The organism is Lacrimispora sp. (assembly GCF_032078915.1).
GTDB lineage: Bacteria > Bacillota > Clostridia > Lachnospirales > Lachnospiraceae > Lacrimispora.
The window spans coordinates 1-40,802 of sequence record NZ_DAMAUN010000055.1 but is presented as its reverse complement, the minus strand read 5'-3'; the positions used below and the strand labels follow the sequence as shown (position 1 = coordinate 40,802).

Here is a 40,802-nt window from a genome sequence, read left to right as displayed (position 1 = left end):
AATTACTTATCTGGATTGACATTTATGTGTGATAAAAATATAATATATTATATCGATAAATAATTATCGATATATAATTATTGAATAAACAATCTAAGGAGGAATTAACATGGCTAATATAATTGGCAGCCCTGAACGTTACGTTCAAGGCAGAGGGATATTAGGTGAACTATGTAAACATTTGCAAAATATAGGAAAGGCGCCCTTTATTTTAGTTAGTGAATCAGGTAAGGGACGTGTTGAAGAACCTATCGAAAAGAGTGCAAAAGAATTTAATACAAAATTATTTTTCGAAATCTTTCAAGGTGAGTGCTCTCGCAAAGAAATTGACCGCTTAGTGAAAGTATTTAAGGAATCTGGTTGTGATGTAGTTGTTGGAATTGGAGGAGGAAAGATCCACGATACAGCAAAAGCTCTTGCTTTTTACGCAGAAGCTCCAGTAGTAATCGTTCCTACCATTGCCGGAACAGATGCTCCATGCAGTGCTTTATCGGTTATTTATACAGATGACGGCGCATTTGAAGATTATCTTTTTCTTCCTAAGAATCCAAACATGGTTTTGGTCGATACTGAGGTAATTAGCCGTGCTCCGGCACGTTTACTAGTATCTGGTATGGGAGATGCGCTGGCAACCTATTTTGAAGCCCGTGCATGTATGCAGTCAAACAGTCCTAACTTTATTGGCGGCTACTATACCATCACCTCTATGGCAATTGCCAGATTATGCTATGATACATTACTTGCTAACGGCATTAAAGCTCTTGTATCTGCGCAAGCAAAAGTATGTACAAAAGCACTGGAAAACATAGTTGAAGCAAATACATATCTTTCAGGTATTGGTTTTGAAAGCTGTGGTATCGCAGCAGCCCATGCGATTCATAATGGATTTACAGCTATACATGAAACACATCAGTGTTACCATGGCGAGAAAGTGGCTTTTGGTACTTTAACTCAATTAGTACTTGAAAATGCTTCTCCGGAAGAATTTGAAGAAGTGATGAACTTTTGTTTAGATATCGGATTGCCAACAACTCTGGAGGATCTTGGAATTCATGAGATTAAAATAGATGAATTAATGAAAGTTGCAGAATTAGCATGCAGCCCTAATGATACAATGGGGAACATGCCATTAACATTAACACCCGAAATAGTCTGTGATGCAATTATTGCTACAGATAAACTGGGTCATTATTTTAAAGCAAAGCGACTTTAATTAAAGATCCTTTCAAGGTGGGCATGAACATACTTTAGTGGAAACGGAATTACTAAAGGAAAATTTGATTAAAATATTACTGCAGCACGAATGGGGTAACGCTAAGGAGCGTCCTAACGCTTGCTGCGGCTTATACGGAGAAGCGGCGGGCCTTCCGTCTGCCTTTTTACTATAAAAAGAGAGCTTATTCCGGATGCTCATTATGAGACTCCGGAACAAGCTCGAGATGATATTTTTACATACATTGAGTGATATTATAATACTAAAAGGATTCATTCTGCTCTTGGGTATATAACTCCCTCTCAATTTAAAGAACAACATTCATAAAATCCTCTTAACTTTATATCTACAAAACCTTGACAACCCAATTATTATGGAAAATACTTGAGAATATGCTGTGCCACTGTGCACACCTGTCCAGCCTGATTTGTAATCTCAATATTCCCTATTGTTTTATCATGTTCCTCATCTTTTGACGCAATGGTATACGTAACAGTCAGCGTATCACCGATAAAAACTGGTTTAACAAAGCGTACATGGTCATAACCATAAGAAACGCTGGGCATTGGGGCCTTCTCTGCTACTATAGTGGACGTCGTAGAAGCAAATCCCAGTGACAGCACACCATGAGCAATCCGCTTTTGATAGACTGTCTTTTTCATATACTCTTCATTCACATGGTTAGGGCTCAGATCTCCCGTTATTCCGGCAAACAGATACACATCCGATTCACCGATAGTCTTACTAAAGGTAAAGGTATCCCCTATTTCAAAAGGTAATTTGCTCATCGTAATCTCCTTTTTTAGAATCCGGAATCATACAGCTCGTCTACATTCTCCGGCGTTACCAGTGTAACCGGAATCAGATTGATTTTTTCCACAGATTTTCCATCCAGAATTTCCTTGGCCAGTTCAAACGCTTCTGCTGCTCCGGTAGGGTAAAGTACAGTTGCTGCCAGCTTTCCTTCTTTAATCTTGTCAAAGGTTTCTTTCTGACCGTCTGCTCCTGTAATCAGCATTTCGGACGTTCGCCCGGCTGCATCTGTAGCCTGCAGAGCGCCAAGAGCCATGTTATCACTCATGCAGAATACAGCCTGAATATCTTTGTTCGCCTGAAGAATATCTTCCATTGTCTTCATTGCCACATCACGTTTATAATCTGCCGATAAATCCACAATCAGATTCATGTCTGGATATTGCTCCAAGGCTTCTTTAAAACCGATCTCCCGGTCCAGAGTTGCGGAAGCACCCAGGGTTCCCTGCATCATTACTATATTTCCTTTACCGCTCAACTGCTCAGCAAAGTACTCAGCCGTAATGGTTCCAATCATCTTATTATCACCGCCTACAAATGTGGTATAGTCTTCGGTACTGATCGTGCGGTCAACTAAAATCAACGGAATCCCTGCATCTATAACCTTTCTCGCTACAGGCGCCAGTGGCTGGGACTGGGTCGGGCTCATAATGATAACATCTACTTTTTTAGCAATAAGGTCCTCAACGTCATTGGTCTGCTTGGCCGGATTGTTCTGACCGTCGGTAAAAATCAGTTCCCAGCTTAAGTTCTGCTCTTTGATAATATTCTCCATCTCACTTTTCAGCGCCACACGGTAAGGCGTATTCATATGGCACTGGGACACGCCTACAACGATCTTGCGCTCTGCGGCCGGCTGGCTTGCCGCCGGCGTGCTTTCCTGGCCTCCTGCTGCCTCTGACTGCGCTGCCGGTGCACCGGTGGTTGCCGCCGTCGACGCCGTTGCTGCCCCGCTTCCCGAGCATCCCATGAGGCCTGCGGACACTGCCAATACTGCTGCCATAACCCCTGTTAAAATCTTACTCCTTTTCTTCATAAAAAACCTCCTCCTTTAAACTGCTTTTTGTCTTTTTGAATTATCCCATACTACTGCCAGGAAAATAATCAATCCCTTTGCCAACTGCTGTATGTATGGATTAATCGCCATTAAGTTCAAAACATTTGATAAAATTCCGATAATCAGTATACCGATTACCGTCTTATAAATCTTGCCTTCCCCTCCCGACATGCTGGTTCCGCCGATTACCGTGGAGGCAATTGCATCCAGCTGGAAGCCCACACCTACCGTCGGATCACAGGAGGATAAGCGGCTGGTCAGCACCACTGCCGTCAGAGCTGCTAAAAAACCGGAGATGCAATACACAAAAATCTTGGATCTTACAATGCTGATACCAGAAAGACGGGAAGCTTCCGGATTGCCGCCGACTGAGTAGACCGTTCGTCCGTAGGTAGTATGGTTTAAGATAAAATGGGCAATAACCGCCACCACACCAAAAATAATAACCGGAATGGGAATTCCCTTAAAGCTGCCAAACCCAAACACAAATCCCTGACCGATGACATCAAATCCTTTCGCAACCCCCCATACTGGCTGGCCATTGGAAATGATATAAGCAAGTCCGCGGATCATCGTATCAGTAGCCATGGTCACAATAAAAGGAGCCAGACCTTTTGATACGTAATAACCATTTAAGACACCGATCAGCAGCCCAATCACAATAACTGCCAAAATGGATAAGATCAACCCAAATCCCTGTGCCTGCATCATAACCACCACCATGCCGGCAAAACCGACGATACCGCTGACGCTTAAATCAATATTGCCGTTGATGATAATAAACGTCATACCGATGGCCAGCATACCGGTGATGGAAACCTGTCTGATTACATTGATGAAGTTATTAAAAGACCGGAAGGATGGCTCTAAGGCAGAAGCAATGATAATCATGGCAACCAGTACCAGCTCAATTCCGTATGTCACTAATAATTTGCTAATTTTACTCTTCTCTTTCATCTGTGTTTAAACTCCTCCCACAGCAAATGCCATAATATTTTCTTCCGTGGCCTCTTCCTTTGCGACCTCACCGGCAATCTTCCCTTCATGCATAACCAGAATCCGGTCGCTGACGCCCATAACCTCCGGCAGCTCTGAGGAGACCATGATGACACCGCAGCCGTCCTCGGCCAGATTAATCATCAGCTGATATATTTCCGCTTTTGCCCCAACGTCAATGCCCCTTGTCGGTTCATCGAAGATATAAACCTGGGCATGAGTATTGAGCCATTTGGAAATCACCACCTTCTGCTGATTGCCGCCGCTTAGATTCACCACAATTTTGTTGATGGAATCCGTTCGGGTCCGAAGTTTTTCCACATATTCTTTGGCAATCTGCTTTTCCTTTTTTAAATCCATGATCCCGGCCGGACTGGCAAACGAGGAAAAATTGGCAAGAGTCGTATTTTCTTTTACACTCATTTTCATGACCAGCCCCTCAATGCGCCTGTCCTCCGTAGCAAATGCAATTCTCAGCCGGATCGCATCTTTCGGCTTTCGGATATGCACCTCCTGCTGGTTTAGAAACACCTGACCGCTGTCCTTTTTATCCGCACCGAAGATGGCCCGCATGGTCTCTGTACGCCCGGCTCCCACCAGACCGGCAAGGCCAAGCACTTCCCCTTTATGCAGGGTAAAGCTCACATCCTTCACAGCCGAGCCTGACTTTAAATTCTTTACCTCCAACAAAACCTCCGTGCCTGGCTTAGACTTTCGTTTCGGATAATAATTATCCAGATCCCGCCCTACCATCAGGCTGACCAGTTCATCCTTGCTGGTATCCTTGATATCCCGCACTCCGGACAGCGCTCCGTCTTTCAGCACCGTAACCCGGTCACAAATCGTCAGAACCTCCTCCAGCTTATGGGAAATATAGATAACGCTGACCCCTTCCGCCTTTAGCTGGTTAATGATTTCAAACAGCTTGGCCACCTCCGTATCAGCCAGCGAGCTGGTCGGTTCATCCATGATTACAATCTTGGATTTTAAGCTCAAGGCCCGGGCTATTTCCACCATCTGCCGCTGGGCGATACTGATGTCCCGGATCAAGGTCCTGGGATTTACCTGGAGCGCAATCCTCTCAAAATAACCGGCCGAATCCCTATAGATTTTCTTCCAGTCCACCACATTGCCAAGCTTTGGCAGCCGTCCTAAAAACACATTTTCCGCGGCAGTAATCGTCGGAATCAGCGACAATTCCTGATAGATAATACTGACCCCTTTACTTCTGGCATCCATGGGATTCTTAATTTCCACTTCCTCCTCATCGATGAAGATCCGGCCTTCATCCTTGCTGTAAGCGCCGGCAAGAATCTTCATCAGAGTCGACTTTCCGGCGCCGTTTTCGCCGATCAGGGCCAATGCCTCGCCCTTATAAACCGTCATATCAATTCCTTTTAAGACAGGTACGCCGGAAAAAGACTTCCTGACATTCTCAAGTCTTATGATCACTTCTTTCTTTTCCATCCGGTCCCTCCTACTTTCCTTCAAAAACGGGCTTTCGCTTTTCCAGAAAGGCATTTACTCCTTCGGTTTGATCCTCGGTGGAGACACATAGACCCACGCCAAAAGCTTCCATTACCATTCCGGCTTCCACAGACATTTCCTGGCTGAAATGAACTGCCTTTTTTGCATATGCCACCGACAGAGGACCTCTGCGGGCAATCTTTTCAGCCATCTCAAAGGCTTTATCCATCAGCACTTCCAAATCCACCGCATGATTGCACAGCCCGATTGCCACTGCTTCTTCACCGGTTATCATATCTCCGGTCAGGATCAATTCTTTGGCCTTGGCCGTTCCCACCAGCCGGGGCAGCCGCTGGGTTCCTCCCCAGCCCGGCATATTGCCCAGATTAATCTCCGGCTGTCCAAGCTTTGCACTTCTGGCAGCAATTCTGATATCACATGCCATAGCCAGCTCACAGCCGCCCCCCAGGGCATATCCGTTGACCGCCGCAATGCTGGGCTTTGACGACTGCTCGATCCGGCTGAATACCTGCTGCCCCAGATACATCTGATTCACCGCCCCGGCCGGAGTCAGATTCTGAAGCTCATTGATATCAGCACCGGATACAAAGGCTTTTTCACTGCTCCCGGTAATAATGAATACCCTCACCTCCGAATCCTGTTCCAGGTCATTTACCGCATCAAGCAACTCCCCCAAAACCTCCTTGGAAAGAGCATTATAAATATGGGGCCGGTTAACCGTGATTAACCCAATCCCTCCCTTTTTCTCATATAAAATGGTCTGATACATCAATTCTCCTCCCATCTGCGTTTCAGTCCAAGGAGACAATCGGAAAATATCTTTTGATCCATTTCCTGCATCGTCTCGCTGATAAGCGGCTCAAATCCCATCTGGTCAAGGATATCTCTCTGTAAATCTGCGCCCGGAGCAATTTCCACCAGCATGACGCCGGCAGCAGTCAGCTTAAATACTGCCCGCTCAGTCACATAGTAGACTTCCTGCCCATTCATGGCGGCATAACTTCCACTGAAGCTGATCTGTGAAACCCGATCCACCATTTTTTTATACTTTCCGTCCTTTTCGATACACAGCCGGCCATCCTGACAGGAGGTCACCAATCCTGAAGCCGTAAATGTCCCAATAAACACTACTCGTTTGGCATTCTGTGAAATGTTGATGAAGCCGCCCACTCCGGTTACCCGGCCGTTAAACTTGCTGACATTCACATTTCCCTCCCGATCCAGCTCTGCAAAGGATAAAAAGGCAATGTCGAGCCCGCCGCCGTCATACCAGTCAAACTGGTATGCCTCATCAATAATTGCCTGGGGATTGTAGCCCAGGCCGAAATTAATGCCTAAGGCCGGTACTCCGCCAATGATTCCCTGCTCAACCGAAAGTGTAATTTGATCTGAAACGCCTTCCCTGGAAGCTACTGCCGCTACGGTATCCGGCATCCCAAAGCCCAGATTCACACAATCACCGCTCCTCAGCTCCATGGCCGCACGACGTCCTACTACCATCCGCACATCAAACTCTGTATCCAGTCCCGGAACCTCCGGAAGCTTGATTTCACCGGTGAAAGCCGGCTCGTAGTCGGTAATAAAAGACTGCTTCTGCTCTGGATCTACCACAACCGCATCCACCAAAACCCCCGGGATCTTTACGTCCAATGGCTTTAAGCAGCCCCGTCTGGTCAGACGCTTCACCTGGGCAATCACAATTCCGCCGGAATTTTTGGCTGCCTGAGCCGCTGAGATGCTTTCTAAAACCATGCCTTCCTGTTCCATGGAAATATTGCCGTCTTCATCTGCTGTCGTACCTCTGATAACCGTCACATCAATGGGAAACGCCTTGTAAAACAAATATTCTCTGCCGCCGATGACCATCACTTCCGATAATTCCGCCTTGGAAATATCATTCAAAGCACCGCCTTCGATTCGCGGGTCAATAAAGGTTTTGAGGCCCACGTGGCTGATCAGTCCAGGCTTCCCCCCGGCAATCTGTCTCGCCAGCTGAACCATCACACCCTGAGGCAGAATATAAGCTTCCAGCTTATTGGAAAACGCCATATCAGACATCGCCGGCGACCAGGCCCAGTGACTGCCGATTACCTTGCGGACCATTCCCGGATGAGCAAAGCAGTCGGAACCTCCGCCATGCTTATCTCCAATCCCGGAGCTGTGACATAAAACCAACTTACCCGGTTTGCCGGTTTCTACAAAGGATTGCTCCAGTCCTTTTAAGAAATACTTCGGCTCATTGATTCCGCCGCCCGAGCTTACCACCCACACACAGCTGCCCTCTTTAATCAGGCCGATTGCAGCTTCCCGTGACACAATCTTTGACATCGTATCCCCTCCTTCTAGTATAAAAGAGCTATTTTTTCTTCGTTATCTTCATACTTGATACGGTACAACGCCTCCATAAAATAATAGTCACCGTACATGGTCGATTCACCGATTCCCGAATTTCTGGGTAAATCTACGGTAGCTTTCTCCAGAATGCCATAGCAGTCTGTCCTTTCGTATAAACAATGCTCGATCAGGCTCCTGACAATGGCTTCACCGTTGGTTTTAAAATATTGGTATTGTTTCTCGTTGCCCATCTGTTTATACAGCTGAGCCAGGAGCAGCAGTCCGCTGGCGGCAATGGCTCCGGCCGAAGAATCCACCGGCTGACTGGTATCATCCCCAAACACAAAATCCCATCTGGCCTGATAATCAGCATCCAGATGATCGATATAGTACCGGGCCAATTGGTTTGCCTGCTCCAGATACTCAGCATTTCCGGTATAGCGGTATACATTGGCAAACCCATAAAATGCCCAGGCCTGTCCTCTGGACCAGCAGGTCTCATCAGCATACCCCTGATGAGTACCGCCGGTGATCCGGTAACTTTCATCCCAGCGAACCACATGATAAGTAGAGGCATCCTCCCTGATATGATATTTTTGGATTACATCAATAACCGAAAGAGCCAGCTCCCAGTAAACCTTTTTATTGGCTTGGTCTGCCGCCCATAGAAGGATTGGCAAATTCATCATTGTATCCACAATAGCAATCCGTTCATAATCTGTCTCTGCCCATGCCCTGATTAGTTCCACGTGTCGGTCATAGAGATCAAACATATTTCCGGCGCCATCCAAAGCCTGCTTTTTCAATTCCATATTTCCGGTAATGTTATAGCCCATAATGCAGCTTGGGCCAAAGATAAATCCCTGGTCATGAGTCGTATTGTCATTTCTTCTGCAAGCTAACTGTCCCGCCCGCAGTAACGCCTCTTCCTTGAATCGCTCTTCACCTGTCTCCAGATAATGAAGCCATAACAGACCCGTCCAGAAGCCTCCTGTCCAGTGGCCGTTGCGGTTCTCCAGCCACCTGCCCCCTTTGGTGATATGAGGGAACCCATTTAAGCTGGAAACCAAATAATCTACCTTTTCAAATCCTTTGACCAGCGCTTTTTCAAACGTTGCTTCCAAAACTGTTCCTCCTTCTGTCTTATTGGTTTATAATGTTTGACAATTTATCATTTTGTCGTTACACTAATCATAAACTTGGATTCATTATATAGCATTAAACTGTGCAAAGTTGTGTTTCTGAGCACACTCATTAGATTTTCTATGTGTTTTTTTACTAATTTTCGGAGGACTCTATGTCAGATATCATACATGCATTACAATCATGTCATCTGTTTAAGGATATACCAGAAGCTGCGATACAAGATTTTATTAAGGAATTTCCTTACCAGGTGCAGGAGTATGGGCAGGGGGCATGTATCATTTCCAAAGATGATACTCCCGGCTATATTGGTATTGTTTTAAGCGGCACCTTGGGGATTTATTCCGACAGTCTTCATGGGGGACATACACTGATTGGCATTGCCGACGAAAATTACCTGTTCGGCTTTATTGCCAGATTTTACAACAATGCCCGGTCCATCACCGCCCTATACGCCCGCAACCGCTGTAAAATTGTCAAATTCATGATTCCGGCCTGCATGGCCAGTCATGAGTTTATTGCCAAAACTGACACACGCATTATATCCAATATGTTTGCAATTCTGACGGCTCACATTGAACGTGACTTTGACCGGATGTACTTAATTAGCACCTATTCCGTACGGATTAAGCTAGTCCGCTACCTGTTGTATGAGCGTACCAAAAACAACAGCCTGACGTTCCAGTGTCCTTTTAACAAGACCGAGCTGGCAAGCTATCTGGGGGTATACCGAACTTCTTTAATTCATGAGATTAAAAAAATGGATAATGAAGAAATCATTGCTGCTGATAAGAACCAGTTTACGATACTGGATATAGAACAGTTGATTGAAATTGAACAAATGAGTTATGAGAGATAGATGATATGTAAAAGCCTATGTAAACAGAAAAAACGCAAAAATCCTGACGGTACAATAAAGGCCTCAGAGACCTTATTTTATCAGGTTTCTGAGGCTTTTCTAAGAGAGGTGACAATCAGATTTGAACGGATTTCGCCGTTGAAAACGCTTGTAGAAAGGAGCTTTCTGCAATTCCTCTCTTGATTTGCATACAATTTGCATACACATGAACATTATCATGATTTAAAAACATACTAAAAAAATTTGACAACCAGATTTGAACATAACCGGATGCATAGAAAGTAGGGTCTTAAATCTTTGATACTGGTTTAACCTATTTTGCACCTTATATTTAATTTAAACTCCATAAAACTAACTTTAATTATATTAATCTACATAAGTTATAATCTATTTTCTTGATTCAAGAAAATGGTCTCTATCAGCGTAAATGTCAGCCAAATACTCTTCCATTTCTTCATCTTCCCAAATTGTCTTAGTTTTTAATTTCACGAGTTTCAAATCATTACACTCTTTAAAGAACTTATTTTTATTGTATTCTTCCACTATATCCTCAAAATACGTAATATCTTTCTTTTGATATCCATTAATATACTGAATAATTTTATCCTTATATCCCGGTTCTATGTAATTAACAAACGAAATATATCCTAGAATAATATTACGTTTAGAATAATCAGTTGAAATTATAGCTCTATGTATCATACTTCGTAATCTTCTCTTAATATCCTTTGATGCTTTTAATTTACCATTAGATATTGTAATCCCTGTAATATGCTTCTGTGTATAGTTTGACATAAATCTGGTCTTATCTTCGTTAACAGTGAAATCTTCATCACTAATTATATCATAAATAATTTTTTTAATGCGTCTAAGCTGTTCCTTGTTATCGCAAGAAAACGTCATATCATCTGCATATCTAGAATAATATATTTCTCTTTTAACACAGAAACCTTCTAATCGTTTATCAAGATTCCTACTAATTATATTTGATATATAGGGTGATGTAACTGCTCCTTGAGGTAACTGGCTATTTAATGTGCAGACATTGCTAAACCAGTTTGAAATTGTATCATTGTATCCTATGTTTTTAAATATGTAGAATACTCTATTTCTATTTATCGATGAAAAATAATTATGTAAATCGATTTGCAAATAATATATATTATGTTTGTGTATTTCAGCATTACTTTTAATATTATAATTGTTTCCTTTTCTAAAGCCCATAGCTTGATTCGATATAGGAATTTTATATAAAATATTTTCCAAAATCCATTTTTGAACTAATTTTAACCTTAGAGTAGGCGCATCTATCTTTCTTTTAGACCCATTTCTTTTGTTAATATTAAAAGAATAATAAAATGATGCTGTCTTACTATCAAATAAATATAGTATAGTTTTACTAAGCGAAAGTTGGTCACTTAAATCATCGTATGTTTCAATTAATGGCAACTTCAGACATTCTAATAAGAATTTATTCGTATTTTTCATAAACCCACCATCCTACCATAAATATTGTTTTGTAAATTATTCGGTGACTTTCACTATTGTGGAAGTTGCCGGATAATTTAGAAAATGTGTTGTTATCATAGTACTATAGGAAGCGAACCACTTCCAACTACTCCTCCAAAAATAAATATCATTTATGTAATAAGTAGTAACATCTAGGACAGTGGGTTTATTTACCATATAAAGACTTATTTATTATATCAAATCTTATTGAATCATACAACTTTGAATTACATTTTCTGTTTTTACTGTTTGTAGTGTAATATAATTTAGTATATACCAATTCATATCCACTTTTTGTCAACCCATAAAGGGACCTGTTTGAAACATTTTCTTTGAAAATTGTCCTATTTTTAAATAATAGTTTCAAACTCGCATTCATTAATGTATCCTTTTCCAGAACGCATATTTTATATTTTCCCCATATAATATCTAAACATTCCTTTATTTCTTGGTAGGTTAAAGACTTATAAAAATATAATAATAAAGGCAAATATTGAACAACTCCAATAATAGTATCAATCCCATAATTACCGGAATTTTTCTTATAAGTTTTAGCCTTAGTCACCAATTTCTCCGATAATGTGACCAAATCGTCCTTGTTATAAAAAATCACATTGTCCTTATGAGTCTTTTTAGTAAGATATTTTATAGGTCCTAACATAATAAAACTCTTATCTTTTTTCCTCGATTCTTCTAACAACGCTATCACTTTTGGCATTGTCACATCGTTGTTTATAAACGCCCCGAGTTCCACTAATGAACCAGGACTTTCACAAATAATACAAATACAATCACAGTTATCTGCTAAAAATTTTTCATAACTAAGCAAATCTGAACTTTTATCTTTCTCTAGCATTTCAATAAACATATCTTCAGGGTATAATATATTAACTCCTATCTTTTTAAGCGCTAATTTCCTTACATCATCTCTGATATAAGAGGGATTTGTTTTAACTCCTCCACACAAGAAGACCGTAGTTTGACTTTCTATTATGTTGGTATAAATCTTCGCATAAATATCCAATATTATTTTCTCGTGTATTTTTATCGTTGTCAAGTTAAATCCTCCTAACGAAAAAACGCTCATGTAAGTCCAATAACCTTTATATAGACTTATAAAATAATTTTGTTGTAATTATCTATTCAATAGTATCATATCCTACAAAATTATTAAACTTAATTTTACAGAAATCCGTATTCGTAATTTATTAATATGTACTCACTACACATTTTAAAAGGCGTATGCATATTTTAATAAAACAAAAAAATGCTTCAAACCCTTGTAAAATACGGATTTGAAGCACTTCTTAAAAGAGGCGACAACAAGATTTGAACTGGAGATCGCTCAAAAAATGTAGGAAAAAGGAGGGTTTGGCGTGCCGGGTGGGGTTTGCGCAAGCGGGGGGCAAACAAATGAATTCATAAACTGTAAATCCCCCTCATTTCATCTGTTATGGAAATATACTAAAGCGCTTTCATTTTTAGAATGCACTTCGCTTGCCCAAAAATCAAAAAAACTATCTACGTAATCAAAGTATCTATTACATCACTTTTAGGATTTTATCAAAATCTCAAGGCGATTCTCTGAAAAATACAGTTTGCAATTTTATAAAGCATCAACTAATTCTTTTACATTTTGAAATCCACGTTTATGCAACAATTCTTTCATTCTCTCCGAATAACAATTATCTACCCCACACTTTTCAATCGATAGGACAAAAGAAAATATCCCTTTTAGATGCTCAACTTCAGTAATCTCTCTGTTATTTTCATTATCATAAAGATTTATTGCTTTCCAAAAAATATTATTCTTTAATTTTCTTCCAATACTAATATGCCTATAATTATTAGAATCTCTCGTTATACTAATACCTGTAATCCTAACATGGTTTGATTGTTCTAAATTTACTAAAGAAGTTTTCTTTTCATTCAAAGATAAATGAACCTTTTTTAATAAAAAACTAACTTCTTCGTGTATTTCTTTAATGCATTCTTCATAATGGGGCTTAAACTTAAAGGATATTACCATGTCATCAGCATACCGAGTATAAATAGGGTTTATGAGGCCTAATGCCTTAATCTTCCCATATAATATTCCATCAAACTCTTTCATGTATATATTAGCTAATGCCGGTGAAGTTACAAGTCCTAATGGAAGACCTTTATTTCCAACGCTACACTTTCGTACAATATCATAGCATTCCTTTTTACTAATTTGAGTTGTTTTATTTATTTCAAAAAAAAGTCGTTCTGCCAGATATTGATGATTAATATTCGGAAAAAAGTTTTTAATATCTAGCTTTAAAAAAATATCATTATAAAGATGAGCTTCAGCATTTTTGTAAATTGAAGACTTCGGTACATATGCTTTTGCAAAAATAGAATTAATAGTATTTTTTTTCAAATAATCCACTACTAATTCATGATATTTTCTAAGATCACTATTTTCTTTATACGTTATAATTTTTCTAATTTTCCCCTTTGTTCTAATATATTTTACAATTAATTGATCATTCATTTCCGCCTCTTCTATACAATTTGTACCCCTACCACAATATCAATACAAGAAGAATATTTTTCATAAAAAAAATGGTTTTTTCTTTCACTACTGCAGAGCATCTTTCTATTAATACACAGCTTCCTTGTATCTGCATAATCTTCATCTTTTATTATAGTAATAAAACCAGCCGCTTGAAATAAATATAAACTCATTCCAATAATTTGAGATATATATACACCATTTATGTTCATCTTTGCTTTAATCGAACACCCTCTTATTTGTTTACCTAGCATCTCTTCGACTGTATTAATAAACACCTCTTCCATTGCATTTTTTATAATTTGTATATATTCCCTTAATTCTTTACTTTTTGAATTAAAAATACTCTTTTGGATGTTATCAATATTTAATACACTAGCTACGCATATCATTATAATTCTTGGTAATGCAGTTATACTCAATTCGCCATTTATTACTTTATAATGTATTTGACCTTCATCAATTTTACAAACTGATTTTGAAAATTTCAATAAATTTGGCACATTTCTGCTATTAAGAAAAGTTATAATTTCTTGTTCTAAATTTTTCCCAATTTGATCACCATAAAAATAAGTATGCCAATTTCTAAAATTTTGAGAGCAAATATTTTCTTCCACTCTTGGATAATATGTGATTGTTTTTAAATACGGTTCCTTTTGTTGAAAAGCCAACCTCAAAAATTGCCCTAATTTATTTTCTTCAACTGCTATTTCATCCGGCAATAGTAGGCATGTTTTACATATTGCATTTTTTTCACTCAAAAAAAGTCCTGCTTCCGCCCCAGTAGATATACTTTCATGTATAATAATATTATTATCCGCCAAGTAATTCATCAGCATTTCAACTTGGTACAAATCCTTCATATGAATGTCATCATATACCAAATATTTTTTACTATTTTTGGTAAAAACAAAATTTTCCTCTAATATAATTGGTCTATAGCAATTATCTACAGATTCCAAATATTTTCTTAAAACTTTCCTTTTATCTAATTTATCTTTTTTATTGTAATGCGCTCCGCACAAAAATATATATCTGTATTCTTTTTCTATACTTTGTTCTTTAAAAATATATCTACTCATTTTTTCTCCAATAAAAAGGATCCTACTTAAATTTGGTAATAATTATTTGGAAAAAGTTAATTTATTATGAGGTTCTTCTTATGGAGGCAAGATTGCCGGAATAAGAAGGTTCTCAAAATAAATTCACTTTTCAGCATAGCTTCGACATCGTCGACCAAATTTATCCAAATTCTATTTACTTTAACCTCAAACGCTGAGGCGGCAAGTCGCCATACTAGGATCCTAAATAATTATATCATAAAATTCCCGACTTTTCAAATATATCAAAATCATAAAAACACTTATTATTGGCACTACGCCTTTCCTCTGTATTATAATTCTCATATATACTGCAATCTATATCATATCCAATTCCATTTAGGTAATCTTTTGCAAGAATATCATGAAAGTAATAGTATTTCAGCAATGATATGTATTTTACAATTGTATGCTTCATAAACTCATACTTATTTCCCCATAACGGTACAGCGGCTGCGTCCTTTGCTAATATCATATTTACCAATAAAAATACATTTTCAAAATCCATATCTATATCTTGTGGATTTAGTAAAATCTGCGAATTAAATATTGGGGGTAACCCTATACTTTCATACTGTGTATCATCAATAAAAAATTGATACTTATTCCCATTTCCTCGATACAAATTTTTTAATCCTACAACGAGTTCGTTCATTATATCTTCATTACTTATCTGTAATAACATTGAAATTATATCGGCATCTGAAAAGTAGACTCTTGCTCCATTTCCAATAAATAAGTATTTTGTAAATTCATTTTTTTTAATTAAAAAATTGGTATTTTGTTTTTCATTTTCCCCAATATATATTGGTATATATATTGCATACTTTTTATTACCTTTTTTAATATTATCTTTCAACTTTGCTTGTGCATAAAAATAATCTAGTTCTGCAATAAAATTTTCCATTGCCCTTCTCTTTATCTCCGTCCGCCTTTTTCCAGTTTACTTTTATAATTAAAATATACCATGCTAAATATCATACTTTTTTTGTATAGATTCGTACTTTAAATTTATATAATGTATTTTTAGCTTTAGATTCTCCGTCGTTCTATGCTACCGATTTCATACAAAACTACTCAAACAGAAGTAATTAGTAAAAAATAGATGAGTGATTTATTAACATTATACACCCAACTCATATTTTCATTTAAACGTCCTCTAATTTCTTGATTAACATTTTCTTTTTTCCGATAATTCAAAATTAATTTAAAATAATCTTTTATACGTTATACACTTCTTTAATTTTTTAGGATTATACGATTAACAAACTTCCACTTCATAATTCATTGACTTTATATGATACAATTTCACATCAATACATTTAAATTTTTTGTAATCGAAGAAAGCATAATTAAGTCCACCTTTATTTAAAGAACTTCTATAGCATATCCCATCAAATCCGAGGCTTTTAACAAAATCAGATATGTATTGTGCAGGCAAATAATCCAAGTCACTATCTTGCCTTCTTAATGGCTTGGCTATTTCCGTACTTATTTTTTTCAGGATTGACATATTAATAGCAAACCATTCATAATCAAAGCTCCCCTGAGAAAAAGGACTGATATTATCTAAATTAGAAAGATCTACAATATTCAATTCTCTGCAAGGTTTAAACGATGCCATAGATACATGATCTAAATCTCTTGCTCGAATTTCATGTAACGTAGTCACAATATTATTTGACAAATATAAACAGCTAATTCCTGCAGAGTTTGCTCGTCCTGCAGTGGCTTTCTTCGCTGGAGGTGGCCCCATTTCTTCTTTTTTTATTCCATTTTCATCAGAAATTCTAGCTCTAAAAAAACCATCTGAATCCTTCGGCACTATTCGTTGCATTTGCGGACTACATAAAAATTCATTTAATAGCTCTAGATTTATATGATTAGAATGAAAACGATTTATATTTTTTATTGAACTCATGAACTTTTCCCATGATGATTCTCGCAGAAGACTATTTCTTCTCAAAAACTCAAAATCACACAATTTTTCCATTCCGACCTTTTCAGTAAAAAACAAAGAATCTTGAGTATATATATCCTTGCATATTTCAATAACAATACGTTTTATATTTTCTCTTGATGTATTAAAGATTTCCCATTCTTCAAATAATATATGCTCTATATAATTAAGATTTTCAATTGGAAAATCATTTGGTAGATCAGATGCTGGTGAATATATGTTTAATATCTCGGATATATAATCTTTTATTATATTATCTTCATCAGTATCATAAACAGCAACATCTATTTCTCCTGTTATTTCACAGATTCCCTTAATATTGGGGTGTCCAATGATTGATCGAAGTTCAATATCCCTAAAGCAATTTATACCAATCAGCACTAAAGTTCTCCTTCTAAAAACATATTCATAAGTTCTAAATGGTGCATTATCGAATATTTTTTTACAGTCCCCAATCCTGGATATTTACCTGTATTATAGCATTCAATAAAACTACTTAATCCAGCTGTCTTGAACTGCCCTGTCTCTTCCACCCAATCAACTAATTTTTTTACAGCTTCACCAAACTTTCTAGCAGGGTCATTAATATCCTCATTTGAGTCTGAAACAAAATGTCTTACTCTTAACCCCTTGTTTTTGTCAAAGTATACAATATGAATTGCTACTGCCAGTGGGGCAAATCCTGATTCATTATATTCTGCACCAACAACAGAAAAATCAGAAAATCCTTTAAACCCCTCTGATTTGTAATATAAATGATCTTCAGAGAAAAAGCCATCTACATTTTTACAATAATCAGAATTTCTTGCAGCCTTTTCAAATCGATCTACGAATACCACTTTTGAATTCGGTGCTTTTCTGCTAAAGCCTCTATCATCCGGCAATAACGTATAAGTAGGTTCCTGCTTACTATAAACATCGACAAAATCATCCAAACAATCACGTTTTGGATTAATAATCATAAACTTTTCTATATCTGTTTTCTTCTTCAATTGAGCAGGAGTATTTTTCTTCATCAAATAGGCTTTAATCATACATTCTGATTCAAGTTGCTTATATAATTCATCAACCACTTTATCCTGAGCTTTCCTTTTTTCTTTTACCTTTAAAACAAAGTCTCCCACTTCTGGGTTCATTATTAAAGCTATTTTATGTTCCCTCTCTGTATATAGCTGTAACGTTTTTACCAATGTTGATGTAAGTTTAACTGGTTCAATGATTGGAACAATATTGCTTCCAATTAGTTCCTTCTCTAGCAACTCTCTTACTGCAATTAGCTCAAACTGACGCCCTCTTAAATATGGGAAATACATAATCAACCTCCATAGCTTTTTTTCATCATCATCTCAAGTTCATTTCTTTTTGCCCGAACTTTTCCATCAAAATATATTAAAAATCTTAACGCTTCGGGAGAGTCCAAGCAAAACTCTACCGCTTCAATTCTCATTCTGCTTTTTAACTGTTTTAACATTTCTTTCTGCAATTCTTGAATATTTATTTCTCGAATCAAATTATAACATTCCTTATAGTATTCAAACTGAATTACTTCAGGAAGTCTTAACCCATTGTCCAATAGTATTTGCTCAAACTCGCTCTTTCGTAAAATTTTAAATATAGTATAATAATCTAGATATTTATCTAGAATTTCTGCATTTCTAACTGATCTTAATGCTTGACGTTTAGTTAACAACATAATACCAACACTCTTTGGAACCGTAGCCATTACTTTTTCTACATTTTCCTCATAAGTTACCACTATCACTTCTGTAAATGCTTTATAGTAGTCTTGTATTTGAGTTTCAATCCTGTCCAGATTATCTAATTCTGTTTTTATCTCATATATAACACCTTTACCATTTATCATTACAAAATCTGCTTTTGATTTATCGATTGGAAGCTCTGTTAAAGCTACAGTTTTTCTATAATCATGTTTTGCAAAAAGCAGTTTATTTAAAATTGTGTTCTTATACAAATACTCTGTTCTATATTCCTTACCCATATAGGTATAAATTTCACTTATTAATTCGTCATATGTCTTTCCATTTGGACTTTTAATATATCTCTTTACTACACATTCAAAAACACTACTCTTTTCTTGTGAAAGCAGATCTGCTAGCATTGATTTTGAAAAGAATCTCTTTAAGATCAAATTATTATTCATAATCTGCCTCCTTTGTTTTATTTCTCATATAATATTTTACCACAATCTTGTTGAAAAATCGCAATTATTACAACTATCATTTGGTTTCATTTGGTTTGGCAATGTCTTTGACGATTCAGAGAATACGCAATAAATACGAACAATTATTCTAACATAAGATACATTTTACAGAGAGGCCTTGCCTTAATCAGGCGTACTGCATTAAAGTGATATCTTTTACCTCTAGGTCTACCGAAAACAATTTTGGTTGTTTAATATAAAAGGAAAATAGCCGATTCACATAAATATCCTCTTAATTCAATACATCTTGTATTCGCAAAAAAGGAGATATCTTGTATTAATATTATTTCATGCTATTGTAAAACCAATCCCTAAATCCTGCATTTTTAGCTGCGCTATATATAGGCAACAAGATATTGTTCAAATTTTCTTTAAATTCAATTTCTGATAAATTCTCTCTATACAACTTCATCATCACATCGTCACTATTTACATGCGCTTTACTGCACTTAATAAATTCTTTATGTATAAGATCATATTTCCACATCATCAGATATGAAAAATACTCTTTCTCACACAATGCCGTAAAATATTTATCCCAATCCGGAAGATTATTACTTTTGCTGCTATTTATACTTTTCGTAGTCGGATGCAGATTCCAAAACTCATCATGAGCTACATAAGACCACGGAATAAAATGATCAATCGAAAGTGTTTCTCCCGTCAATACTTCATTTCCATAAATATCAGAAACAGGAGTAATCTCCATAATTGTCTTCCAATACTTAATGACTTTATTCAACTTCCTGTCCTGAGGCGGCTCTAATTTACTGGAAATTCCCGGAACATTCGGATTTCTCCGTTGCAAATACATAATTAAATTATACTGAATCCACCCCTTTAATATCTCCTGATTTTTTCTTATATAGGTACACCATTCCGGTCGTACACAAATAGAAGTGTCCATTCCGCAAATATCCGCATAATAATATATCAGTCTTTTTTCCCGATTCATTCTCATTGTAAGATTTGGTTTAGAAAGGTTCCATTCATGCCCTGCAAAAGTTTCAACAAAAGGAGCTTGCAAACGATAGGGAACAAAATAAGTCAAAGTCCGCTTCATATCAACCACTTTCTTATCTTTACACTGTTGCAAGTAGTTAATAATATTAGCTTTCTTTTCACTGGTTTTCAGACCACTGATTTCATGGATATAATGAACTAAAGCTTCCAGTGTATCCGACGGACCCAGATTTAATTTATACTCCGACACCATATACCAGGAATCTGCAAGCATTTCATTTATCAATTCTTGATATGTCAGCGTCTCTTTCCCGGAAATTACTTTATTCACAATTGCCTGAAACCAAAATATCTTATAAGACTCACTCATCTTATCAAACAATCTTCCTAAACGCTCAATACTCAAATTTTCAGAATATGGTAACTGCATCATAGTATTCTCCGCCACAATTATTTCTCTTAAGTATTTTTCAGTTCCGGCATCTCAAGCCCCACTGCCCTGGTAAAGTCATTTTCTGCCTTCCACTCCATCTCTGCAATAAACCGGATAAATTTCTCCGGCTCTGCGTACACTCCTTCCAAAGCCAGAATATAGTCATTACGCATATAAGGAAAGATAACACAAGGCAAATCCCCTTTGTATCAAAGCCGTATTCATCAGCTGCCTGGCCGTCTTTCCGTCCCCATCTTCAAATGGATGGATAAATATAAAACTCCGATGTAATTCTGCAGTAAAGGTAATCGAATCATATTTCCTGTCCTATCTCGTCCGGGACACAAACCGAATAAGATGAATCTGTAATAACTACATGTATCGTTCTATATACTCCTACCTTGCTTTCAGATATGCCAGAATAAAAAAGCTGGTGAAAGTTCCTTAATAACCGACTCCCGAATTGTATCCTTATCAATCGAAAAAACATGTAATCATAAGCGCAGCTATTCATAAGTTTCAAATGTTTCTCTAAGGGATTTTCCTCTAACTGTAATTCCGTCTTCAAGAAGCGCCTTTGTTTCACTGATTGTCAATGTATTTCCTTACAAAGCGTTTGAAGACCAAGTTGTAGAAATCCAAAAGGAATCACGAACTTGTTATAACATATTTTCTTCAAACAGCCAGGCCTTATTTATAAACTGATGGCATAACTTTGCTTTTTTCATATAATTATTATCATAATCTTCTTCCAGCCTTTCCTTCCCCATTTATATATACTATGATACTAATGTCTCAAGCTCAACCATGCCATACCGATTGGATGGTTTAATCATTCCCACTTTATTATCGCGCAAAATACCCTGTATTTGTCAGATTTCACCATAAGCGCTGTCTATTTTAGCATATCCTCTCTTTATCATAATAATCTATAAAAATTATATCACACTTTAAGCTCCATAAAAATAATCTTATCAATTTTCTTTTATAAAAAATTTATTACTTTTACATATTCCTACTATCTTCCACCATAAGAATAATTAATGACATACAAAGAATTTATTTTACAAGATTATCACTACAATCATGGTACCCGCTTACATTTACACAATAAGAAAGCGATTGAGCAGAATTGGATTAAGCTCAGATATTCTTCCAGTAGGCTGCTCGTTATGTGCAACTTATTGCTGGATCAGCTCGTTCATTACATTCATGCTGAATAGGACAACATTAAACGCATCTACTTCCTGCATAAGTTTAACGGATCTTCTGAAAAAGAAAACTCTGCCAGAAACAGATTTTCCTTTTATTTATATCCAGTCTTGTATTGAAAACCCAATAAAACCCTTGGTGGTAAATATTTTATGTAAAATTTACGCTTGGGAACAGCGAAAGTTAGGGGCGGTATATCGTAACATCAGAAATGCTTTTGTTGGTACAGCTACACCTTATTATGTCGAAAGCGAAGAAGATGGATATTTCTATTTAGAATCAAACAATATTAAAGAAGGCCAAATTAACCGAAATGCGGAAGTGTTTATCAATGAGGCTTTTTACCAAGGGCAACGTGATAAATGGCTACATACCGGAGACTTAGTTATGGTTCAATCAGGTCATGTTGGACACACCGCTGTAATACCAAAAGAGTTAGACTGTGTTGCTGCTCATGCACTTATTATGTTTCAAAATTCGATAGACAATATTAACCCTTACTTTACAAACTATCAACTTCAAACTCTAGAATCAAAAAAGAAGCTGGATTACATAACGACTGGAAATACTATAAAACATATATTGGCTTCAGAAATGAAACAATTTACTGTAGACTTTTCAGCTACTATTGAAGAACAAACCGCCATCAGTAATTTCTTCCTCACTCTTGATGATGCTATCACCCTACATAAGCGTAAGCTAGATGGGCTAAAAGAATTGAAGCGTGGATACTTACAGCGGATGTTTCCGCAGGCGGGCGAGAATGTACCACAGGTTAGGTTCTCCAGGTTTACAAGCGATTGGGAACGAACAACCATAGGGAAGATTTCAGATATTGTGAGAGGTGCATCACCAAGACCTATCCAAAATCCAAAGTGGTTTGATAAAAATTCTGATGTCGGTTGGCTTCGTATTTCTGATGTAACTGAACAAAATGGGCGCATCAATCATCTTGAGCAAAAAATATCTCAGGCCGGGCAAAGTAAAACCAGGGTCTTGAGAACCCCTCACCTTTTATTCAGTATTGCTGCGACTGTTGGAAAACCTGTTATTAATTATATTAAAACTGGAGTACATGACGGATTTTTAATTTTTTTGAATCCAAAATTTGAACAAGAATTTATGTTTCAATGGCTGGAAATGTTCCGCCCACAGTGGCAGCAATACGGTCAACCGGGAAGCCAAGTCAATTTAAACTCTGAATTGGTTAAGGCTCAAGAAGTTTATTTGCCAGCAAATGAGGAACAAACTGCAATCGGAGATTTCTTTCGAAATCTTGACGTACAGATATCTGTGCAGCAACAAAAGTTAAGCCAATTAAAACGATTGAAATCTACATATTTGCAAAAAATGTTTATATAGTATACAACAAAGCTTGAAGTCTCCTCTATAATAGGGATGTTAACTTTATCATCATATTATTTCAGGAGGCTTTTTTATGATTACAAGCAAAATATCGTCGCAATATTTTCATGAATATTTTTCCGAATGGATAAAAATATATAAGCATGGTGCTGTTCGCCCTGTTACATATCAAAAATACTTAATGACATTGCGGAGGCTTACCGAGCTTTCTCCAAATTTGAAAATTTGCGAACTGGATAAAAGAAGCTACCAAACCTTACTCAATGATTATGCTGAGACTCATGAGAGGCAAACGACAATGGATTTTCACCATCATTTAAAAAGTGCAATCTTAGACGCTGTTGATGAAGGTCTGTTGGCAACAGACCCCACTCGAAAGATTGTTATAAAAGGCAAGGCAGCCACAAAAAGGAAAAACAAGTACCTAAGTCAATTTGAACTGCAATCTCTGCTGAAAAATTTATCACTGACAGATAGTCCAAATTGGGATTGGCTTATTCTTCTTATTTCTAAAACAGGACTTCGTTTTTCGGAGGCACTTGCGCTAACTCCAAACGATTTTGATTTTTCGGCCCCCAAAATAAGCATAACAAAAACATGGAATTATAAAGGTGCTGGGGGTGGCTTTATGGAAACGAAAAATACATCTTCTAAGCGTGTCATTCCAATAGATCTATCATTGGCTATAAACTTTGAAACATTAACCAAGAATTTGGCGACCGATGAACTAATTTTTGTACAGGGAAGAGTTTTCAATTCAACAGTCAATAATCGGCTGAAACACTTATGCAAAACAGCAGGAATCCCTGTGATTTCAATACATAGTCTTCGTCATACCCATGCATCACTTTTAATTTTTGCAGGAGTTTCTATCGCCAGTATTGCCAAACGGTTGGGGCACTCTAGTGTAACTACCACGCAAGAAACCTATCTCCATATCATTCGAGAGTTGGAGAATCAAGACAATGATAAAATTATAAATCATTTGTCTGCTTTGGATGTAAATATAAGGGCGTTGTGAACGCCTTTATATAAACATCTTTTGTAGGTATGCCGATTTTAGCTGTTTTATTTGGCTAAGTTTCTGTTTTTGAGTAATAATTTGTCCATCAAGCATGCGAAAGAAATTGCCGATGGTAGCTTGTTCGTCACTATCAGTCGGTATTGTCAGCACGGTATCGAAAAAATCAGATGTGGAGATATTAAGCAATCCGTGATTTCTTGCACCTTCTGCTGCGTATTGTGAAACTTCATTATGCCAATACGTCGTTTCATAATATTGTGTCAAAAATTCCGAATCAATATTAGTAGGCTTAAAAACAATGTAGAGGGTAGATAGAACCCCTATCTCATAATTATCGAGTCGCTTAATTGCCCCCCAAGGATAGCCATTAGAATAGCTTTTATTATATGCGAATTCACCATTTTTCACGAGATAATAATTGCTTACATCTTTGCTCGCAACTTCTTTATCAAAAAAATCCTTTTGAGCAATAAGACCGTGCTGAGCGGATATGGTGAGCACTAGTGTGCTTTCAAGTCCTTTGTTTTTTCTTGTTACGCGATCAACTACATCCCCCAACAACCGCTTCTGCCATGGTTCAGTAAAACCGGCGAGCCTAACCTGTGGTACACTCTGGCCCGCCTGCGGAAACATCCGCTGTAAGTATCCACGCTTCAATTCTTTTAGCCCATCTAGCTTACGCTTATGTAGAGTGATAGCATCGTCAAGAATGCGGAAGAAATTGCCGATGGCGATTTGTTCGGAAAGCATGGGATAGGACATCAAAAACTTTTGAAAATCGGGAAGGCTAATTGATTGGACGGTCGTTCCACTTTTCACTATATATTTTAGTATAAATCCTTCGTTCCTTTGAATACCAGCAACTAAAAAGTCTGTTCTGATTCTTTCATTATCGTAAATAAGTGCTTTAATATCTTGATTGATTGCAACATCAACAGTAGGAATGCTTATAGGAAATCGTTTAGCTAAAATACCACTTCTTGTTACAATTAAAGGTGTTCCGGCTTTAATAACTTTTGTAGCGTTATCTTGCACGGCCTTTTTTGTGATTTTATAAGTTCCAGATGTAACAAAACTCTCTTTGATTTCTTGGGAAGAAAGCCAAACAATATCACCATTCCAGTATTCTGAATTTGCTTTAAAGGGAGTTGCGCCTCCAACGAATTTGATGTCCTCCCCCAACTTTCGCTGTTCCCAAGCGTCAGTAAATCCCTGAAACCTTATTTCAGGAACCTTCGTATCTTTATCATTCATATGTAATCTCCACAAATTTATATTTTTTCAAAGAAGGCTTCGAGCACTACATAAAGATACTCTTTGTGGCTTCTATAATATCCCTTGTTTCATCTGTTATGGCAAGCTTATTAAGCATGTCTAAAAACTCTGCCTCTTTCTGCTTGATCTGTAAATTCAGATCAGTAATATCCTTGCTAAGAGCCACTATATCTATTAGTGCTTCTTCCTCGAATGTATCCACATAGCGTGGGATATTGAGATTATAGTCGTTGCGGACAATCTCATCATAATCTGCTAAATGGGCATATTGAGGGATATCGCTTCGCTTTTTATATGAATCAACAATTTTTATTATATCTTGGCTACGCATACAGTTTTGATTTTTTTGCTTCTCAAAGTCTTTTGATGCGTCAATGAACAGGACATCCCGTTTGGCACGGTTTTTTTTCAGAATCAGTACAACGGTTGGTATACTTGTGCCATAAAAGATATTAGCAGGCAGACCAATAACCGCATCGATTGCTCCCATATCAAGCAAGTTTTTTCTAATTGCTCCTTCAGAAGCCCCTCTAAACAGCACTCCATGAGGTAAAACAATGCCCATCGTTCCTTTTTCATTTAAGTGATAAAATCCGTGTAGTAAAAATGAGAAATCAGCCTTAGACTTTGGTGCAAGTTTTCCATATCGCTCAAAACGGGGATCACTCAAAAATTTGTTATCTGCACTCCAGTTCGCCGAATATGGAGGATTCATAACGACAGCGTTAAAAAGATACGGCTCATCGGTAGGCCAATCCTCATCAAGAGTATCGCCATTTCTGAGACGCATTTGCGACTGCTCCACATTATGTAATATCAGGTTCATTCGAGCAAGGTTGTAGGTTGTTGTATTAAGCTCCTGTCCATGATAATGTACTTGTCCCTGATTCTTCACAAATCGGCGTATATTAAGCATAAGTGAGCCTGAACCCATTGCAGGGTCGTAAATGTGAAATGGCGTAGTTTCCTCTTGCCCAATAGATACAATTTCGGAAATGATTTTGCTTACCGCTTGTGGCGTATAAAACTCACCAGCTTTCTTTCCGGCTCCTGCAGCAAATTGACCAATTAAATACTCATAAGCATCACCAATAACATCACCGTCATGCCCAAAAAGGTCAATTTCATCAAGAGCCTTTATGACCTCCGTAATGGTTACGTTACGCTGCTGTGCATTTGCCCCCAGCTTCGTTGAAGTAAGGTCAACATCATCAAACAGTCCTGTAAAATGTTCTCCCTGTCGCCCAAGCTCAATAAATGCATCTTGAATGTCTGAAATTTGAAGTTCATATTCACTGGCTCTCTTTCTAAAAGTATAAAAAAGGTGGTTCGGCTCAATAAAATACCCCAACTTCTTAGAAATAATCTCTTGAATGTCTGCTGCATCGTCATCGTACCAATCCAGAAGCTCTAAAAACTGTTCTTCCCTGCTCGGATACTCTGCGACTCTACCATGCTCCTCTTCATATACAGCACGCAGTTCCTGGTCTGATAAGTATTTGTAGAAGACCAACCCAAGCAAATAGTTCTTATATTCATTTGCGTCCATTTTTCCGCGTAGTATGTCGGCACTTGTCCAAAGCTGATTGTTGAGTTCACTCATCGTTTGGTTCCCTCCATTTTTTAAGTTCGCCAGTAAAATTCGAAAGTTCGTCCTTTAAAGGCAATAGCTTATTGTTAATTTCCTTTTTCCAATATTCTTCTATAATCCGGCGGCGCTCTCGAAACTTTTTATGAAAGAATTGCTCAAACTCTTCCCGAGTTATTGTGGATTTATCAATAATCATGTTGATATATGGAACTTCTGCCTTATCCCTCCGATATTCGTTAAAGCTTATATTCAAATCCTCTTCTGATACCTTCAATATTGAAGCGTTTTCCTTTATTATAGACTCAATTGTATGCCTGAAATGACTGTCAACGCTGTCAATAATTTTCCGCTCGTCCGAAAGCGAGCCTAAAGCCTCATCGTAAGCCATTTTAACAATGGAGGCCTTGTTCTTTATAATTTCATCAAACTTTTGTTTACTTTTTTCATCTTTTATATCTTTTAGAAGCTGGCTAATATAATAACTGTCAATCTTCTCTTCAAGGGTTGCACGCTGATCTGATGAAAACTCTATTTCAAAAAAATCTGGTAACTGATTGCCATCCACGTCTGTCCCTTTAAGAGCTTCCTTAACTTCAGCTTTAAGATTTTCAATATGACCTATTTCATCTGTAATAACTTGTGTTATATCGGACAAATTGGCAAAGTCTACTTCGTATTCCTCATAGCTTTTTATGGCTTCTCCTAAATTCTTCATAGTTTGGAATGTTTTTATGGCATGGAGCTGTTTTTTTATGTCTGTTGGGTTTTCAGTCAGTTCCCTGTTGGCATCCCTAAACTTTTTGTAAGCTGCTTTGAGGTTTTGCTTAACCTCCCTGTATTGCCTTGGTACCAGTTTTTCCCAATCCCTTTCCTCGTTCGAAAACAACTTGATTGCATCACGAACATTTCTAGCCATTGTGTTTGGCTTCCGGAATGTGACAATCATACCAATGCTCTTACCGGGACATGTTCGGTTCGTGCGTGAGAATGCCTGGAGCAACTTCTGATATCGCAGTTCTCTATCGACATACAGGGTTTGAATAGTAGGTGCGTCAAAACCAGTTAAAAGCCTATTCACTACGATAACAAAATCTAGCCACTGTCCATCCTTTTGGTATTGGGCATCCTTTCGGGCTAAACGATTATTTATATTTTGATTGTACAGATCAATATCTGTATAGTTTGTACCAAACATGCTGTTGTACTCTTTCATGATCCCCATTAACTCTTCATTTGCTGCAATCATTTGATCCTGGCTCTCGTCGACAGAATATGTGATCGCCACACGTGGAAAATCGGGATCGCGTAGCTTTCTTCTTTCATCCATAGGTTTACCCGTTATCAGACTTCCTGCTTTTTTAAACTCCACCAATTTACGGTATATCCGTTTTGCCTGAGCTATGGAATGGGTTGTAAGAATAGCACTCATAGTGGGCATACCATCACTCACCTTAAATTTTTCAAGTACTGATTGATGTTTAAATATTTTTTTAAGCATTGTTTCAATATAGTCGTCATTTTCGTAATCTGAAGATTCTAACAGAGACTCTTTTTCAATCTCATCAAACATAGATTTTAATCTTGCTTCTGGATCGTCGTTAGGGTACCTCTGCCGGATTTTTCTTAGATATATCCGTTCTTCCTCCTCCTCGTTTAAAAGCGAATGGTATTCAACTTGAAAGTCCAACACTGATTTATCTTCCATAGCATTTTTAGTAGTATATGCATGTAACAATTCCCCGTATTGATCGAAGGTTGTGCGTGCGTATGTTCCATTTTCCTGTTTTTTGTTTTCTTCAAAAATGGGGGTTCCGGTAAGACCAATCCATGTGGACTTTGGAAATATTTTCTTAATTGCCTTCATTTCCTGATCAGAAACAGCCCTATGACACTCATCTACAATGAAAACAATATATTCACCCTTCAGTTTCTCAAATTTGTTTACCTCCGATTCTCTGCTTTCACGGATTGCACGGCTTAATTTTTGAATTGTTGTGATGATGATTGTGTTGTTATTTTTTTTGCTAAGGAAATTTTCCACCAGTTCTCGCTTGTTATCTATACCTACTATAAGCGTATTATCTGTGCCTTTGCCTGAAGTAACCCCTGTATTGTATTCAGAAGCAAATTTGCTAAACTCATTTTTAGTTTGGCTGTCTAAGTCTTTACGATCAACAATCATTATGGTACGAGCAACAGAAATAGCTGATTGAGCCAACAATTTAGTCGCGACAAAACTGGTTATCGTTTTGCCTGAGCCTGTGGCATGCCATATGAAGCCACCCTCATGGCTGTACGCTTGCTTCATTATTTTCTTTATTGCGTGTATCTGATATGGGCGCAATACCATCATGAATTTTTGACCTTTTTTGTCGTCAACTAGAATTGTAAAACGGCTTATTAACTCATGTGCCATAGGAATGCTTAGCGCCCTTCTTGTAAAATCGTATAAATCGTCTACGGGTGTATTGTCTGGTTCTCGCCAATTAAACAAGAACTTTTTTGCAGACTGAAAATCGTCATTTGCTCTTGGTCTTGCAAAATATCTTGTAGATACTTTATTGCTGACTACAAAAATCTGCACAGTTGAGTAAATTCCATCAAAAAAACCCGACTGAGCATATCTTTCAATTTGTTGAAATGCTTGCAAATAACCATCTTTAGCAAGTTCGCTTTTAAGCTCTATATGTATGACAGGCAAACCGTTTATAAGCAAAGTGACATCTCCACGGGTTGTTTTACCTTCTATATTAGGAACGACTTGGTTTACCACTTCATAACTTGATATACCCCCGGCAATGTCCTTATTGCTAAAAAGCGTAAGGGTAACGCTCCCTTTAGAAATTTCGTCACGCTCTATGGATACCTGTGCTATGCCGTTTTCACCTCGAAGCCATTGAGACGCCATAAAAGGTGTTTGTGCGAAACGCCTGAGTTCATTTCTAACTTGCTTAAACTCATTGTCTGTTAGAAGCACGCCCTCCAACCGTGCAAGATTGATTCGGTTAATATGCCCTCGCAGGTTTTCCCAAAGTTGGGATTCTGTCTTTATATCACTACGATATGTCCATTGGTTCTCTCTCATTGTTAAAATATCAATGAATGTATTTTCAATTTGTTTTTCAGGTGTCATACTCTATTCCCCCTAGCGATTTCAAAATCTACATTATCTTTTAATCTCCTGCAATATTGCTCTAGCGGCTTTTGTCCTGCCATCAAGAGGCTTAGGTGCCCCCTTGGGAATCACCCAGATATCACCCAATTTGAACGCATCCGGGATTCGCCTATTGTCGCATAGCTATTGCTGCTGCTTCCTTTGTTATTATCAAATCCATATTATCAACCATTCTAAAGCAAAAAACTTAATGATATCAATAATTATACAGCGTACAAACGAATAATAGTAAAATTATTTTTTATAAAATTCTTGAATTCAAATTGGAAATCCACATCATCTCTATTAGTTATATTCTCACATTTATCACTGCCTTAATGGATTTTAATACTATATTTTGCTCAAAAGCATTTATACTAAGTTAATAAGTTGATTATTATGTACGACAACAGGTCATCTGAAATCGGCTAAAAAGGAAATTTTCCAATACATTAAATGAAACTTTAAATAATCTTCTTCAGAAAAAAAATCCTCTCGCACAATGGATCCTTTTGTTACCATAGTTACCCGCATATCCGAAACGTGATCATTTCATCCAGTCCAATTTCACTGATGTTACATCCTGCCCCGCCGCGCACATAGGTTTCAATGTGATAAAACAACAGGCTGTCCTTCAGATATCGAAGCAGTTTTTCTGACCTTCTCTTATACCCGTAAGCCCGTAGCATGGTCCTCAATTTCATACGGATAAAATCCTGGTTGCCTAAGAACAGCAGCTGCAGACGCATCTTCTTAAAGAACAGATCCAGATCAAAGTATTCTGTGATAAAAGAATCTTCGGCAATCTTTTTTCCAAATAAATCAAAATCTTTCTGAATGGATGGAAACTCTGCATCTATCGTTGGTTTATCTGATAGATAATCAAGCCAATAGTGCACATCCAGATACAATCTTCTCTTGTCATTTCGATAATTACCCTCAAGAAAAAACCGGTCTTTATAAAACAGCTCCTCCAACAGTCTTCCTGTTTCTTGTGCACCCAGATTCATACTGTTAATGATGCAGGCCAGATCGAAGCTGCTGTACAAAAACTCTTTCATATCTGATCACCCTTGATTCCATTACAAGTCCTGCATAGTATCTGAAGGTTATCCTCAGTACTCTTTCCACCTTGATTCATTGGATTAATATGATCAACTTGGAAATAGATTCTATTATGCTCTTTTTTACCGCAGCATGCACAGGTATAATTTCCATCTGTATCTTTTGCACGATCAAATGTCTTATCCCTTAGTTCCTTTTCCAGTTCCGGGGCAATTTTTCCAATCTCATAAAGTGAAAGATCTTCCAGCTTTCTTTTTCCAAACCTCACATTATTCTCTTCATCATAAATATGCGGGTCAGACAACTTTGTCAGTTCTATTTCTACCTGTCGCAGGAAATATAATTTTCTGCCGAAGAAAAGCTTCAGCATGTTATCGTCCTGGTCATTCCAGATACCGACTAAGTATTCTGCCTGTTTTCTGCAGCCCATATCCTCATCCCAGATATGCTTTGCAATCGCACCAACATCCAAGCGACTTCTGTCGATATCATCAAAGGTATAGAACTTTGGAGCTGCATCATACTGAGCATAGTACCTTAAAATCCGTTCCAGATCCGTTTCTTCCAGAGGCGGAACCATTTCTCCGAGGAAAACTGTATTCCTACACTGTTCTGCCATTTCACTAATCACATCTGCGGCCGGAAACTCCTCTGTTACTCCATAATCGGCAAAAAGCACCGGTAGCACAGCCATCATTTTTTCATACGCTTCCTTCGTACTGTCATAGACCATGACCTGATAAGAAGAATCCACACCGCCTTCTTCCAAGTAGGAGAACGCATACATACCGACCGGGATTCTACGTACAAACGGGACCTTTTCCAACGCTGTCGTATCCACTGAATCATCCAGCGTTGAAGCGAATTCCTCAATTTTGGAAATTGCAATCATTCGCAGTTCCCGTTTCACATGCTCAGATTCATTTTCTGTAAATTCGTTATCTCCAATGAAAATGGATTCCGGGTTTACCCATGCAATATGCTCATTCCATTTATCAATAAATGATACAATATATGCGGTTGCTGTTCCTCCTGCAGCTTCTCCGCGCAAAGCACGTCCGATCATCTGCGTCATCATAATGGTTGAAACAGTTGGCCTTGCAAGGAATACCGTTTTTGTCTGAGGAAGGTCAATTCCCTCGGTCAGAATGTTCACATTGATCAAGACCTGAACAGAGCCGCTTCGGTATGCCTCTATCTTTCTCTCATTATCCTCTCTACTGATCCTTACACCGGTAATGGAATCTTTAATATCAGAAACAATATACTCTGCCCTAATACCTGCCTTCTTAAAAAGTGCACAGAGTGTAATCGCATGTGTTACATTGACTGCAAACACAATGGTCTGTTCATACTCGTCATACTTTTCTTTATAAGTATCTACAATCAGCCGATTCCTGACCGCACTGTCTGCAATCTGGCCAGCAATATCAGCCGGAAGCACATCCAAATGCTGAATACTTTCCCAGTCATTTACACCAAGCAGGTCCCCATACATTTCATCCGTAAAACGGCTGATAAAAACCGGCTTTGAAAGAATCCTTCTGTTGATCAATTCTTTCAATCCAATCTGATATGTGATTCCGATATCACCATGCACTGCCTGTCCGTTTTGGATACCGTCCTGATAGATTTTCGAGAGCAAACCCTGTTCCTTTTCTGCGGTACGGAATGGTGTTGCCGTCAGGCCAAAGAGCTTTACATGAGGAACCTGTGATTTCACATAGTCTACCACTTTTCTATATGTTTTTGCTGTAGAATGATGCGCCTCATCAATGACAAGAAAAATTTCCTCTTCTCCTTTCAGCCACACATCCAGAGCTTTCAGGTTCCGTCCAATACTATCCTTACTTACAATCAGCAACTGATCAGATGGGTCTATGTCTATGGTTCTGTCATGGGAAGACGCACCGGAAACAATCCGGTATGTATACGATGAAATATGCGGAATCGTCTCCGCATAGGCGTACTTCTGGAAAGATTCCGCTGCCTGCTCCAGAAGCATCTGTCTGTGTGCCAGCCATAGTATTTTTGTATGCTGATCCAGTGCATTCCTAAGAAGCCATGTGGATGCAGTATATGTTTTTCCTCCTCCTGTCGGGAGCACAAGAAGTGTACTATAATCCGAATTCTGATTAATCAGATTCAGATTCTCTAATGCCTTTCTCTGATGTTCATAAAGTGTTCTTGTATTATTTCCTGCTTTAGGTAAAACCTTTCCAAACGATTTTACCTCTATCTCATAATTCTGCATTTTATTTCCCCTGCCTTCTCAATTTATATCGTTTCTCTATGCTTGTTTCCCTGATATTTTGAGCATTTTCCCTGTCATAAGTTCTAGCATTTTTTTGCGTATTCCCACTTCACCATAATAACCTGTAAACATTATAGCATACTTTACTCTCCATAATAATGATCCTATCTACTCTTTTATAAAAAATAAATTTCGTTTGAAAATTGCCCCTATGGTTTTCACCCATAGGAGCAATTAATGATATGCAATGAATCTGATTTTATTCTATAAGACTAATACTACAATCATGCCGAGAATACTTATAAATCCTATCCGACAACACATCCTCCTTTGGCACTTCACTTTCATTTATCTGGCCAACCATTTTCTGCAACTCTCCATAATCCAAATTCTCATCATCAGGAACCAAAATAGTTTCATGCAGGCTGGACGGCAATATAACAATATCTGAATTCTGAGAATCAGCGAAATCCTTCAAACACCCATCGTATAAAATGCACCCGGCGCCGTTAATCTGTTTTCTATTCGAAAGGACATATAAGGGTGGCTTCTGCGAATCAAAATCCAACAGATCATCTACCATCTCTTCCATTTCCAATTCCTCTAAATGTCCTTTCAATATATCACACATAATCTCTTTCATTGTTTTAATTTCCGACGGCAGCAATATGGGAGTATTTCTCATTGCTAGACGATACAGTTCCTCTTTCTCCACTCCCCAAGGTTCCATATGAGAGTTATGGATCAATGCCGTCATCTGGCCCCCTCTATGTTCATCCAGAATCAGATAGAACACCACTGCCAGGTCCAAAAATTCAAAATATGGAATATCCTTTAAAAGCTCCTTATTCTTTTCCCTCTGGATCAGCTTAAAAGCCACATTATCCTGCAGATTAGTAAAATCCAAAAGCTCTCTTATATCACCAAAAACTACATCATTGTTCTCCTTATACGCAGATATAATATCTTCCAGAATTTCCTGCAGTGACATCCCATGGGTAAAATGCATATAGTATGAATTTAAGTAAATTGTTGGAGCAATATTTTTACTTGCCTTTCCAATAATCAGCCCATCCAGCACTATTCCGTTATTTTTTGTAATTTTCTGAATGCGAATCTCATAATCACTTCCTAATCTCTCCTGCACTGCTGCTCTAACTTCCTCTAAAAACTGATTGTAATTCATTTGTTCTTCCTCCATTATCTTTTTCATATTTTAAACAATAAAAAGAAGCATCTCCTTAGAAATGCCTCTGACAGAAAAATCACTTATTTTTTTACCCATTTCACGTAGACAATCTCAAACTAATTTTCCAATTCAACATAAATGAAGCTATTATCTCAACCCAGACTATAGCTACCCCTCCCATGCTCAAGACTGTTCTTCATTCCCTCTTTCATAAGCAAACCGAACTCTTCCCACCATATATATAGGCACGGTTATCTTCCGGCCTGCTATACCGCCATAAGTATCTCCTTTCAGCAAATAAACAGCCTCTATCTTTTCATCTTCTAAAAGCTGCTGCGCTGTCTCCGTCTCTGATTTTCCATCCTTTACCTCCACGCCATAGCTATTATCATTTTCCCAGCGTTTTATAAGGAAATCAATCTCCCCTTCCTTTTACGTTCCAGACATTGGAGCTATTCCTGTTATCTCAAATCCTCTGATACGCTTTAATAGTTCAATATACACAAAACATTTACTTACCATTCCCCTAAGAGCAGGCAAATCAATTCCTACCACATCCATAAAATATCTGCATACTCCAACATCCATAAAATAAAAATGGTTGTGCAAAGATACGTTCACGGGATCACATTCATTGGCCTTATAACAATAACCTATGATATCTGAACAATATAGCCAGTCTATAACTGCACTAATACTTTTCCTCATGGTTCTATTGCTTTTTCCGTTATAAATAATACGGGATAATTCTGTATTACATCACCATGCTCCTTTTTCTCCCGGACAGAAAGCTGTGCAATCGCAGGAAATATCTGCTCCAGTAAAATCATTTCCTGTATACCGCCTAAGACTCTTGTTGATTCTTCTATAAAAGTCCCGATAATCTGCGTCAAAACCTTTTTGCATTCTTGCGTATCCTGTGTTTTCATATAACAATTTATGACATCCGGATAGCCGCCTATTTCACAATATATTTTATAATATTCTTTTAATTCATCATATTGCAAGGGATTACTGGAACCAAGCAAATCAACGCCATTATAAAGCTCCCTTTTTCCAAATGCCGCTACAAATTCTTCGAATGACAATGTATTAAGCATCAAATTCTCTGTGTCTCCTGCTGAAAGATAATACCCCTTTTCCAATGTCTTTCCTAAGTAACTGCCTGCAACTATAAAATGGCATAAAAACTCTCTTGAAAATTCTCTGATTCTGGAATACACTTTCGCTGATTCCTGAATCTCATCTATAACAATAATGGTGTCTTTATTATCCTCGAACCGGGAATCAAACAATCGGAAAGCTTCATGCAGCGTCTTTTCTATCCGCGTCTCTCCAGGCTTCCAGGCAGATGCCTGTTTCATGCAAGCCAGAAATTGTTCACCGGACAGCTGAGCCATATTGATATAGATATAAATTTTGTAATTTTCTTGTGCAAATTTATCCAGAATAAATGTCTTACCAGTCTGTCTGGCACCTTTTAATTCCAGGACCTTACCGCTGTCACGCTGCTTCCAACGAAGCAGATCATTGTAAATATTTCGCTTCAGTTCCACCAGAGTCATCCTCACTTTTCCAATATTTCTACTGTAACACACCATAACCCTGATTCAAATTCTTTTCAGTAAAATATATTCCTGAAATCCTTATCTTTCATTATAGCTGCTCCCTTTATCATAACTTTAAAATTACCTTTAAAACCCTGGCTCCATCTTTCATACCGGCAAGATACAGATAGCGGCTTTCTTCTGCCGACCGTATAACCCATTCATCCCAAAACTGCTCCATAGTAACTTTTGATTCCTCATCCAACCGTTCAAGAATATCTTTCATCTCGTGGTTTAGCTCCCTTTCCTCATGAAGGGTTTCATCAGAACGTGCATTTAACAGCATCTCAATACGGTCACAAATGATCTGTTCCAGTAAATCTTCCACATTCATATCATCACCTTTTCCTTCTTTTTTGCAACAAAAAAAGCCCCCGCAGTCTCACACCGCAAGGGCTAATCCTATTGTACTCGTTGAAACCAATCCGGCACATTATGAGAAACACGAACCGGAAGCCCATCTTTATAGATGGCAATTCTTCTAAATTCCCTAGTATTATCATACAGAGAAGCCAGATTACACATAGGAAGAACAATCTTCAAGTTCTGGAATGTTTCCAGATACCGTTTTTCCACATCCTTATCCGGTATTCCATGCCCACCTTTTGATACACGGTAGGCAATCCTCTGTTTTGCCAATTCTACAGAATCAACTCCTACATAATAAAGTTCAATGTAATATCCCTGATTCCTGGCCTTTTCTATTGTTCTAAAAATAGTCTTTCCACAGAGCGTTGTTTCCTGATAAAAGGAACTTCCGATAGATAGGCATTGATTCAATTCCTGAACAGCCCGTTTTCCACTTTCATAACATCACTGGTTATTTTCCAGTCCCCAAATGTTTTAAGAATTTCATCTATATTAATTCTAGGCATCTGATGATACTTGAGAAAAGTCTGATACAGCGTAGACTTCCCAGCCCCATTCACTCCTGCAAAAATAACATATCGTTTCATCAAAACCGATTCTCCTCAATGACCTTTCTCTGTCTCTGCTGAAGGAAAAGGTCACTGATCATGGAATAAAATTCCTGCTCTTCTTCCGTCTCCGCCCCAAGGATTAACTGCGTAGTCTCATCAGGATCTAATTTCATGCACTCTTTGTACAACATTTTCAAGGTTTCATTCGTTGACATATCATCACTCCTTCCTTGTAAGTAAGTCCATTATATCATAGGAACATAATGAAATACAATGAGCACTCGAACATTTGTATCGACTTATGCCAGATACCCGATCATTTATGCCAGTACATTTTTTGCCACGTGCTCTGTAAATCAGCCTTCCATTTCATTCTGCCTCTGCTCCTTACTCAAGTCCACAAAGAGTTCCTCCTAATGTTCTTGTCCATAAACACTTAAAAATATTTCCTCCGCTATCTCTTTCTGTCCCAGGCTCAGTTCAAGGAAATCCTCTCCGGTATACCGCCGCCCGACAAGCTCCAGTATATAGCAAACTCCGAATAAAGAACGATAAAATGCCTCCCGGTTCTTATAAATCTCTCTCTTGGAAATACATTTCTTTTGAAGTTTCCCTAATGCTATTGCATCTTGAAAAATACGCCTATCACTCTGACTTACCTTTATCATGCCACCTCACCGCTTTCCAATGTTTCCGGCAAACACTCATTCCGTATCTCGCTCATATCAATGGAAAGCTGTGTTTTCACAGTTTCATCCAAGGTGATGGCTTTCTTAAAATCCGACTTAATCGGTGCATATTTTAACAGCTGCTTAATCACCGTCTTTTTCGCCATCCCCTCATAATTACTCTTCCACGGGCTAAAATCCGAAGTAAACGCTTTTGAATACTTGGTAGCATAAGCATCTACATAGCTTTTGCTCATAACTTCAAAGCGAAAGCCACCGTTATCCAACCGGAAGATTGCGTAAAAAGCCCTGATTTCTCCCGGCTCATCAAAAGATGGCCGATGAGTCAAAGATGGATGAAGGCCCAATTCATAAGAAAATTCATCATTTTCATACACCACCTGAGCCTCAATGCTCTGCATCCTGTCATTGCGATATGCCAAATCAATCAGTCCCCGATATCCCAGTTGAAACTGACACTCCAATACCCCTTTGTTTTTATATGGGATTAAGTAGGCCTGTCCTAAAGGTGTATTTGGCTCCAGCCCCAGCTGAGCCGCATTCATCAAAGCTGCAATAAAGCTCATAGGAGTACATTCTCCCAGCTTGGGAGTATTGTTAATCGCCGATAATGCCATACGCGTAAATCGTTCCGGCGTAAGAATACTTGGAAGCGCCCGTTTAATTTCCGGTTCAAGGGCCTTAACCATATCAACGATAGTCATGTTTTTTGTCAGCCTGACGGATTGACCTTGACCTCCGCCGCCTGCTGCCCTCTTTTCTAATTCCTGTTTTACATCTGACATTTTCTCATCCCTTTCATTTTAGTTCATTTAATTAATTTGAAAAAGGACCATCCTGCATCCAGCAAGACGGTCCCTTTCCTCAATACTCAAAATATTAAATTAACATAATTACATCTGAAATTAACGACTGAATATATAATTTTGTATGATTCCTCTCTCTCATCTCATAAAAAGCCAAATCATTTACCTAACTGTCCGCCTTTATATTATATTACATCACAGATCGTGAGACTTCCCCACTAAAAGATTTTTGCGAATATCCGAAAATGTATCCTCTATAGAAGCAGTTCTTTCATTTTCCACATCATCCTGAGCTTCCGCCAACATTTTCCACAATTCCAATTCGGTTTTCATCTTTTCATACTGGATATGGCTCATTAAAACGGTATCCTCCCGACCATCTACTGTAATAAAAACTGGTTCTTGAGATTCCCATGTTAAGGCTGATATCTCCAAATACTTATTTTGTAAATCAGATGAAGGTCTGAATGCTTCCATTACGCGTCCTCCTCGTCATGATTTTATGGCATTATTATAACGTGATAACGATACACGTACAATCTGCATTTTTTCATTGATCAAAACAAGCAGCCTGTGAAGTGTTAAACTTGAGCCTTTACATCTTTAAACCTCAAACCATTACGCCGCCTTAACAGTAAATCGTCTTGACTGGCTGCATTTGGCAAAATCCCGGTAAAGATCTGGCCGCTCCTCCTTTAATCGCTTGCTGTCAATACGGACTGTATCCACATTGCTCCAGGAAACTCTATAGTGCTCATTAAATGCCATTTCATATTCGCCCATATAAAGCTTAAGCTGCTGTTCAATCTGATTCTGCTCCTGTGTCAACTTCTTTGCCAGAAGAATGATTTCTTCCCTTCTTTTTAACTGCTCATTTAAATGAGACGGAAGAGGAATCGTCTTTTTACGGGCCGTTGGAAAATACTGGTTAATCACTTCATTTGAAATATCACTGCCGTCCGGGTCTGGCATATTTCCTGACAAAACATGGTCCTCCCAGAATTCCTTTTCTATGGCAATCAGATTTTGAATCAGCTCCTCATCACGTTCAATCTTCTTATACTTAAATTCCCTCCCCAAAATCACAACAGCCAGATACCAGGCCTTCGCCCCGGTCACCGCCATATAATGATGACATTGAATTTCATAATGGGCAGGGACAGATTCTCCGGTCCATTTATCCACATTATAGGCACTGGCCGTTTTGCATTCAAGTCCCATGTTTTCCCCTGAAATAAGGCGGTCAACATTTGCCAGCATAAAGGGATATTCTTCGCTCTGATACATGACATTGGACCGTCGTACCTTTAAGCCTGTCTCTTCCATAAAGCGCCGGGCCACATATTCTTCAAGGTCTCGCCCCTGTCTCATGGATTCATTATCATAATCTTCTACTTCTGAGCCTGTTTTTTCATAGAAAATACTCATAGGGCTGACATAGGGATTAAGACCACAGATTGCACCTGCATCAGACCCACCGATTCCCTGTTTTCTGTATTTCAGCCAATCTTCATGAGATAAGCCGTTTGTTGAAATTAACTTTTTCATTCATGCCACACCTCCAATTCCAAAAGGCTCAATCCTTTCTTCCCGGAAGCTTACATATCTGCCCTCCGAACCAATCACAATATGGTCAAGCAATTCGATTCCCAGCAATACTCCTGCTTCCTTAATCCGGCCTGTAATAAGAGAATCCTCTCGACTTGGCTTTGGCTCTCCAGAAGGATGATTGTGAAAGCAAATAATTTTTGAAGCATTTGAAAGAATCGCATGTTTAAATAAATCCCTTGGATCTATCCCACATGAGCTCAAGCCTCCCACTGCGACGATTTCCAAAGCGATGGGCGTCATTGCTGAATCCAATGACATTACCATCATCATCTCACGATCTGAATATTCAAAGAGAGACCTCACCATATCCGCTGCCTCTTTTGCTTCATGAAAACGTTCAGTTCCATAAACGGAAGCGCCTTCCCGAACTATTTTAAGCTTTATGATCCCTACTCTCTTCTTAGGAATAGGC

39 protein-coding genes and 1 pseudogene are annotated in these 40,802 nt (G+C 38.1%); 5 read left to right on the top strand and 35 right to left on the bottom strand.

Going from position 1 to position 40,802, the window contains the following annotated elements:
* Positions 1-109: 109 nt before the first annotated feature.
* Positions 110-1,213, top strand: coding sequence for a glycerol dehydrogenase (locus RT269_RS19600; RefSeq protein WP_313185121.1), 1,104 nt, complete (start codon positions 110-112; stop codon positions 1,211-1,213).
* A gap of 258 nt (positions 1,214-1,471) precedes the next feature.
* A pseudogene (locus RT269_RS30455) lies at positions 1,472-1,540 on the top strand (hypothetical protein); the annotation flags it as partial.
* Between the two features lie 44 nt (positions 1,541-1,584).
* On the opposite strand, the gene RT269_RS19595 reads toward RT269_RS30455, so the two are convergent.
* The 7 genes from RT269_RS19595 to RT269_RS19565 are packed head-to-tail and all read right to left on the bottom strand — an operon-like array spanning position 1,585 to position 9,025.
* Complete coding sequence (locus RT269_RS19595) at positions 1,585-2,001, bottom strand: MaoC family dehydratase (RefSeq protein WP_313185120.1); 417 nt, start codon at positions 1,999-2,001, stop codon at positions 1,585-1,587.
* A gap of 14 nt (positions 2,002-2,015) precedes the next feature.
* Positions 2,016-3,062, bottom strand: coding sequence for a substrate-binding domain-containing protein (locus tag RT269_RS19590; protein ID WP_313185118.1), 1,047 nt, complete (start codon positions 3,060-3,062; stop codon positions 2,016-2,018).
* Between the two features lie 15 nt (positions 3,063-3,077).
* Entirely contained in the window at positions 3,078-4,040 is a 963-nt protein-coding gene (locus RT269_RS19585) for an ABC transporter permease (protein ID WP_313185116.1), read from the bottom strand.
* A 6-nt stretch (positions 4,041-4,046) separates the two neighbouring features.
* The gene (locus RT269_RS19580) at positions 4,047-5,546 is read right to left on the bottom strand and encodes a sugar ABC transporter ATP-binding protein (RefSeq protein WP_313185114.1); all 1,500 of its coding nucleotides are present in this window, start codon (positions 5,544-5,546) and stop codon (positions 4,047-4,049) included.
* Between the two features lie 10 nt (positions 5,547-5,556).
* Positions 5,557-6,336: an enoyl-CoA hydratase/isomerase family protein gene (locus RT269_RS19575; RefSeq protein WP_313185112.1), complete on the bottom strand. Its 780-nt coding sequence runs from the start codon at positions 6,334-6,336 to the stop codon at positions 5,557-5,559.
* Positions 6,336-7,895 (bottom strand): acyl CoA:acetate/3-ketoacid CoA transferase, encoded by a 1,560-nt coding sequence (locus tag RT269_RS19570; RefSeq protein WP_313185111.1) that lies wholly within the window; start codon positions 7,893-7,895, stop codon positions 6,336-6,338. Before RT269_RS19570 ends, RT269_RS19575 begins: the two co-directional genes overlap by 1 nt.
* Before the next feature lie 14 nt (positions 7,896-7,909).
* The gene (locus RT269_RS19565; RefSeq protein ID WP_313185109.1) at positions 7,910-9,025 is read right to left on the bottom strand and encodes a glycoside hydrolase family 88 protein; all 1,116 of its coding nucleotides are present in this window, start codon (positions 9,023-9,025) and stop codon (positions 7,910-7,912) included.
* A 173-nt stretch (positions 9,026-9,198) separates the two neighbouring features.
* Between RT269_RS19565 and RT269_RS19560 the strand changes: the two genes are divergently transcribed.
* Positions 9,199-9,903 (top strand): Crp/Fnr family transcriptional regulator, encoded by a 705-nt coding sequence (locus RT269_RS19560; RefSeq protein WP_313185107.1) that lies wholly within the window; start codon positions 9,199-9,201, stop codon positions 9,901-9,903.
* Positions 9,904-10,290: 387 nt separating this feature from the next.
* On the opposite strand, the gene RT269_RS19555 is transcribed toward RT269_RS19560, so the two are convergent.
* The 11 genes from RT269_RS19555 to RT269_RS30450 all read right to left on the bottom strand — a co-directional run bounded on the left by RT269_RS19555 (position 10,291) and on the right by RT269_RS30450 (position 20,937).
* A complete protein-coding gene (locus RT269_RS19555) occupies positions 10,291-11,391 on the bottom strand; it encodes a retron St85 family RNA-directed DNA polymerase (RefSeq protein WP_313185105.1) in 1,101 nt (366 codons plus the stop codon).
* A gap of 187 nt (positions 11,392-11,578) precedes the next feature.
* Positions 11,579-12,469 carry a retron St85 family effector protein gene (locus RT269_RS19550; protein ID WP_313185103.1) on the bottom strand — a complete coding sequence of 297 codons (891 nt, stop codon included), beginning with the start codon at positions 12,467-12,469 and terminating at the stop codon, positions 11,579-11,581.
* A 549-nt stretch (positions 12,470-13,018) separates the two neighbouring features.
* On the bottom strand, positions 13,019-13,930 hold the full coding sequence (locus tag RT269_RS19545) for a reverse transcriptase domain-containing protein (protein ID WP_313185101.1): 912 nt from the start codon (positions 13,928-13,930) through the stop codon (positions 13,019-13,021).
* A gap of 11 nt (positions 13,931-13,941) precedes the next feature.
* Positions 13,942-15,033 carry a hypothetical protein gene (locus RT269_RS19540; RefSeq protein WP_313185099.1) on the bottom strand — a complete coding sequence of 364 codons (1,092 nt, stop codon included), beginning with the start codon at positions 15,031-15,033 and terminating at the stop codon, positions 13,942-13,944.
* 235 nt (positions 15,034-15,268) lie between these two features.
* Complete coding sequence (locus RT269_RS19535) at positions 15,269-15,958, bottom strand: hypothetical protein (RefSeq protein WP_313185097.1); 690 nt, start codon at positions 15,956-15,958, stop codon at positions 15,269-15,271.
* 354 nt (positions 15,959-16,312) lie between these two features.
* On the bottom strand, positions 16,313-17,392 hold the full coding sequence (locus RT269_RS19530; RefSeq protein WP_313185095.1) for an RES family NAD+ phosphorylase: 1,080 nt from the start codon (positions 17,390-17,392) through the stop codon (positions 16,313-16,315).
* Positions 17,392-18,324, bottom strand: a complete 933-nt coding sequence (locus RT269_RS19525; protein ID WP_313185093.1) for a sce7725 family protein — start codon at positions 18,322-18,324, stop codon at positions 17,392-17,394. Before RT269_RS19525 ends, RT269_RS19530 begins: the two co-directional genes overlap by 1 nt.
* 2 nt (positions 18,325-18,326) lie before the next feature.
* On the bottom strand, positions 18,327-19,172 hold the full coding sequence (locus RT269_RS19520; protein WP_313185091.1) for a sce7726 family protein: 846 nt from the start codon (positions 19,170-19,172) through the stop codon (positions 18,327-18,329).
* Positions 19,173-19,515: 343 nt separating this feature from the next.
* Positions 19,516-20,628, bottom strand: a complete 1,113-nt coding sequence (locus tag RT269_RS19515; RefSeq protein WP_313185089.1) for an HNH endonuclease domain-containing protein — start codon at positions 20,626-20,628, stop codon at positions 19,516-19,518.
* Between the two features lie 26 nt (positions 20,629-20,654).
* Positions 20,655-20,825 carry a hypothetical protein gene (locus RT269_RS19510; protein ID WP_313185088.1) on the bottom strand — a complete coding sequence of 57 codons (171 nt, stop codon included), beginning with the start codon at positions 20,823-20,825 and terminating at the stop codon, positions 20,655-20,657.
* On the bottom strand, positions 20,794-20,937 hold the full coding sequence (locus tag RT269_RS30450) for a Fic family protein (RefSeq protein ID WP_442913832.1): 144 nt from the start codon (positions 20,935-20,937) through the stop codon (positions 20,794-20,796). Before RT269_RS30450 ends, RT269_RS19510 begins: the two co-directional genes overlap by 32 nt.
* A gap of 813 nt (positions 20,938-21,750) precedes the next feature.
* Here RT269_RS30450 and RT269_RS19505 point away from each other — a divergent pair.
* Together RT269_RS19505 and RT269_RS19500 are read left to right on the top strand one after the other, a co-directional pair.
* Positions 21,751-23,202, top strand: a complete 1,452-nt coding sequence (locus tag RT269_RS19505; protein WP_313185087.1) for a restriction endonuclease subunit S — start codon at positions 21,751-21,753, stop codon at positions 23,200-23,202.
* 76 nt (positions 23,203-23,278) lie between these two features.
* Positions 23,279-24,226, top strand: coding sequence for a site-specific integrase (locus tag RT269_RS19500; RefSeq protein WP_313185086.1), 948 nt, complete (start codon positions 23,279-23,281; stop codon positions 24,224-24,226).
* 6 nt (positions 24,227-24,232) lie between these two features.
* Here RT269_RS19500 and RT269_RS19495 read toward each other — a convergent pair whose 3' ends face one another.
* The 17 genes from RT269_RS19495 to RT269_RS19415 all read right to left on the bottom strand — a co-directional run.
* Positions 24,233-25,483 (bottom strand): restriction endonuclease subunit S, encoded by a 1,251-nt coding sequence (locus RT269_RS19495; protein ID WP_313185085.1) that lies wholly within the window; start codon positions 25,481-25,483, stop codon positions 24,233-24,235.
* 46 nt (positions 25,484-25,529) lie between these two features.
* A complete protein-coding gene (locus RT269_RS19490) occupies positions 25,530-27,107 on the bottom strand; it encodes a type I restriction-modification system subunit M (protein WP_313185084.1) in 1,578 nt (525 codons plus the stop codon).
* The gene (locus RT269_RS19485) at positions 27,100-30,228 is read right to left on the bottom strand and encodes a type I restriction endonuclease subunit R (protein WP_313185082.1); all 3,129 of its coding nucleotides are present in this window, start codon (positions 30,226-30,228) and stop codon (positions 27,100-27,102) included. Before RT269_RS19485 ends, RT269_RS19490 begins: the two co-directional genes overlap by 8 nt.
* A gap of 545 nt (positions 30,229-30,773) precedes the next feature.
* Positions 30,774-31,310: a hypothetical protein gene (locus tag RT269_RS19480; RefSeq protein WP_313185080.1), complete on the bottom strand. Its 537-nt coding sequence runs from the start codon at positions 31,308-31,310 to the stop codon at positions 30,774-30,776.
* The gene (locus RT269_RS19475) at positions 31,307-33,568 is read right to left on the bottom strand and encodes a DEAD/DEAH box helicase family protein (protein ID WP_313185079.1); all 2,262 of its coding nucleotides are present in this window, start codon (positions 33,566-33,568) and stop codon (positions 31,307-31,309) included. Before RT269_RS19475 ends, RT269_RS19480 begins: the two co-directional genes overlap by 4 nt.
* Before the next feature lie 259 nt (positions 33,569-33,827).
* Positions 33,828-34,754, bottom strand: coding sequence for a DUF5688 family protein (locus tag RT269_RS19470; RefSeq protein WP_313185077.1), 927 nt, complete (start codon positions 34,752-34,754; stop codon positions 33,828-33,830).
* A gap of 186 nt (positions 34,755-34,940) precedes the next feature.
* On the bottom strand, positions 34,941-35,132 hold the full coding sequence (locus RT269_RS19465; RefSeq protein ID WP_313185076.1) for a hypothetical protein: 192 nt from the start codon (positions 35,130-35,132) through the stop codon (positions 34,941-34,943).
* Between the two features lie 329 nt (positions 35,133-35,461).
* A complete protein-coding gene (locus tag RT269_RS19460; RefSeq protein WP_313185075.1) occupies positions 35,462-36,313 on the bottom strand; it encodes an AAA family ATPase in 852 nt (283 codons plus the stop codon).
* Between the two features lie 118 nt (positions 36,314-36,431).
* Complete coding sequence (locus RT269_RS19455) at positions 36,432-36,698, bottom strand: hypothetical protein (protein ID WP_313185073.1); 267 nt, start codon at positions 36,696-36,698, stop codon at positions 36,432-36,434.
* A gap of 68 nt (positions 36,699-36,766) precedes the next feature.
* On the bottom strand, positions 36,767-37,144 hold the full coding sequence (locus RT269_RS19450) for a hypothetical protein (protein WP_313185071.1): 378 nt from the start codon (positions 37,142-37,144) through the stop codon (positions 36,767-36,769).
* Positions 37,141-37,320 (bottom strand): hypothetical protein, encoded by a 180-nt coding sequence (locus RT269_RS19445; protein WP_313185069.1) that lies wholly within the window; start codon positions 37,318-37,320, stop codon positions 37,141-37,143. Before RT269_RS19445 ends, RT269_RS19450 begins: the two co-directional genes overlap by 4 nt.
* Positions 37,320-37,499 (bottom strand): hypothetical protein, encoded by a 180-nt coding sequence (locus tag RT269_RS19440; RefSeq protein ID WP_313185068.1) that lies wholly within the window; start codon positions 37,497-37,499, stop codon positions 37,320-37,322. Before RT269_RS19440 ends, RT269_RS19445 begins: the two co-directional genes overlap by 1 nt.
* Before the next feature lie 198 nt (positions 37,500-37,697).
* Positions 37,698-37,952 (bottom strand): hypothetical protein, encoded by a 255-nt coding sequence (locus RT269_RS19435; RefSeq protein WP_313185066.1) that lies wholly within the window; start codon positions 37,950-37,952, stop codon positions 37,698-37,700.
* Positions 37,949-38,758: a recombinase RecT gene (locus RT269_RS19430; protein WP_313185064.1), complete on the bottom strand. Its 810-nt coding sequence runs from the start codon at positions 38,756-38,758 to the stop codon at positions 37,949-37,951. The genes RT269_RS19435 and RT269_RS19430 overlap by 4 nt, the downstream gene beginning before the upstream one ends.
* Before the next feature lie 216 nt (positions 38,759-38,974).
* On the bottom strand, positions 38,975-39,256 hold the full coding sequence (locus tag RT269_RS19425) for a type II toxin-antitoxin system Phd/YefM family antitoxin (RefSeq protein ID WP_313185063.1): 282 nt from the start codon (positions 39,254-39,256) through the stop codon (positions 38,975-38,977).
* 141 nt (positions 39,257-39,397) lie between these two features.
* A complete protein-coding gene (locus tag RT269_RS19420) occupies positions 39,398-40,327 on the bottom strand; it encodes a YqaJ viral recombinase family nuclease (protein WP_313185062.1) in 930 nt (309 codons plus the stop codon).
* A partial coding sequence (locus RT269_RS19415) for a JAB domain-containing protein (RefSeq protein ID WP_313185060.1) occupies positions 40,328-40,802 on the bottom strand: 475 nt, incomplete at its 5' end.

Excerpts from the sequence above, each read along its gene's own strand:
- RT269_RS19535 (WP_313185097.1), bottom strand. The coding sequence starts at position 15,958 with ATGGAAAATTTTATTGCAGAACTAGATTATTTTTATGCACAAGCAAAG.
- RT269_RS19585 (WP_313185116.1), bottom strand. The coding sequence starts at position 4,040 with ATGAAAGAGAAGAGTAAAATTAGCAAATTATTAGTGACATACGGAATT.
- RT269_RS19560 (WP_313185107.1), top strand. The coding sequence starts at position 9,199 with ATGTCAGATATCATACATGCATTACAATCATGTCATCTGTTTAAGGAT.
- RT269_RS19590 (WP_313185118.1), bottom strand. The coding sequence starts at position 3,062 with ATGAAGAAAAGGAGTAAGATTTTAACAGGGGTTATGGCAGCAGTATTG.
- RT269_RS19600 (WP_313185121.1), top strand. The coding sequence starts at position 110 with ATGGCTAATATAATTGGCAGCCCTGAACGTTACGTTCAAGGCAGAGGG.
- RT269_RS19525 (WP_313185093.1), bottom strand. The coding sequence starts at position 18,324 with ATGTATTTCCCATATTTAAGAGGGCGTCAGTTTGAGCTAATTGCAGTA.
- RT269_RS19540 (WP_313185099.1), bottom strand. The coding sequence starts at position 15,033 with ATGAGTAGATATATTTTTAAAGAACAAAGTATAGAAAAAGAATACAGA.
- RT269_RS19430 (WP_313185064.1), bottom strand. The coding sequence starts at position 38,758 with ATGTCAGATGTAAAACAGGAATTAGAAAAGAGGGCAGCAGGCGGCGGA.
- RT269_RS19455 (WP_313185073.1), bottom strand. The coding sequence starts at position 36,698 with ATGAATGTGGAAGATTTACTGGAACAGATCATTTGTGACCGTATTGAG.
- RT269_RS19475 (WP_313185079.1), bottom strand. The coding sequence starts at position 33,568 with ATGCAGAATTATGAGATAGAGGTAAAATCGTTTGGAAAGGTTTTACCT.
- RT269_RS19490 (WP_313185084.1), bottom strand. The coding sequence starts at position 27,107 with ATGAGTGAACTCAACAATCAGCTTTGGACAAGTGCCGACATACTACGC.
- RT269_RS19545 (WP_313185101.1), bottom strand. The coding sequence starts at position 13,930 with ATGAATGATCAATTAATTGTAAAATATATTAGAACAAAGGGGAAAATT.
- RT269_RS19440 (WP_313185068.1), bottom strand. The coding sequence starts at position 37,499 with ATGTCAACGAATGAAACCTTGAAAATGTTGTACAAAGAGTGCATGAAA.
- RT269_RS19445 (WP_313185069.1), bottom strand. The coding sequence starts at position 37,320 with ATGAAACGATATGTTATTTTTGCAGGAGTGAATGGGGCTGGGAAGTCT.
- RT269_RS19580 (WP_313185114.1), bottom strand. The coding sequence starts at position 5,546 with ATGGAAAAGAAAGAAGTGATCATAAGACTTGAGAATGTCAGGAAGTCT.
- RT269_RS19500 (WP_313185086.1), top strand. The coding sequence starts at position 23,279 with ATGATTACAAGCAAAATATCGTCGCAATATTTTCATGAATATTTTTCC.
- RT269_RS19420 (WP_313185062.1), bottom strand. The coding sequence starts at position 40,327 with ATGAAAAAGTTAATTTCAACAAACGGCTTATCTCATGAAGATTGGCTG.
- RT269_RS19480 (WP_313185080.1), bottom strand. The coding sequence starts at position 31,310 with ATGAAAGAGTTTTTGTACAGCAGCTTCGATCTGGCCTGCATCATTAAC.
- RT269_RS19425 (WP_313185063.1), bottom strand. The coding sequence starts at position 39,256 with ATGGAAGCATTCAGACCTTCATCTGATTTACAAAATAAGTATTTGGAG.
- RT269_RS19555 (WP_313185105.1), bottom strand. The coding sequence starts at position 11,391 with ATGAAAAATACGAATAAATTCTTATTAGAATGTCTGAAGTTGCCATTA.
- RT269_RS19595 (WP_313185120.1), bottom strand. The coding sequence starts at position 2,001 with ATGAGCAAATTACCTTTTGAAATAGGGGATACCTTTACCTTTAGTAAG.
- RT269_RS19485 (WP_313185082.1), bottom strand. The coding sequence starts at position 30,228 with ATGACACCTGAAAAACAAATTGAAAATACATTCATTGATATTTTAACA.
- RT269_RS19515 (WP_313185089.1), bottom strand. The coding sequence starts at position 20,628 with ATGATGCAGTTACCATATTCTGAAAATTTGAGTATTGAGCGTTTAGGA.
- RT269_RS19495 (WP_313185085.1), bottom strand. The coding sequence starts at position 25,483 with ATGAATGATAAAGATACGAAGGTTCCTGAAATAAGGTTTCAGGGATTT.
- RT269_RS19435 (WP_313185066.1), bottom strand. The coding sequence starts at position 37,952 with ATGATAAAGGTAAGTCAGAGTGATAGGCGTATTTTTCAAGATGCAATA.
- RT269_RS19575 (WP_313185112.1), bottom strand. The coding sequence starts at position 6,336 with ATGTATCAGACCATTTTATATGAGAAAAAGGGAGGGATTGGGTTAATC.
- RT269_RS19570 (WP_313185111.1), bottom strand. The coding sequence starts at position 7,895 with ATGTCAAAGATTGTGTCACGGGAAGCTGCAATCGGCCTGATTAAAGAG.
- RT269_RS19520 (WP_313185091.1), bottom strand. The coding sequence starts at position 19,172 with ATGAATAATAATTTGATCTTAAAGAGATTCTTTTCAAAATCAATGCTA.
- RT269_RS19470 (WP_313185077.1), bottom strand. The coding sequence starts at position 34,754 with ATGAATTACAATCAGTTTTTAGAGGAAGTTAGAGCAGCAGTGCAGGAG.